Origin of the sequence: Actinoplanes sp. NPDC049681, assembly GCF_044465265.1 — a bacterium.
GTDB lineage: Bacteria > Actinomycetota > Actinomycetes > Mycobacteriales > Micromonosporaceae > Actinoplanes.
This window is the reverse complement of record NZ_JBITLP010000010.1, coordinates 361,193-417,398: the sequence shown is the minus strand read 5'-3', so window position 1 is coordinate 417,398 and position 56,206 is coordinate 361,193. Positions and strand designations below refer to the sequence as shown.

At 69.7% G+C, this 56,206-nt stretch carries 52 protein-coding genes, 1 tRNA gene and 1 pseudogene; 25 read left to right on the top strand and 29 right to left on the bottom strand.

All coding sequences use genetic code 11. The annotated features are described in order from the left end of the window. Nucleotides 1–20: 20 nt before the first annotated feature. The 4 genes from sthA to ACIBO8_RS34150 form a co-directional block, all read right to left on the bottom strand. The gene (gene sthA / locus ACIBO8_RS34165) at nt 21–1,424 is read right to left on the bottom strand and encodes a Si-specific NAD(P)(+) transhydrogenase (RefSeq protein ID WP_396119561.1); all 1,404 of its coding nucleotides are present in this window, start codon (nt 1,422–1,424) and stop codon (nt 21–23) included. A 33-nt stretch (nt 1,425–1,457) separates the two neighbouring features. Then, on the bottom strand, nt 1,458–2,024 hold the full coding sequence (locus tag ACIBO8_RS34160; protein ID WP_396119560.1) for a hypothetical protein: 567 nt from the start codon (nt 2,022–2,024) through the stop codon (nt 1,458–1,460). Between the two features lie 166 nt (nt 2,025–2,190). Next, nucleotides 2,191–2,544 (bottom strand): hypothetical protein, encoded by a 354-nt coding sequence (locus ACIBO8_RS34155; protein WP_396119559.1) that lies wholly within the window; start codon nt 2,542–2,544, stop codon nt 2,191–2,193. Between the two features lie 5 nt (nt 2,545–2,549). Next, the gene (locus tag ACIBO8_RS34150) at nt 2,550–3,035 is read right to left on the bottom strand and encodes a hypothetical protein (RefSeq protein ID WP_396119558.1); all 486 of its coding nucleotides are present in this window, start codon (nt 3,033–3,035) and stop codon (nt 2,550–2,552) included. A 250-nt stretch (nt 3,036–3,285) separates the two neighbouring features. Between ACIBO8_RS34150 and ACIBO8_RS34145 the strand changes: the two genes are divergently transcribed. Next, on the top strand, nt 3,286–3,651 hold the full coding sequence (locus tag ACIBO8_RS34145; RefSeq protein ID WP_396119557.1) for a hypothetical protein: 366 nt from the start codon (nt 3,286–3,288) through the stop codon (nt 3,649–3,651). An 83-nt stretch (nt 3,652–3,734) separates the two neighbouring features. Then, nucleotides 3,735–7,190: a hypothetical protein gene (locus tag ACIBO8_RS34140; protein WP_396119556.1), complete on the top strand. Its 3,456-nt coding sequence runs from the start codon at nt 3,735–3,737 to the stop codon at nt 7,188–7,190. Between the two features lie 45 nt (nt 7,191–7,235). On the opposite strand, the gene ACIBO8_RS34135 is transcribed toward ACIBO8_RS34140, so the two are convergent. After that, complete coding sequence (locus tag ACIBO8_RS34135) at nt 7,236–8,765, bottom strand: M1 family metallopeptidase (RefSeq protein ID WP_396119555.1); 1,530 nt, start codon at nt 8,763–8,765, stop codon at nt 7,236–7,238. A 166-nt stretch (nt 8,766–8,931) separates the two neighbouring features. Between ACIBO8_RS34135 and ACIBO8_RS34130 the strand changes: the two genes are divergently transcribed. From ACIBO8_RS34130 to ACIBO8_RS34120, 3 genes are all read left to right on the top strand, one after another. Beyond that, on the top strand, nt 8,932–11,178 hold the full coding sequence (locus ACIBO8_RS34130) for a M4 family metallopeptidase (protein WP_396119554.1): 2,247 nt from the start codon (nt 8,932–8,934) through the stop codon (nt 11,176–11,178). 133 nt (nt 11,179–11,311) lie between these two features. Then, nucleotides 11,312–12,142, top strand: coding sequence for a PQQ-binding-like beta-propeller repeat protein (locus ACIBO8_RS34125; RefSeq protein ID WP_396119552.1), 831 nt, complete (start codon nt 11,312–11,314; stop codon nt 12,140–12,142). A gap of 6 nt (nt 12,143–12,148) precedes the next feature. Further along, the gene (locus ACIBO8_RS34120; protein ID WP_396119595.1) at nt 12,149–12,469 is read left to right on the top strand and encodes a PQQ-binding-like beta-propeller repeat protein; all 321 of its coding nucleotides are present in this window, start codon (nt 12,149–12,151) and stop codon (nt 12,467–12,469) included. On the opposite strand, the gene ACIBO8_RS34115 is transcribed toward ACIBO8_RS34120, so the two are convergent. The 5 genes from ACIBO8_RS34115 to ACIBO8_RS34095 form a co-directional block, all read right to left on the bottom strand. Then, complete coding sequence (locus ACIBO8_RS34115; RefSeq protein WP_396119551.1) at nt 12,470–13,024, bottom strand: PadR family transcriptional regulator; 555 nt, start codon at nt 13,022–13,024, stop codon at nt 12,470–12,472. 21 nt (nt 13,025–13,045) lie between these two features. Further along, entirely contained in the window at nt 13,046–13,861 is an 816-nt protein-coding gene (locus ACIBO8_RS34110) for a crotonase/enoyl-CoA hydratase family protein (protein ID WP_396119550.1), read from the bottom strand. A gap of 17 nt (nt 13,862–13,878) precedes the next feature. Next, the gene (locus ACIBO8_RS34105) at nt 13,879–15,924 is read right to left on the bottom strand and encodes an FAD-dependent oxidoreductase (protein WP_396119549.1); all 2,046 of its coding nucleotides are present in this window, start codon (nt 15,922–15,924) and stop codon (nt 13,879–13,881) included. A gap of 92 nt (nt 15,925–16,016) precedes the next feature. After that, complete coding sequence (locus tag ACIBO8_RS34100) at nt 16,017–16,412, bottom strand: hypothetical protein (protein ID WP_396119548.1); 396 nt, start codon at nt 16,410–16,412, stop codon at nt 16,017–16,019. Beyond that, nucleotides 16,412–16,954: a DUF2231 domain-containing protein gene (locus tag ACIBO8_RS34095; protein ID WP_396119547.1), complete on the bottom strand. Its 543-nt coding sequence runs from the start codon at nt 16,952–16,954 to the stop codon at nt 16,412–16,414. Before ACIBO8_RS34095 ends, ACIBO8_RS34100 begins: the two co-directional genes overlap by 1 nt. 101 nt (nt 16,955–17,055) lie before the next feature. Here ACIBO8_RS34095 and ACIBO8_RS34090 point away from each other — a divergent pair, with 101 nt between their 5' ends. Together ACIBO8_RS34090 and ACIBO8_RS34085 are read left to right on the top strand one after the other, a co-directional pair. Further along, nucleotides 17,056–17,721, top strand: a complete 666-nt coding sequence (locus ACIBO8_RS34090; protein WP_396119546.1) for a helix-turn-helix transcriptional regulator — start codon at nt 17,056–17,058, stop codon at nt 17,719–17,721. A 40-nt stretch (nt 17,722–17,761) separates the two neighbouring features. Next, nucleotides 17,762–18,232 carry an SRPBCC family protein gene (locus ACIBO8_RS34085; protein WP_396119545.1) on the top strand — a complete coding sequence of 157 codons (471 nt, stop codon included), beginning with the start codon at nt 17,762–17,764 and terminating at the stop codon, nt 18,230–18,232. Between the two features lie 24 nt (nt 18,233–18,256). Here ACIBO8_RS34085 and ACIBO8_RS34080 read toward each other — a convergent pair whose 3' ends face one another. Both ACIBO8_RS34080 and ACIBO8_RS34075 read right to left on the bottom strand, forming a co-directional pair. After that, entirely contained in the window at nt 18,257–18,904 is a 648-nt protein-coding gene (locus ACIBO8_RS34080) for a SecDF P1 head subdomain-containing protein (protein ID WP_396119544.1), read from the bottom strand. Beyond that, a complete protein-coding gene (locus ACIBO8_RS34075) occupies nt 18,891–19,451 on the bottom strand; it encodes a SigE family RNA polymerase sigma factor (protein WP_396119543.1) in 561 nt (186 codons plus the stop codon). The genes ACIBO8_RS34080 and ACIBO8_RS34075 overlap by 14 nt, the downstream gene beginning before the upstream one ends. A gap of 634 nt (nt 19,452–20,085) precedes the next feature. On the opposite strand from ACIBO8_RS34075, the gene ACIBO8_RS34070 reads away from it, so the two are divergent. Then, nucleotides 20,086–20,241: a hypothetical protein gene (locus ACIBO8_RS34070; protein WP_396119542.1), complete on the top strand. Its 156-nt coding sequence runs from the start codon at nt 20,086–20,088 to the stop codon at nt 20,239–20,241. 562 nt (nt 20,242–20,803) lie between these two features. Then, a complete protein-coding gene (locus ACIBO8_RS34065; RefSeq protein WP_396119541.1) occupies nt 20,804–21,484 on the top strand; it encodes a DUF4304 domain-containing protein in 681 nt (226 codons plus the stop codon). Nucleotides 21,485–21,939: 455 nt separating this feature from the next. On the opposite strand, the gene ACIBO8_RS34060 is transcribed toward ACIBO8_RS34065, so the two are convergent. From ACIBO8_RS34060 to ACIBO8_RS34040, 5 genes are all read right to left on the bottom strand, one after another. Next, nucleotides 21,940–22,011, bottom strand: a tRNA-Lys gene (locus ACIBO8_RS34060). A gap of 109 nt (nt 22,012–22,120) precedes the next feature. Beyond that, nucleotides 22,121–22,642 carry a DUF4262 domain-containing protein gene (locus ACIBO8_RS34055; RefSeq protein WP_396119540.1) on the bottom strand — a complete coding sequence of 174 codons (522 nt, stop codon included), beginning with the start codon at nt 22,640–22,642 and terminating at the stop codon, nt 22,121–22,123. Between the two features lie 481 nt (nt 22,643–23,123). Further along, the gene (locus ACIBO8_RS34050) at nt 23,124–23,900 is read right to left on the bottom strand and encodes a hypothetical protein (protein ID WP_396119539.1); all 777 of its coding nucleotides are present in this window, start codon (nt 23,898–23,900) and stop codon (nt 23,124–23,126) included. A gap of 192 nt (nt 23,901–24,092) precedes the next feature. Further along, entirely contained in the window at nt 24,093–24,317 is a 225-nt protein-coding gene (locus ACIBO8_RS34045; protein WP_396119538.1) for a hypothetical protein, read from the bottom strand. A gap of 624 nt (nt 24,318–24,941) precedes the next feature. Then, a complete protein-coding gene (locus tag ACIBO8_RS34040; protein WP_396119536.1) occupies nt 24,942–25,169 on the bottom strand; it encodes a hypothetical protein in 228 nt (75 codons plus the stop codon). A 556-nt stretch (nt 25,170–25,725) separates the two neighbouring features. Between ACIBO8_RS34040 and ACIBO8_RS34035 the strand changes: the two genes are divergently transcribed. Then, entirely contained in the window at nt 25,726–26,319 is a 594-nt protein-coding gene (locus ACIBO8_RS34035) for an HNH endonuclease family protein (protein WP_396119594.1), read from the top strand. 4 nt (nt 26,320–26,323) lie between these two features. Here the strand turns inward: ACIBO8_RS34035 and ACIBO8_RS34030 are convergent, their stop codons facing one another. The 4 genes from ACIBO8_RS34030 to ACIBO8_RS34015 form a co-directional block, all read right to left on the bottom strand. Further along, nucleotides 26,324–26,737: a TrmH family RNA methyltransferase gene (locus ACIBO8_RS34030; RefSeq protein ID WP_396119535.1), complete on the bottom strand. Its 414-nt coding sequence runs from the start codon at nt 26,735–26,737 to the stop codon at nt 26,324–26,326. Between the two features lie 216 nt (nt 26,738–26,953). Then, the gene (locus tag ACIBO8_RS34025) at nt 26,954–27,592 is read right to left on the bottom strand and encodes a hypothetical protein (protein ID WP_396119534.1); all 639 of its coding nucleotides are present in this window, start codon (nt 27,590–27,592) and stop codon (nt 26,954–26,956) included. A 334-nt stretch (nt 27,593–27,926) separates the two neighbouring features. Continuing rightward, entirely contained in the window at nt 27,927–28,379 is a 453-nt protein-coding gene (locus tag ACIBO8_RS34020; protein ID WP_396119533.1) for a Pycsar system effector family protein, read from the bottom strand. Beyond that, the gene (locus ACIBO8_RS34015) at nt 28,376–30,436 is read right to left on the bottom strand and encodes a M6 family metalloprotease domain-containing protein (RefSeq protein ID WP_396119532.1); all 2,061 of its coding nucleotides are present in this window, start codon (nt 30,434–30,436) and stop codon (nt 28,376–28,378) included. Before ACIBO8_RS34015 ends, ACIBO8_RS34020 begins: the two co-directional genes overlap by 4 nt. A 256-nt stretch (nt 30,437–30,692) precedes the next feature. On the opposite strand from ACIBO8_RS34015, the gene ACIBO8_RS34010 reads away from it, so the two are divergent. Then, a complete protein-coding gene (locus ACIBO8_RS34010) occupies nt 30,693–33,092 on the top strand; it encodes a SpoIIE family protein phosphatase (RefSeq protein ID WP_396119531.1) in 2,400 nt (799 codons plus the stop codon). A gap of 66 nt (nt 33,093–33,158) precedes the next feature. Here ACIBO8_RS34010 and ACIBO8_RS34005 read toward each other — a convergent pair whose 3' ends face one another. After that, nucleotides 33,159–34,931 (bottom strand): alpha/beta hydrolase, encoded by a 1,773-nt coding sequence (locus ACIBO8_RS34005; RefSeq protein ID WP_396119530.1) that lies wholly within the window; start codon nt 34,929–34,931, stop codon nt 33,159–33,161. 110 nt (nt 34,932–35,041) lie between these two features. On the opposite strand from ACIBO8_RS34005, the gene ACIBO8_RS34000 reads away from it, so the two are divergent. Further along, nucleotides 35,042–35,587 (top strand): TIGR03086 family metal-binding protein, encoded by a 546-nt coding sequence (locus ACIBO8_RS34000; protein WP_396119529.1) that lies wholly within the window; start codon nt 35,042–35,044, stop codon nt 35,585–35,587. Here the strand turns inward: ACIBO8_RS34000 and ACIBO8_RS33995 are convergent. Beyond that, on the bottom strand, nt 35,580–37,625 hold the full coding sequence (locus tag ACIBO8_RS33995) for a phosphocholine-specific phospholipase C (protein ID WP_396119528.1): 2,046 nt from the start codon (nt 37,623–37,625) through the stop codon (nt 35,580–35,582). The two genes, ACIBO8_RS34000 and ACIBO8_RS33995, sit on opposite strands and share 8 nt — an antisense overlap. Nucleotides 37,626–37,820: 195 nt before the next feature. Here ACIBO8_RS33995 and rho point away from each other — a divergent pair. Continuing rightward, a pseudogene (gene rho, locus ACIBO8_RS33990) lies at nt 37,821–38,939 on the top strand (transcription termination factor Rho); the annotation flags it as partial. Here the strand turns inward: rho and ACIBO8_RS33985 are convergent. Together ACIBO8_RS33985 and ACIBO8_RS33980 are read right to left on the bottom strand one after the other, a co-directional pair. After that, nucleotides 38,936–39,730 (bottom strand): peptidoglycan-binding protein, encoded by a 795-nt coding sequence (locus ACIBO8_RS33985; RefSeq protein ID WP_396119527.1) that lies wholly within the window; start codon nt 39,728–39,730, stop codon nt 38,936–38,938. The pseudogene rho and the gene ACIBO8_RS33985 overlap by 4 nt on opposite strands. 125 nt (nt 39,731–39,855) lie before the next feature. Further along, nucleotides 39,856–41,118 carry an RICIN domain-containing protein gene (locus ACIBO8_RS33980; RefSeq protein ID WP_396119526.1) on the bottom strand — a complete coding sequence of 421 codons (1,263 nt, stop codon included), beginning with the start codon at nt 41,116–41,118 and terminating at the stop codon, nt 39,856–39,858. A 234-nt stretch (nt 41,119–41,352) separates the two neighbouring features. On the opposite strand from ACIBO8_RS33980, the gene ACIBO8_RS33975 reads away from it, so the two are divergent. Then, nucleotides 41,353–41,991: a CGNR zinc finger domain-containing protein gene (locus ACIBO8_RS33975; RefSeq protein ID WP_396119525.1), complete on the top strand. Its 639-nt coding sequence runs from the start codon at nt 41,353–41,355 to the stop codon at nt 41,989–41,991. Between the two features lie 59 nt (nt 41,992–42,050). After that, a complete protein-coding gene (locus tag ACIBO8_RS33970) occupies nt 42,051–42,833 on the top strand; it encodes a zf-HC2 domain-containing protein (RefSeq protein ID WP_396119524.1) in 783 nt (260 codons plus the stop codon). A gap of 6 nt (nt 42,834–42,839) precedes the next feature. Here ACIBO8_RS33970 and ACIBO8_RS33965 read toward each other — a convergent pair whose 3' ends face one another. From ACIBO8_RS33965 to ACIBO8_RS33955, 3 genes are all read right to left on the bottom strand, one after another. Continuing rightward, entirely contained in the window at nt 42,840–43,073 is a 234-nt protein-coding gene (locus ACIBO8_RS33965) for a hypothetical protein (protein ID WP_366152711.1), read from the bottom strand. 63 nt (nt 43,074–43,136) lie between these two features. Further along, entirely contained in the window at nt 43,137–43,574 is a 438-nt protein-coding gene (mscL, locus tag ACIBO8_RS33960; protein ID WP_396119593.1) for a large conductance mechanosensitive channel protein MscL, read from the bottom strand. Between the two features lie 101 nt (nt 43,575–43,675). After that, complete coding sequence (locus ACIBO8_RS33955; RefSeq protein ID WP_106126981.1) at nt 43,676–44,029, bottom strand: anti-sigma factor antagonist; 354 nt, start codon at nt 44,027–44,029, stop codon at nt 43,676–43,678. A gap of 188 nt (nt 44,030–44,217) precedes the next feature. Between ACIBO8_RS33955 and ACIBO8_RS33950 the strand changes: the two genes are divergently transcribed. From ACIBO8_RS33950 to ACIBO8_RS33910, 9 genes are read left to right on the top strand one after another with little or no spacing between them, the layout of a single operon-like run. Next, nucleotides 44,218–45,072, top strand: a complete 855-nt coding sequence (locus tag ACIBO8_RS33950) for an STAS domain-containing protein (protein WP_396119523.1) — start codon at nt 44,218–44,220, stop codon at nt 45,070–45,072. Between the two features lie 4 nt (nt 45,073–45,076). Further along, on the top strand, nt 45,077–45,490 hold the full coding sequence (locus ACIBO8_RS33945; RefSeq protein ID WP_396119522.1) for an STAS domain-containing protein: 414 nt from the start codon (nt 45,077–45,079) through the stop codon (nt 45,488–45,490). Further along, nucleotides 45,487–45,891, top strand: a complete 405-nt coding sequence (locus ACIBO8_RS33940) for an ATP-binding protein (RefSeq protein ID WP_396119521.1) — start codon at nt 45,487–45,489, stop codon at nt 45,889–45,891. The genes ACIBO8_RS33945 and ACIBO8_RS33940 overlap by 4 nt, the downstream gene beginning before the upstream one ends. Next, a complete protein-coding gene (locus ACIBO8_RS33935) occupies nt 45,888–46,919 on the top strand; it encodes a SpoIIE family protein phosphatase (protein WP_396119520.1) in 1,032 nt (343 codons plus the stop codon). Before ACIBO8_RS33940 ends, ACIBO8_RS33935 begins: the two co-directional genes overlap by 4 nt. After that, entirely contained in the window at nt 46,916–48,259 is a 1,344-nt protein-coding gene (locus ACIBO8_RS33930) for a sensor histidine kinase (RefSeq protein WP_396119519.1), read from the top strand. The genes ACIBO8_RS33935 and ACIBO8_RS33930 overlap by 4 nt, the downstream gene beginning before the upstream one ends. Next, nucleotides 48,256–49,794, top strand: a complete 1,539-nt coding sequence (locus ACIBO8_RS33925) for a SpoIIE family protein phosphatase (RefSeq protein ID WP_396119518.1) — start codon at nt 48,256–48,258, stop codon at nt 49,792–49,794. The genes ACIBO8_RS33930 and ACIBO8_RS33925 overlap by 4 nt, the downstream gene beginning before the upstream one ends. 40 nt (nt 49,795–49,834) lie before the next feature. Further along, nucleotides 49,835–50,371, top strand: a complete 537-nt coding sequence (locus ACIBO8_RS33920; protein WP_396119517.1) for a PadR family transcriptional regulator — start codon at nt 49,835–49,837, stop codon at nt 50,369–50,371. Next, nucleotides 50,368–51,057, top strand: a complete 690-nt coding sequence (locus tag ACIBO8_RS33915; protein ID WP_396119516.1) for an ABC transporter ATP-binding protein — start codon at nt 50,368–50,370, stop codon at nt 51,055–51,057. The genes ACIBO8_RS33920 and ACIBO8_RS33915 overlap by 4 nt, the downstream gene beginning before the upstream one ends. Beyond that, nucleotides 51,054–52,535, top strand: coding sequence for an FtsX-like permease family protein (locus ACIBO8_RS33910; RefSeq protein ID WP_396119515.1), 1,482 nt, complete (start codon nt 51,054–51,056; stop codon nt 52,533–52,535). The genes ACIBO8_RS33915 and ACIBO8_RS33910 overlap by 4 nt, the downstream gene beginning before the upstream one ends. Nucleotides 52,536–52,578: 43 nt before the next feature. Here the strand turns inward: ACIBO8_RS33910 and ACIBO8_RS33905 are convergent, their stop codons facing one another. Continuing rightward, nucleotides 52,579–54,666, bottom strand: coding sequence for a S9 family peptidase (locus ACIBO8_RS33905; RefSeq protein ID WP_396119514.1), 2,088 nt, complete (start codon nt 54,664–54,666; stop codon nt 52,579–52,581). Nucleotides 54,667–54,811: 145 nt separating this feature from the next. On the opposite strand from ACIBO8_RS33905, the gene ACIBO8_RS33900 reads away from it, so the two are divergent. After that, nucleotides 54,812–55,966: an FAD-binding oxidoreductase gene (locus ACIBO8_RS33900; protein ID WP_396119513.1), complete on the top strand. Its 1,155-nt coding sequence runs from the start codon at nt 54,812–54,814 to the stop codon at nt 55,964–55,966. Nucleotides 55,967–56,206: the final 240 nt, after the last annotated feature.

Below are 56,206 nucleotides of genomic sequence, written 5' to 3'. Positions count from 1 at the left end.
GGTTGCCGGGTTCGGGCCGGTCAGCCGTCGATCCGGGAGATGTTGCGGATCTTGTTGGCGGCGTCGAGCGCCGCGACCTTGTATGCCTCCGCCAGCGTCGGGTAGTTGAAGACCGCGTCGATGAGGTAGTCGATCGTGCCACCGCAGCCCATCACCGCCTGTCCGATGTGCACGATCTCCGTCGCGCCGGTGCCGAAGACGTGGACGCCGAGGAGCCTGCCGTCGCCCGGGGAGACGAGGAGCTTGAGCATTCCGTACGAGTCACCGACGATCTGGCCCCGGGCGAGCTCCCGGTAGCGGGCGATGCCTACCTCGAACGGCGTCGCGTCGTCCGTCAGCTGCTCCTCCGTCGCACCCACGAAACTGATCTCGGGGATCGTGTAGATGCCGATGGGCTGTAGCTGGTGCATGTCCCGGGCCGGTTCGCCGCAGGCGTGGTGCGCCGCCAGCCGGCCCTGCTCCATCGACGTCGACGCCAGCGCCGGGAAGCCGATGACGTCGCCGACCGCGTAGATGTGCTCCACCGCCGTACGGAAATTGCTGTCGACCTCGATGCGACCGCGACGGTCCGCAGAAAGCCCGGCCGCGTCCAGGGCCAGGTCGTCGGTCTGCCCTTGCCGCCCGGCGGAATACATGACCGTGTCCGCGACGATCTTCTTGCCGCTCTTGAGGATGCAGAGCGCGGCGGTCTGGTGCCGCTCGACCGCCGCGACCTCCTCACCGAAGCGGAACGTCACCGACAAATCCCGCAGGTGGTACTTGAGCGACTCGACGATCTCCTCGTCGCAGAAGTCGAGCATCTTGTCGCGGCGCTCGACGACCGTCACTTTGGTGCCCAGCGCGGCGAAGAGCGACGCGTACTCCATGCCGATCACGCCGGCGCCGACCACGACCATGCTCCGCGGTACGGCCTCGAGGTTGATCACGCCGTCCGAGTCGACGATCGTCCGGTCGTCGAAGTCCACGCTGTCCGGCCGCGCGGGACGCGTACCCGCGGCAATAATGATCTTGTCGGCGGTGACCTTGCTCTCCCGGCCGTCGCCGCCGTCCACCCAGATCGAGTGCGCGTCCGCGAACCGCCCGGTTCCGGTGATCATGACGACCCGGTTTCGCGCCAGCTGGTTGCGGATGACGTCGGTCTGCCGGCTGATCACATGCTGGGTGCGGGCGGCCAGGTCGGAGACGGTGATGTCCTCCTTGACCCGGTAACTGCTGCCGTACAGGTCACGCTGACTCAGGCCGGTCAGGTAGAGCACCGCCTCGCGCAGCGTCTTGGACGGGACCGTGCCGGTGTTGATGCACACCCCGCCGATCATGTCGCGCCGGTCGACGATCGCCACCCGCTTGCCGAGCTTCGCCGCGGCGATGGCCGCCTTCTGCCCACTGGGCCCCGAGCCCAGGACCACCAGGTCGTAGTCGCTCACCAGGCCAGCCTGGCAGCCCGGGCACGGTCCGCGCTACGGCTTCTCGCACAAAGCCTTGATCGGCATGTCCAGGTTCGGCATGGGACCGGGAGGCCACGGCGAGCCGTACAGCTCCGCGGACATCACCACGGTCATCCACGGCACCCAGGGCCCCCGCAGCATCATCGGCTGGGCGCCCTGGAAGTACAGGTTGACCGACCAGTCGAGCGGGTTCGGCTGGATCAGGATCAGCGTACGGAAGTCGTACGCCTGAGCCCGTTCCGCGCCCCGCAGTACCAGACGCTGACTGGTGAGCGTCACCGACTGCCGTCCCTCGTTACGCCACCCGCAGCGCGCCGCGGTGCTGCTGGCGGTGAAGAAGAAGCCGCCACTGGCGAAGATACCGCTGGAGTAGTCCACGTCGGTCGAGAAGTACGACATCGCGTTGACGGGAAATGCGCCGTACTGCTTCTCCCCGGCGCTCAGCGCGATGGTCGGAGTCACCGGAGCGGGATGGCCGCCGCGCTGGACGAAGCGAGCAAGCAGCGACATCGACCGCCACCCGGCGTCGGTCTGGTCCTTCGTGAAGTCCCACGTCTTCGGAGACGAATTGCTTGTCACGTGACCGAGCGTGACACGCTCGGTTACGCGCCACCACTGCTTTCGCCCACCCGTGCGGCGAATTGCCCGGAGCGTGGAGCGGTGCTGCCCGAACGTCCCGGGTCGACCCCCCAACGAAGACACCCGGAAGATGGAAAATGCAGCGCCGAAAGATAGGACAATTCAGCTAGCGCGCCGCCGCGAGCACCTCGCGGATCATGTCCGCCAGCTCGCGAAGAAATGCGGCGGCGCCCGCATCGGACGGATCATCGAGCACCCAGTTGGCGTCCCACCCGATGAGCCGAGCGAGCGTGCCATCGGGCAGGGGCTCGGCCAGTACCGATTCGACGGCGGCAAGCTCTTGGTCAAGCCCCCGGGTGCTGACCTGGGCCACCTGCTGCAGACCCGAACGAATTTCTTCCATGTCGTCGGCGTCGGTCACATGACCGCGGAGGAAGTCGCGCACGGTCTCCAGCGGCGACCGTGCGGCGAGCGCCTCCGCCCGCGCGCGAAGAGGTTCGGGGAGGCGAGGCGTCTCCATGGGCCCTAGAGTAGTCCCGCAGGATAGGCCGTCACGATGAACGGCTCGGGCGGATCCGAGCCCGGAACGATCTGGATCCGGACCACTACAAGACTCGTCGCCGTGTATTGCGCGTCTCGCGGACCGGAGCCGAACATCCCGTTGTTGTAATAGCCCTCGCCGATGCGGTGCCCTGCGTCGAACCCGCCGCTGTGCCTGCCGCGGAGCGCCAGGTCGCTGCGGATCGTTTCCCAGTTCTGCCTGACGTAGTCATTCACCGTGCGGTTCATGGTGGAGGCGTCCGTCCAGCGATAGGACCAGTTCTCCGGTCGGCCCCAAGGCGGATCGCCGTAGATGCGGCCCTCAACCGTGCGGGTGCTCGGATCCCGCGGCAACGGAACGCCCGGTCCATGCCGCTCGTCGGTGTGGGCGCCATGGCCGCTGTTCGCGGCGTCGTTGGCGGCGATGTTGAACTCGGGAGGTTCGGCTCCGAGCTGGTCGTACCGTTCCATGATCTGGTTCGGTTCGACGTCGTCGCCTCGGCAACGGTTCCGGCCGAACGCGGTCGCGGCGCCGAGACGCCGTCGTCGCGGCGGATCGGTGGCGTTCCTCCGTCGTCGGCTCCGCCGCTGTGGGGCGCCCTCGGCCGTCCGGTCACGCTCCGGTCCGGTCAGCAGCCCTGCCCACAGCAGCCGACGCCAGCAAAGTGGAGGGGCACTTGTTGTCCGATGGGCGGCGGGCGGGCGCTGTCATGATGGAGGCATGGGGCGGGTGCTCAGAGTCACCATCGCGGGCTTGTTCCTTGTCGGTGGGCTGGTGGGTTGCGTGGTGCTGCTCAGCGGTCAGGGCCTCGACCGGGCGGAGAAGTGGACCTCGCTCGTGGGCGTCTTCCTCTCCGTGGCCATCGGTCTCATTGGACTCGTCACGCCCAGGCGCGCGGCCGCGGATTCGGGACGGGTGGTTTCGCGTACGGGAAATGCGACGGCCGTGGGCTCCGGAAGCCTCGCCAATACCGGCTTGATCGGCGACGGCTCCGCCGGGGGCTCGGTGCGGGACACCGGGGATGCCGAGGCCCGTGGAGGGGGGACCGCGAACACCGGCGACGATCGTCGCGGGCGCCGGGCTTGAGCCGGGGTGGGTTGTTCGGCTGGTGGCCGCGCGCGACCGGGGATGCGACCGCTCACGGGGGCGGTGTTGCGGTTACCGGCACCGTGCACGAGCTCAATATCGGCACCGAACCGCCGGCCTGTTCCGGGTATCCCGATCGGGTACGCGAGATCGCGCCCAGCGAGCTTCGCGGGCGTACGGCCGAGCTTGCCGAGATGGACGAGTTCTGTACGGCGCCGGAGGTGGATGTTCCCTTTCTGTGGTGGCGGGGGCCGGCCTGGGCCGGTAAGTCGGCGCTCATGTCCTGGTTCGTGCTGCATCCGCCGCCGGGCGTACGGATCGTGTCGTTCTTCGTCACCGCGCGGTATGCCTCGCAGAATGACCGGGCGTCCTTCGTGGACGTCGTCGCCGAGCAGCTCGCCGAGATATTGGGGCGGCCCACCCCTCGCTTCGCCAGTGCGGCGACCCGGGAATCGTCGCTGCTGACCCTTGTTCGTCAGGCCGCGGCCTCTTGCCGGAAGCGTCACGAACGGCTCATTCTCCTCGTCGACGGGCTCGACGAGGATCGGGGCGTCGTCACCGGGCCGGAAGCACGGAGCATCGCGGCGCTGCTGCCCACGCGACCGGACGACGGGATGCGGATCCTGCTGTCGGGGCGTCCGGATCCGCCTATTCCTGCCGATGTTCCGGACTGGCATCCGGTGCGGGATCCCGCCATCGTGCGTTCCCTCAGGGCTTCGCCGTTCGCCCAGGTCGTACGGCATGACGCGGAGCGGGAACTGGACCGGCTGCTGGAGGGCACCTCCGCCGAGAAGGATCTGCTCGGCGTGCTGACCGCGGCCGGAGGCGGGCTTTCCGGCGCCGATCTCGCCGCGCTCACCGGTTCGTCGCTGCGACAGGTCGAGAAGCAGTTGTGCACGGTTTCCGGGCGTACGTTCAGCGGGCGGGCCGGGCAGTGGCGCTCCGAAACGCCGGTCTACGTCCTGGCACACGAGGAATTGCAGGTACGGGCGGCGGCCGAGCTCGCCGATGAACTGCCCGAGATCCGGCGCCGGCTGCACGAATGGGCCGAGGGCTATCGCCGGGAACGCTGGCCGTCCGACACTCCGGAATATCTGCTCCGGGACTACTTCCGGCTGCTGGACGTGACCGGGGACGTCGCCGCGATGCTCGTGCTGGCGACCGACCCGGACCGCCACGCGAGAATGCTGGACATCACCGGTGGTGATTCCGCCGCGCTCAACGAGATCGCCACCGTCGGCGAGCGTATTCGCCGTGCCGGTCGGCCGGACCTGGTGGCGCTCGGCCGGCTGGCGGTGCACCGGCGGGTGCTCACCATGCGCAACGAGAACATGCCGGTTGGGCTGCCGAAGGTGTGGGCCCGGCTCGGCTTCGTCGAACGCGCCGAGGCCCTGGCCCGCTGCCTGCCGGACGTCGAACAGCAGGCCGTGGCCATGGCGGAGGTCGCCGCGGCGGTGTCGGTCAGCCAGCCGGACCGGATGCGTGGCGTGGCCCGGCGGGGCGAGGCGCTCGCCCGCTCCCTCACCAACGAGGACGTACGCGAGAGAGTGCTCGTCGACCTCGCCGTGGGCACGGCCGCGTCGGACGTCGAAACGGCCGTCAGCACCGCGCAGTCGATCCAGGACGCTTCTCGCCGTATCGAGGCACTGACGGGCATCGCCACCGCGGTCGCACACACCGACCGGGAGCGGGCGCTGGTGGTGGCGCGGTCCGTCACCGACTCACGGCATCGCGCCATCGCGCTGGCCGGCGTGATGGGCGTGATCGCCGGCGACGATCCGGACGAGGCGGTGCGGCTGGCCGAAGCCGTCAACGACCCGCTGGGACGGGCCGAGGCCCTGGGGCGCATCGCCGTTGCGCTCGCACCGACGGATCCGGACCGGGCGGAGGAGCTGGTGCGGTCGATCGGCGATCCGTTGCTGCGTAACGATGCCGTGCGCGCGCTCGCCGTGGCGATCGCCCCGCGCGTTCCTCGCCGGGCGGAGATGCTGGCGCGCTCGACCACCGGGGCGGAGGAACGCAGTGAGGCGCTCGCCCGGGTCGCCGTCGCGATGGCCACCACCGACCATTCGCGGGCGACGACCATCGCACGGTCGATCCCGCATCCGCGCTGGCGCGCGGAGGGCATGGCCGCGTTGTCCGTCGTCAGTGAGCGCCGGCCTGCGATCGCGACCGAGTCGGCGGACGTCGACAACGCGCCGGGGACGCGGGAACCGCGGCGTCATGTCGAGGCCCTGACCGCGGCGGCCGCGGCGCTGGTTCCGGTCGATCCCGGCAGCGCTCGGATCCTCGCCGGCGCCGCCGAGGATCTGGCCCGCTCGCTCACCGAGGCGGACCGGCAGGAGCAGCTGCTGTCCGACATCGCCGTCGCGGTGGCCCCCGGCGATCCGGCGCAGGCCGAGGTGCTGGCCCGGGCGATCGTCGGCCGCCGCCGACGTGCGGAAACTCTTATCGGCCTGGCGAAGGCGGCGGCGACCACGGATCCGGCGTACGCGGAGGCGCTCGCGTGCTCGGTCGACTACTTCTGGAAGATAGAAGCGCTGACTGCGGTGGCCGCGGTCGACCTGACGAGCAGCCGTACGCTGGCCGACCGTGCCGTGGCGCTCGCATCCACGATGGGCGGCGTCTTCGCGCAGGCCGAGGCGACCGCCAGGATCGCAGTGGCGATCGCCGCCGCCGACCCGGACCGCGCGGAGGCGTTGGCCCGGTCCGTCACCAATTCCCAGTGGGCACCGGAGGCGCTGGCCGGAACCGCCGCCGTGATCGCGGCCCACGACGCGGACCGGGCGGCAGACCTGGTACGCGCGATCCGCAACCCGCACCGCCGAGCCGAGGCGCTGGCCGACGTCGCGGCCATCGTCGCCGACCGGGACGCCGACCGCGGTGAGGCGCTCGCACTGTCGATCCCGTATCCGTATGTCCGGGCGATGGCCGTGGCCAAGGTGGCCGTCGCCATCGCGCGGCAGGATCCCGCCCGTGGTGAACGGCTGATCCTGCTGGTCAGCGACAGGCGGCACCGGGCCGGGGAGCTCGCCGCACTGGAAGCCGTCGATCGCCGCCGCGCGGAGCGGCTGCGGCCCGCGCTGATCCCCGCCAACCGGCGAGCGGACGTGCTGAGCCGGCTCGCGGTGGCGGTCGCGGCGACCGATCCGGCCCGGGCGGAGGCGCTCATCGCCTCGATCGACGACCCGCAACGGTCCGTCGAGGCGCGAGCCGGAATCGTCGCCACGATCGCCGGCTCGCATCCGGAACGGGCCGAGGCGGTGGCACGTTCGATCGCCGACCCGCTGCAGCAGGCGAGCGCGCTGGCCGTCGTCGCGTCTGCCATCCGGTCGACGCCCCGGGCCCGGGTCCTCCTCGGGGAGGCGCTGCACACGGGCGACCTCGGCGTCCTGAGCCCGATCATGGCGCAGCTGGAGCCGGCGGCCGCCGCGGCGGTGGCGGCCGAGATCGGCACGGTCGTCGACCATCAGAGCAGGACGGCAGCGCTGACCGCGACGGCCCTTGCCACCGATCTCACCGAGTCGGTGGAGTCGTAGGCGCCCGTTCCGGGCCGGCGGCACCGGCCCGGAACGGGCGCACGATCAGCGACCTGCCAGGGCCCGAGGTGCTGCCGAGGCCGTTGCGGGGGTCACCTTCCAGTCCGGGTGACCGGGCATGGGGGGTGTCGTGGTGCCGTAGAGCCAGTCGGTCAGGAACGCGTGCAGGTCCTGACCGGACACCCGCGAGGCGAGCCGGATGAAGTCGGCGGACGACGGCGACTTGCCGCGGTACTTGCTCACCCAGGCCCGCTCGAGCAGCTGGAACTTCGTGGCGCCGATCTTCTGCCGCAGGGCGTACAGGGCGAGTGCGCCGCCGTCGTAGACGTTCGGGTTGAACACGTCCCAGACGGAGGCGGAACCGGCGGGGCGGGCGACCGGGCCGTACTTCTGGCGGTACTGGTCACCGCGCGCGTACACGCGCTTGTAGTAGTCGTCCAGGGTCGCCGAGCCCGTGTACTGCTTGAGGACGCCGGTCTCGTCGGCGTAGAGCATCTCGTACCAGGTCGCGTGGCCCTCGTTCTGCCACACGTCGCTCCACGACCAGGGCGCCACGCTGTCGCCGAACCACTGGTGCGCCAGCTCGTGGTTCATGACCGGGTCGAGCACGAACTTGGGTGCGGCGAAGAGGCCGGTGTCGTACAGCGACAGCGACTGGGTCTCCAGGGCGAAGCCGAGGTCGGCGTCGATGACCAGCGAACCGTAGTTCTCGAACGGATACCGGCCGACCTTGCTCTCCATCCACTTCACCTGGGACCGCTCGACGTCGGCCTTGGGGAGCAGGGTGTCGGCGAGCCGGCGCGGCACGACGTCGCGGATGGGCACGCGGCCCACGGCGGGCCGCTCGTGCACGACGAAGTCGCCGACCGCGGCCTGGATGAGCTCGCTGGCCATCGGCCTGGACTCGCGGTAGACCGAGGTCACGAAGCCCCCGTTGCGGCGATCGCCCAGGTGGCGGCCGTTGGCGACGGCCGTCCAGCCCACCGGGGCGGTCAGCGAGATCGTGTACGTCGCGAGGTCACGCGGGTGGTCGTTGCTGGGGAAGAACTGGTGCGACTGGTCGGGCTGGCCCGCCATGATCGTGCCGTCCGGGGTGGTCACGAAGCCGGCCGGGGAATCGGCGTTCGCCTCGATGGGCTTCGCGGTGAACCCGTTGACGGTGACCCAGAACCGCTTGCCCTTGGCGAGGTAGTGCCGCGGCGTGATCACCAGCTCGTCGCCGGAGCGGGAGAAGGTGGCGGAACGGCCGTTCACCCGGACCGAACCGACCGATTTCCCGCCGAAGTCCAGGTCGAACCGGGACAGGTTCTGCGTTGCGACGGCGGTGATCGTGACGTCACCGGTGACGGTCTGCTTGGGGTCCTTCTTCGGGTAGCGGACGCGCAGGGCGTAGTCCTGCACGTCGTATCCGCCGTTGCCGAGCAGCGGGTAGAGCCGGTCGCCGAGGCCGGCGGACCCGGGCGTCGGAGCGGCGCCGCCGGCGTAGGCGGGCGCAACGGTGCCCACGGCACCGACCATGAAAGCGGCGGTGCTCGCAACGAGCACGGAAAGACGGCTGCCTATGGAGGTTCTCATGGTCGTCGACGTTACGCCGGGCGGACCGCTGGTGGGGGTCGATATCCACAGGCGACGGGCCGTGAGACATGTAAAAAGTTCATGAATGACCTATTCAGCCTTCACGTACTCCGGAATTATATCGAGATCTATGGATGCTCCCGCGTCCTGATCAGGGAGGAACGGGTTGAGAACAGGTCTCGCACTGGCGGGCGCCGCGTTGCTGGCCGGTAGCGGCCTCGCGGTCACCGCCACCAGTGTGTCCGCCGCGCCGCCGTCCACACCGTCCAACTCGCTGCTGGCCGCCGCCGGTGCAGCGCTCGAGAACCACGCCCGGGCCGTCAAGGGCTCGCCCCAGGACCGATACACCGTCTACAGCAGCAAGCGGGACGCCAGGGGCAACGGCGTGGTCCGCTATACCCGTACCCATCAAGGTCTGCGCGTCTACGGCGGAGATCTCGTCATCCGGGTCGGCGCCGACGGCGCCTTCACCGGCAGCTCCGTCGGCCTCGCGAAGCCGCTCTCGCTCAGCGTCTCCCCGAAGGTCGGCACCGCGAGCGCGCGTGCCGCCGCCAGGAAGGCCTTCTCCGGAAAGGTGGCCTCGGTCGGCAAGCCGGAACTGTTCATCGACGCCAGTAGCGGCGCACCGGCGCTGGCATGGGAAACGGTCGTCAACGGCATGGCAAAGGACGACCAGACCCCGTCGCGGCTGCACGTCGTCAGCGATGCGACGACGAATGCGGTCCGTGGCTCGTTCGACGAGATCGAGACCGTCGACGGCACCGGAAACAGTCTCTACTCGGGCTCCGTGGCCATCGACACCACGCCCTCGGGCGACGCTTACACCCTGGTCGATCCCGTACGCGGAAACGGCCGCACCTGCGACCTCAACAACGGCACCTCGACCTGCACGACGTTCACCGACTCCGACAACGTCTGGGGCACCGGCGCGATCACCGACCGGGCCTCCGCCGCCGTCGACGCGCATTTCGGCGCCGCCACCACGTTCGACTACTTCCACGACGTCCACGGGCGCAACGGCATCTTCGGCAACGGTACGGGCGTGCCCTCCCGCGTGCATTACGGGAATGCCTACGTCAACGCCTTCTGGGACGGTGCCCAGATGACCTACGGCGACGGTACGGGCAACGCCAAGCCCCTGGTCGCCCTCGACGTGGCGGGTCACGAGATGTCCCACGGCGTCACCGAGAACGTGGTACCGGGCGGGCTGACGTACTCCGGCGAATCCGGCGGCCTGAACGAGGCGACGAGTGACATCTTCGGCACGATGGTGGAGTTCTACGCGAACACCACGGGCGACCCCGGCGATTACGACATCGGCGAGAAAATCGATATCCGCGGTACGGGCGCCCCGTTGCGCTACATGTACAACCCCGCCCTCGACGGCGTCTCGCACTCCTGCTGGTCGACGGCTACCAACGGGGTCGACGTGCACTATTCCTCCGGCGTGGCGAACCACTTCTTCTTCAACCTCGCGGAGGGGACGGGCGCCACGGCGTACGGGACCTCACCGATCTGTGGTGCCGCGGAGCCGGTGGTCGGCATCGGCCGCGAGAAGGCGGAGAAGATCTGGTTCCGGGCCCTGGACACGTATTTCGTGTCGAACACGCGCTATGTCAACACCGCCGCCCCCGCCAACACGGCGCGGGCCTACTCGCTCTCGGCGGCCGCGGACCTCTACGGCCTGTGCGGGACGGAATACAAGGCGGTGCAGGCGGCGTGGACGGCGGTGAACGTGGCCGGCAGCGACTACTGCCCCACGGATCACGACTTCTCGGTGGCCATCTCGCCAGGAACGGTGACGCTGGACCGCGGTGAAACAGTCACCACGAATCTGGCCACGACGGTGACCAATGGCACCCCGGAAACGGCCACCCTGACCGCGACCGGCGCGCCGGCGGGCGTGACGGTGGCGTTCTCCCCGGCCGAGATCACCGCGGGGGAATCGGCCACGGTGACCGTGACGACGTCGGAAACCCTCGGAACCGGCACCTATCCGATCACGCTGACCGCCACGACACCCTCGGTGGCGCACTCGACAATTCTCCATCTGACGGTACGCAGCCCGCAGGGTTGCACGGCCGCCAACGACACCGACGTCGCCATCCCGGACAACACAACGGTGACGAGCAGCGTGGAACTCAGCGGCTGCACGATCACTCCGTCATCGTCCAGCGCGGTGGAGGTGCATATCGTCCACACCTACATCGGTGACCTGGTGGTGAGCCTGGTGGCGCCGGACGGGAGTGTGTACACCCTGCACGATCGCGCCGGCGGCAGCACGGACAACATCGATCAGACGTACGCGGTGAATCTGTCCGGTGAATCGCCGGACGGAACCTGGACGCTGCGGGTGCAGGACACCGCGGCGATCGACACCGGGTACCTCAACAGCTGGAGTTTGTCCCTGTGACACGTGGCGCCGTTGGCCGGTTCCCGAGACCGGCCAACGGCGCTCTCGAATGGGTGATCGAGTCGCACGGCGCACGCTCGTCGGTGCAGCGCGCCCCTACGTTGAGGCTGATCGCGTCTCGTAGGAGGTTCTCGTGAAGTACCGGTTGCTGTCGGCAATCCTTGTCACCGCCATCGGCGCAGCACTGGGTTCTTCCGCCCAAGCCGCGGGGGTGGACGCCTGGGGGCAGGCGGCCTCCCACGCGACCGGTGACTACTACAACCCCGGCGAATCAAAACTGACGCCGGGGATGGTCCCGAAGGTGAAGAAGCGGTGGGCCGTCCCGCTGAGCACAGCGAAATGCACGTCGCCGTCGGGCCCACTGATCGGCGCGAATCGGCTCGTCACCGCGGCCGCCTATCGCATCAGCGGGTACGACGCGATCACCGGCTCGCTGAAATGGCGGACACCCGACGCCGGGAAACGGGACATCGACCTCGCCGCGATCGTCGGCACCACCCTCGTCGCCCAATACCGGGACTGCCGATCCGGTAAGTCGTACCTGACCGCGCTCAATGCCGGCACCGGCAAGACCCTCTACACCAAACAGATCACCGCGATGATGTACGACCTGCTCGTGGACAGGGGCGTGCTGGTCGGCGGGCTGTGGGACCCGACGATCAGCAATTACGGGCTCCGGGCGTACCGAATCTCCGACGGTGCGCAGATCTGGGCGCGACAGGGTTCGATGGCGGGCGAGGCGGTGTCGGCCGGCGGCCGGATTCTGATGTTCGGGAACGATGAGCCAGGAGCCGCGTACGACATCACCACCGGCAAGCGGCTGTGGCCCACCGGTGCGGGTTGCTTCAGCCCGATCGGGGCATCGCCGGACGGCACCAAGTTCTACATGAGCTGCAACGACAGCGACGGCATCCAGGTCGTCGACGCGGGCACCGGGCAGGTGACAGCGTCGTTCCCGTACTAGGGCACCATTTTCGGATTCGCCACCGACGGACGACGCGTCTATCTCGGAACCTTGTCCGACGCGGGTGTCCTGGCCGTCGACGCGGCTACCGGAGACAAGGTGTGGTCGGCGAAGTTCGCCGAGCGCGGACCCATCATGTTCTCGACCGGCGGCGGCGTCGTGTACGGATGGCGCAGTAACGGCTATCCGACCGCTGCCTTCGACGCGCAGACGGGGCGTGCCGTCAGGGTGGATGCGAGCACGTCGGCGATTCAGGGTCCACCCCTGGTGGCCAACGGCCGCCTGTACGGAACAACCGGAGCCTCCGTAACCACCTTTGCCCCGTGATCAGGGACTGCGGCGGTTGAGGACCTCGAGCGCCTTGCGGCCCCAGGCGATGTTCTCGCGTTCGAACATGATTCCGCGCTGCAGGGTCAGGTACGGGCCGATCCGTTTGCTGGTCCTCAAGAACTCCTCGTCGTCGCGGCCGCCGAGAATTTCCACCAGCCGGGCCTCGTAGGTCTGCAGGCGACGGGCACTGGAATCGATACGGGATTCGATCGACGAGCGGACGCTGGGCAGATCCGCGTGGGCCAGCGCCTCGACCTGGACCAGGAGCTCATCGCGTACCGTCGTCGGCCTTGGCTCTTGTTTCGTGAACTCGTGCAGCGCGGTGCGGCCGGCTTCGGTCAGCGAATAGAGGCGCTTGTCCGGGCGCTTGGGCTGGGCGACGACCCGCGCCGACAGCAGGCCGTCCGACTCCATCTTCTCCAACTCGCGGTACAGCTGTTGCGAGGTGGCGGTCCAGAAGTTCGCTACCGAGACGTGGAACTGCTTGGCCAGCTCGTAGCCGGACGCCTCGCGGTTGATGAGGGCGGCGAGGACTGCGTTGCGAAGCGACACGGGACCCAGGTTACGAGGCGGTCAGCGGGCACGTGGCCGGTAGTCCGGCGCCGTCTTGCTGCGGGCGGCGCGCTGGGCGATCTTGGTGTTGGGCAGCATGAGCAGGCGCACCTGTTCCCGCCGCTCCCGGGCGAAGGTCCGCCGGGCGCTGCCGGTCACCGCGCGGTCGAGCAGACGCTTCGCGGCGGCGACCGCGTCCGGGGAACGGGCGGCGAGCTGCTGCGCGAAGGAGGTGGCGGCCGCCGTCGGATCGTCGTGCACTTCGGTGACGAGGCCGATGCGGGCCGCCTCGGATCCGGAGATCTGCTCGGCGGTCATCGTGAGGCGTTTGGCGACATCGAGGCCGACCACCTCGGAGAGGCTCCGCATGCCGGTCATGTCGGGGATGATGCCCCACTTGCCTTCGAGCACGGACCATTTCGAGTCCGGCGTCGCGAAACGGAAGTCCGCGCTCAGCGCGATCTGCACGGCTCCGCCGTAACAATGCCCGTGCACAGCGGCGATCACCGGGACAGGAATCCGCCGCCATGCCCAGCATGCTTCCTGGAAAAGGTTCGTTCCGCGCCACGGTACGGGCAGGAAGGCGCCCACGATGCGACGCGGCGTACGCATGACCTCGGGAATGTCCAGGCCGGAGCAGAACGACTCGCCCTCGCCCCCGATGACGACAGCCCGCAGCGTACGGTCGCGGCGCAGCCACCGGGCCGTGCGGACCAGCTCGTCGAGGGTATCCAGGGTGAGCGCGTTGAGCTTGTCCGGCCGGGTGAGGCGGACGTGCGCGATCCCGTCCTCGACCCGGGTGGTCACGAGCTTCGTCGACGGCTGCTTGCTGGTCATGGTGTCGCTCCTGGTGGTCAGAGCCGGGCGGCGAGCTCGGTCGCCTGCTTGATCGCGCGCTTGGCGTCCAGCTCGGCGGCCACGTCGGCGCCGCCGATGACATGAACGGACACGCCCTGCTGGGTGAGCGGCTCGACGAGGTCGCGGACCGACTCCTGGCCGGCGCAGACCACGATCGTGTCGACGGGAAGCAGCCGGGCCTCGCGCGGGGACTTCGGATCGCGGGCGTTCTGCGGCACGGTGATGTGCAGGCCCTCGTCGTCGACGCGGACGTACTCCACTCCACGCAGCATGTTCACGCCGGAGTCCTGCAAGGTGGCGCGGTGCACCCAGCCGGTGGTCTTGCCGAGCCCCTTGCCCAGCGAGGTCGTCTTGCGCTGCAGCAGGTGCACCTCGCGGCGGGGACGCGCGAGCGTCTTGGTGGTGAGTCCGCCTCGCTGCAATGCCGGATCGGTGACCCCCCACCGTCGCATCCACGGGTCGACCTGCTCACCCGGCTCGTGCAGCAGGAACTCCGCGACGTCAAAACCGATCCCGCCGGCGCCGATGACGGCGACCCGGTCGCCCACCGCGGCCCGGTCGGAGATCACCTGCTGGTACGTGAACACCTTCGGATGCGTCATCCCGGGAATGCGCGGCATCCGGGGCGCCACACCGGTCGCCACGATCACCTCGTCGAAGCCGGCCAGATCCGATGCCGAGGCGCGTACTCCCAGGTGGAGGGAGACGCCCCGGACCTCGATCATGTGCTGGTAGTACGCCAGCGTGTGGCCGAAGTCCTCCTTGCCGGGGATGCGTGCCGCCAGGCGGAACTGTCCGCCGATCCGGTCCGCGGCCTCGAAGAGCTCGACGCGGTGCCCGCGCCCGGCCAGCTCGACCGCCGCGGCGAGCCCGGCCGGACCGGCGCCGACCACAGCGATGCGCTTGGCCGTGCGGGTGGGCGCCAGCACCAGCTCCGTCTCGTACCCGGCCCGCGGGTTGAGCATGCAGGTGGCTCGCTTGTTGCGGAAGGTGTGGTCGAGGCACGCCTGGTTGCAGGCGATGCAGGTGATGATCTCCCGGTCCCGCCCCGTGGCCGCCTTGTTCACGAACTCCGCGTCGGCCAGCAGCGGCCGAGCCATCGAGATCAGGTCGGCGTCGCCGGCGGCGAGCACCTGCTCGGCGATCTCGGGCCGGTTGATCCGGTTGGAGGCGATCACGGGTACGGACACCTCGCGGCGCAACTTGCCGGTGACCCATGCGAAGGCGGCCGGCGGCACCGAGGTGACGATGGTCGGCACGCGGGCCTCGTGCCAACCGATCCCGGTGTTGAGGATCGACACGCCCCGCTCCTGCAGCCCGCGTGCGAGCTCGACCGTCTCCTCCCACGACTGGGCGTCGTCGACGAGGTCCAGCAGACTGATCCGGTACTGCACGATGAAGTCGTCGCCGACCAGGTCTCGGGTCCGCCGTACGATCTCCCACGGGAAGTTCATCCGCTTCGTCGCGGTCCCGCCCCACTTGTCGGTGCGGTCGTTCGTCCGCGCGGCGAGGAACTGATTGATCAGGTACCCCTCCGAGCCCATGATCTCCACGCCGTCGTACCCCGCCTGCCGGGCGAGGCTCGCGGCCCGGGCGAAGGCGGTCGCTGTACGGTCGACCTCCCGCGTGCTCATGGCCCGCGGCTTGAACGGCGTGATCGGCGACTTCCGGCGCGAGGCCGCGGCGCTGAACGGATGGTACGAATACCGCCCGGCGTGCAGCACCTGCAGCAGGATCTTCCCGTCGTGCCGGTGCACCGCGTCGGTCACCACCCGGTGGGCGTGGGCGTGCCGGCGGGACGTCATCATGCTGCCGAACGGCGCCAGCCAGCCGCGCCAGGTCGGCGCAAAACCGCCGGTGACCATGAGGGCGACACCGCCTCGCGCGCGTTCGGCGAAGAACGCGGCGAGCTTCGGCAGGTCCCGTGCCCGATCTTCCAGCTTCGTGTGCATCGAGCCCATGACCACGCGGTTGCGCAGCACGGTGTGCCCGAGGTCGAGAGGGCTCAACAGGGTGGGGTACGGGCTCTCGGGCGCGCTCACGTCTGCCTCCTGGCCTCGACTCGCGGGACCAGCGCAGCATATACAACAATTCACCTATGCAACAGGTTGCATATCACGTTTCTCCGGGCGGATCAGCTTTCGCCGACGCCGAGCGCGGCCAGCAGCACCAGCACCAGGGTGGTGGCGGCGAACACGCCGTGAGCGATGACGACCGGCACCGGGAAGCGCGACTCCGCGGTGCCGGTGCGGCGGGCCGGGATCCAGCGGGCGAACATGGCGAAGCCCAGCAGCGCCACGGGCAGCAGGGCGGCGAACGCCGCCCAGGCCAGGCCGTCATTGTCCGCGGCGAGGTAGGCGATCCACAGCACGAGCCCGATCACCGCGAGCGCGAAATGGCCGAACACCAGGCCGGGCGCGAGCCGCGTGCCGCTGCCGGGCCGGTGGCCGCCCTTGGAGATCCAGATGCCGAGCATGACGAACCCGCCCGCGGCGGTGACGAGCCAGGTGATCAGTGCGGCGATGGCCATCAGGTGTCCTCTCTCGGGGGTACGGCGGTGCTGGAGGTGTAGCCACGCTGCTGGGTGGCTTCGTCGGCCACCCGGACGCCGTAGCGGTAGGCAAGCTCGCCGCCGAGGTAGCCGGAGGCGGTCAATGCGGCCAGAGCCACGCCCGACAAGACCAGAGGTCCTACGGGTACGGGAGCCGGCGGGTGCGCGCCACGGATGGCGAAGTCGATCCCGTACGCGACGGTGACTCCGAGGTTCAGGGCCATGTGCACCAGTGCGACGCGGAACGCCCGCGTGCCCGTCGGGATCGCGAACAGGTCGAGGAACCCGACCGTGGCCGCCGCGAGGGCGCCGAGCACTCCGAGGCCGATCAGCCAGCGGGAGCCCTCGGCCAGGAACCCCGCGTCGTGCACCAGGTGGGAGGCCAGGTCGAAGACGAAACTGGCGATCCACGCGCCGATCGGGACCGCCACCAGGGCGGGGTGCAGCGGGTGCCCGTACGGCCCGGCAAGTCCGGTCACCGGTCGTTTGGCCTGCTCCAGGCCGGACTCGACGCGTGCCATCCGGCACCTCCGAAGTTTTCACCAACGTACGTTGTTGTTAATCATCGTGGACCCGGGTGACGCAAATTTCAACAACCCGTACTGGTGATAATCTTGGTGGGGTGCAAGACCGCTGGAGTGCGCTGGCCGCCCTCGCCGACCCGTCACGTCGAGCGCTGTACGACTACGTCCACCGGCAGGACCACGCCGTCAGCCGCGAGGAAGCCGCCGACGCTCAACGGATGTCGCGGAGCCTGGCCGCCTTCCATCTCGACAAGCTGGTCGACGCCGGCCTCCTGAGCGCCCGATACGAGGCGCCCCCCGGCCAGCCCCGTGGCCGCGGCCGAGCACCCAAGGTCTACGAGCCGGCCGGCGACGGCCTGGCCATCACCATGCCGGAACGACGCTACGAACTCATCGCCGAAATCCTCGCCGACGCCGTGGCCGAAGACCCGGCGCATGCCGAGCAGGCAGCCCACCGCCACGCCCGGCACCACGGCGAGACCATCGGCGCAAAACTGAGCACCGACGGCATCGACTGGGTGAGCGCCCTGACCGCGCTGGGCTTCGAACCACAACCCGACCCCACCGGCCTGATGCTTCTGCACAACTGCCCGTTCCACGCCCTCGCGGCGCGTCACACCGCCCTGGTGTGCGGGCTCAACCACAGCCTCCTCGGCGGCCTCATCGACGGGCTCGGCGCTACGGAGGTGCAGGCCCGGCTGGCCCCGCGCGTCGGCGCTTGCTGCGTTGAGCTGGCCGCCGTGCCGAGTACGCATCCGGAGTAGGGCCATACGGCATTGAGGGAACGTGGGGCACGATGGCGGCATGCCCGTCACCGTTACCACCCACGTCGGCGCCGCACCGGAGGTCGTGTGGGACCTCGTCGCCGACGTCACCCGCATGGGTCAGTGGAGTCCCGAGACCACCCGCTGCCGCTGGCTCACCGAACCCCCGGGCCCCCGTGTGGGAGCCCGCTTCACCGGGACGAACGCTTACCGGGGACGGAGATGGCGTACCGAATGCACAGTCGTGGCCGCCGATCGTGGCCGCGAGTTCAGCTTCGACGTGGTCGGTGCGGGCTTCCTGACCGTGGCCCGCTGGACGTATGAGTTCCGCCCGGTCCACGACGGCTGCGAGGTGACCGAGACCTACACCGACCGCCGGGGGCCGGCGCTCAAGCTGTTCGGCATCGCGGCGTTGGGGATCACCGACCGGGACGCCCACAACCGCCGCACGATGACGCAGACGCTGGATCGACTGCGCGTCGCGGCGGAGGCAGCGCCGGGAGTCGCCTGACGACTCCGGGCCGGTGTCGCCGCTTCAGCTGATCCGGTGGAACAGTTCGGCGGTTTCGTCCGGTCCGGCAGCGACAATTTCGACCGTGGGGCCGCTGATGGTGTCCTGGATGGTGGGTGCCTCGACGACCCGATCACCCACGATGATGCCGAGCATGCCGCGGTGGGGTGCCAGCTTCGCGGTGATCTGCTCGAACCGATCCGCGTCGCTGTACGACATGGTCAGGCGTACGACTACCTCGCTAGTAGCCTCGTCGGTCACTAGTTCGACCTTGCGTGGATTGTCGACTCGGAGGCTGTTCGCGGCGACTCGAAAGCAGCCGTCATCGCCCGGAAGCCAGCCGTCGGCGCAAAGGGTCTGGTGGGGGCGAACCTGTTCAACGGCGGCGAACACCACGGGGAGTCGCTTCGCGGAAGGCGCAGTAGTTGCGGGAGCCGCGGTCGGAGCGGCCGAGACGTGCGACGGCGGCGCGGATCTCGCGGTCACCGCGAACGCCGCTGTGGCGACCCCCACGGCGCACGCCGCCGCCAAGGCTGTTCTCGTATTCCGTGCCTTGCGGCCACGGCGTTCGACCACGTGCAGCAGGTCAGGCGGCACGACCGGCGCCAAGGCGGAGCTGTCGGCGAGGGCCTGGCGGGCGCTCGTCATCAAGTCGGTGTCAGAACGGTCCATTGCTACCCCCATGCATCGTCAACTCGGTGCAAGCGCTGTGTCGCTGCGGCGCCCAGTCGTCCAGTGCGCCGTCGGCGCGTAGTTTGCGCAGACCCCGGGAGGCCTGACTTTTCACGTTGCCGACCGAGGTGCCGAGCACTTCGGCTACCTGAAGCTCGGAAAGATCTTCGTAATAGCGCAGAACCACCACGGCGCGCTGTCGTGGCGGTAACCGGGCGAGTGCCGTGACCAGCGCCTGGCGGGCACCGATGCTGTCCAGCGGATCGTCGTGCGCTGCGGTCTGCGGCAGGCTTTGTGCCGGGCGTTCGCCCCACCATTTCCGACGCCACCACGAGGTGGCCGTCGTGACCATCACCCGGCGTACGTACGCATCCGGCGCTTCTTGATCGCGTATGGTCCGCCACGCCCGCCACGTCTTGACCAGGGCCGTCTGCAGCAGGTCCTGAGCGAGGTGAGAATCCGCGGTGAGCAGGAACGCGGTGCGCAGCAGCGCCGGCGATCTGGCATGGACGAAGTCCGCGAAGTGCAGCTCATCATGTTTCGACACAAACCCACCGTTCTCGATCCGTCGCCCCTATCGGGGTACGGACAACAGACGCCCCGAGAAGTCGCCGAGGTTGCACGGGAACGCAAGATAATCTCGGGCCGGCTCGAAGGCGAATCTCCGGAGCTCCGACCCCGGGCGTCTGGGGCTGGCAGCGCGGTGTCGGCCCGGCTGCGGTCGTTCTCCGCCGGGAGGAGCACGGTGGCTTCCACCGTCGCGCTGATGCGGATCGCCGGCTAGCAGAGTCTGGCCGCGTGACGCACCACCTGGGCGGGCTGCGTACGGAAGCCCTCGTCGGCGGCAAACGTCGTGAAATAACTGCAGGTCAACGTGGGTCGCCGGGGACTCGAACCCCGACGGAAGTCGCCTCATTTGCCGCTCGCCTGCAGTCCGTGTGCGCCCGTGACGCTCGCGGAGTACGACCTCATGGCGTCGCCGGTCGCCGGTCGCCGGTCGCCGGTCGCCGCTCGCCGGTCGCCGCTCGCCGCTCGCCGAGAAGGCTGGACCGAAATGCCGGAAGCGCCGTCGTATGGCGGACGACCTCTCCATCGACAAAGATTCTTACGTTTCCGCTGGCAGATGTTCTGGGTACAGAGGGGCCGGCGGGAGGTGCCCGCCGGCGGAACGGAGCAAAGTCATGTTGATTCTCGGACTCATCCTTTTGCTGTTGGGCATCTTCCTGAAGGTGTCGATCCTCTACACCATCGGCATCATTCTCCTGGTGATCGGTGCGGTGCTCTGGATCCTCGGCGCTGTCGGTCGCCCGGTCGCTGGTCGAAAAGTCTGGTTCTAGGCCCCCCGTCGTAACAGTGAAAAGGGCGCCCCACCTCGAGTGGGCGCCCTTTCGCGTGCCCATAGGCGATGGCGCCCCGAACCCGCTCGCGGCACTCGCCGGCGCATCGTCTCGCTCGGCGTCGGCGCCCGGACTGCCGGGTTGATCGTCTGCGGCAGCCGAGCGGCGTCCACCATGGGCAGTTGATCGCTCACGAGCCCGACATTGGCGCTTAGCGGATCGCATTGGATCTGGTCGCCGCTGACCGCTCCGCTCTGCCGAACATGCTCGTCTTAGGCATGAGCGAGCGATCCGGTGCCAGCGTTCGGTTCGGAATCAACATCTGCTTCGACACTCACGCCCGCAAGCCTCCGCTGTGGTGCCCGGGCGCTGCTACATGTTCGTGTGTCCGGCCTCCGGCGATGAACCCGAACACCTGGCGCAACCCGGCGTCGGCGAGCGCCCATGGACCGCGACGACGACCTGCCGGCCGCCGCGCGTGCTCGGCGGCAACTGAGTGCAGCGGGTTGTCGAACCGAGTCGTGAATTCCTTTGGTTGGTGTGGGACGGCACAATGCCTGACGTGATCGACACGGAGGAAACGGCTGCGGCGGCCGTCCAGAGTTGGCTGGACCGGCTGTACGAGTCAAATGCCGGATTCCGGGTCAAAGCGGTGGCCGACGGCGGTCAGGTGTGGCGAGCAGTAACGGGTAAGCCGGGAACTCACCTCGGAGAATTTTGCGCACAGGTGGACAAGGTGACTGGCGTCGTTCAGGCGGGCTTCGTGCCGCAAATCGGTCCGTCAGCCCGGGACGGCTACTCGCGGATGATGCGGACAACGGTGGTACCGGAACTGCGCCGGCTCGGTTTCACCGGCTCGGGGCGCCGGTTCACCCTGCAAACCGGGAAGTACCTAGGGACAATTGAGTTCCAGCAGTCGCAGGGCAATACGTGGATGGGCGTGAGGTTCACCGCCAACGTCAGCGCGGCATCGTCCTCCGGTTGGACCGCCCGCCTCGGCTCTCTTAGCCACCATGGCTGCGACCACTGGTGGTCGGTTTGGGCAGGATTTCCGAACGACGACGTGGCTGCCGACCTGATCACCGCGATTCGGGACCACGCCGTCCCCGCAATCAAGGGCGAACGTAACCCACCTGATGTTCCAACCGCCGACCTCAATGTCGCGTCTCTCGGTCAGCGGATGCGGGACGCCGTGTCCCACGGCCTCCACCGCCGCCGCTCCCGCAACGGACCCCGACCATGACGAGTCACAGAGGCCGTACCGGCCGGGCCTACTGGCGCTTTGGAGCCGCGCGAGAGCGCTGGCCGCAGCTCTCGACGCCGGATTCGTATTAGCGGTTGTCGTCGCTCTAGCAGCTTGATCACCGTCCGTAGATGAGCGGCTTGTTGACGCCGTCTCAGCGTGCCCGGACGCGATCAACTCGGCATGTCCGGACGGGGCACCCGGCAAAGCCCGAAGCCTCCTTCAGGACCGCGGTGAATTCCCTGATCCACGAGCACAACGACGCCGTGAACCCGGGCAGCCTTCCTCCGCGTATTGACGTCGCCAAGTTTGTCCGCCGCCACCAGACGAAACCACGCCACAGCGTCAACCCGCGAAGCTCTAGCTGCTGCTCGCCGGATGCTCCCCGCGTGCGGCAAACGCCATGAAGCGGACATGCCGACCCGATTGCAGAGCGGAGTAACTGCAGCTCAAGGTGGGCCGCCGGGGACTCGAACCCCGAACCTATGGATTAAAAGTCCACAGCTCTGCCATTGAGCTAGCGGCCCGCGCGATCAGGTTACCCGACCAGGGCAGGCGGGGCGGGGCAGCATGCGGTCGGCGGCAGGATGTCGCGGGTCGGCGCCTGGCGGTGATGGTCTGCTAGGGGTGCGGCGGTCAGACGTCTTGGGTCCAGGTTCCTTGGATGTGCTCGCCGGGCGTGAGCCAGAGGTGTGGCTGAGCGAGCTCGCCGGTGTCCCAGGGGAACGCACCTTCCCGGTCCGGCCAGACAACCTGGAGAAAGGGGACCGGCGGGCGCCGGTAGAACCAGATACCGTGGCCGAAGAAGGCCCTGTACCAGCCCGATTCGATGGTCCTCAGGTGCACCGGATAGCCGTCGACCACGTCGTCGTGAGTTTGGCCGTCGGCGAGGCCGTCGCGGTGCCCGAGGATGTTCGAACAGGACTGCATGACGCGTAGGTCGAGACCGAACATGGCCAGTTCCGGCTCACCGCGGCTGTGCCAACGGCCGATGGTGTACGCCCAGCCCGGCCCCTGCTCGTCGGCCGGAACTCCGACGACGCTCCACCCGAACTCCTCGACGTTGTCGATGACGCCGCGGTCGGCCGCGTCGTAGTCGCCGCGATCGCCGTAGTCGTGGCAGATGACGCAGCGGCAGATTCGCGAAGCCTCGAACACGGCCAGAGCCTATGCGATCACCGCTGCGTGCCCGTGAATGGCCGGCGCGGTCGCTGCACTCCCTGCGACAGGCTCTGACCGGATCGTTATCGACGAGGGCGGCGGCCCGCACGTGCGGGCGGTTGTCAGCTTCAGGGCTGCTGGTGAGCCGTCGATTTTTCCCGGTGCCGCCTCGTACACCAGCAGCTCAGACCTTGATCCAAACGCCGAGAACCGTAGCGCGGGATCGACGGGCGACTTGTAGCGTGCTGCTCGATGAGCAGGCGACGATACGTGGCAAGAGGCGTTCCAGGGGGGTATCGCATTTGGGACAACAGGGCGCGTCGCTGGTGGGGCGATCTGTACGAACTGTGCCCGGACGCGTTGCTGGAGGAACTCAACGGCGCCGGCGACTTCGCAAGGATTACGGCTTTGCTCCGGCGCTACCGGGCGCAGAAGCGGTAGGCCGCCGTCCGTTCGGAGTCAAGGCGGGCGCAGTGGCTCACAAGTCGACGAGCAGTAGCCCTTCATTAGCCAAGTTCACTTCGGGAACGAGGCCGTCCGGCGTGTAGTCCGTGACGAGCAAGCTCCGGCGGTGGTCGAAGCGCAGGCGCTGGCCGGGCGTCAGCGAGTGACCGTCTGCGAGCATTCCGGCGAGGTGATTGATGATGCGGGAGGTGTCCTGGATCCGGTCCGCGGCCACACCGGCGATCAGGTCCGGGCAGCCGAATTTGAGCATGCCCCGGGTATGCACGGGATGGCCGAACCCGGCCACGAGCTCGGTTTCGGCGATCACACTGATCTCGCGCTGAACGGTGAACGGCCGGTCGGGCTCCAGGGCCGCGACTTCCGTACCTGACCACCACGAAGCGGCGTACATGTCGAGTACTGCGCAGCTGCCCGCCTGGGCGAGGCCGGACGCTACGGCCCAGGCCAGTTGCAGATGGGTCAGGTCGGGCGGGTCGTCGAGCTCGACGGCGACCGAGTAACAGCAATCGGCCGCGTCGAGAACCGTCAGGTCCGCCAGCTGCCCGGCTGCGATATGGCGGAACGCGCCGGTACGCCAGCTGTCGATCCACGCCGGATTGTCGGCATAGCGGTGCAGGCGCACGTCCAACGCGGCAACGGGAACGTCCCGCGGTACGGCGTCGCGGCTGAGGTTGAAGTCCGGTCCGGAGCCCAACGCTCCCTCGTCGGCGAACGCGAGCAATACGACGTTCGCGCGGCGTCCGGTGACGCGAAACGCCGATCGGGTCCAAGGCATGATCGCGGCAGTCACCGCCGCATCGTGCCACGCGGCTTCGTCCGAGGGTGCCTCGAGTTCGAGGAGCGTCAGGGACCCCCCGTTCCCGAGCACCGTGCTGCGGTTCAGGGTGCATCGACCGCCCGCTCCAGGACCTTGACCCCTCGGTCCGCGGCGCCGGATGACGGCAGGCGCGGCGCTGGGCGACGCGCCTGCCGCAGCCCGGTGCTACTTCGCCAGGCGGCCGAGTTCTGCGATCGCCTGAGCTGCTCGGATGTACTTGTTCCCGGCTAGGTCACCGATTGTCTTGATGTTGAACGCCTGCTTCAGCGCCTCGCCGTCGGACTCGCTGACTCCGGACAGTGCGGAGACGGGCGCGTCGACCAGTTCGGCCGGCGAGGTGGACTCGTACGCCTTGTCGAGCAGTGCGTCGAGGTTTACGGAGATCGGCATACGTGCGTTCCCTTCACGAGGCGGCCGTTGCCGAGCGACTGCCCGGCCGTAGATGCGACCTTTGCCGGTGGTGACCGGCTGAAACCTCGGGACGCGATCAACCGCGGGTGTAGTAGTCGATCAAAGAAGAGTCTGGCCTTCGGTGCTCGGACGTGAGGCCGAGCAACCTGGCGTCCTCGCCGCGCAGCCTCTCGGCCGCGGTGTCGCGTGAGGACCGGTAGTTTCCTTGGGAATCGGGACGATCCGTCGACCCCGAGGTCGACCGATCGCGCAGCCCGATGAGGTGCTTCAGAATGTCTTTACGCCTGCGGCACATGTGCCCTCCCCCGAATGGCGTGTGACCCGTGCCGGGCTGTTGCCCGGTGCCGGCAACGGGTATTGCTTGTTGTGCTGCGCGCTGAATCAGTCGGTTTCCTTCCGTCGAGATCTGGTACGCAAGTGGACGTTGATATTCATCGTTGGGGCTCGGCGACGGATGTGCTGCTGCTTTTGTCGCAGCAAGAGATCAACTTCGCCTCACGAGGGCCTTGATGCCGCGGTTGACCAGCGATGACATCGATGAGTGTGACGCTTGCAACGTTGCCGTGACATCCCGCGACGTGGACTGCCGGTGGCTGCGAACGCCTACGGCAGGAATGCGCTGAAGTGTTCTGCCGCCACGCCTGCCATGGCAGGAGCATCGTGTGATCCGTCGACTTCGATGACGCGGATGTTCAAGCGCTCGGCTTCTTCGGCGATCAAACGGTCGCGCGCAATGCGGTTCCGCACCATGCGCTGCGTCGAGGGCAGCAGTGGCGCTACGAGTTCCGGGCGAAGCCCCCAGCCGTCAGCAATGATCAGGCGCGGTGACACGAGCGCTCGACGGTCGAGCGGACTTTCTCCGCGGCGCGGTGCCGTGCTGCCCGGCGGTCCAGAGAACCTCGGGCGTCGGAGTTGTGGTAGGTGAGTGGCGACGGTGGACTTGCCGGCCATTGGCCGCCGCCGATCCAGAGGGTGCGTTGCAGGGTCGTGAGGGGATCCCATTGCATGATGAGAATCGTGGTGTCAACCAGCGTCAAGATCAAGTCTTGTTCTTCATCGCCGGAGCTGATTATCTATATGTAGAGGAAGTCCGTCCGCGGCGCGGCCGAACGCATACGCCGCGGGAATGATCCCGAGATTCGTGACGGAGCCCTCGGCCAAGCTCGGCGGCGATGCTCAACGACGCCGCGACCGTGATGTCGCAGCGGGACGATGTCCGAGCGTCGTACGACCGCAATGGGATGTTCACGCAGGCAGCAGCGCGATCGACACTGGCTCCCATCTATATCTGAGGCGCACGTCGCCGACCATGGGCGGCGCCTGGACCTGATGGGAGCCGGCCGTGAGCCGTACCAGTCACCGGATCTTCACCCTTGTCGCCGCCGGAATGGTGGCCATCGGCGTGGTGCCGTCGCCGGCGCATGCCGCCCCGACCGGGATCCCGTCCAAGTCGACGGCTCAAACGCAGCTGAACGCCCTCACCGTGGCGGCGCAGGGCTCGATGAGTGGGTACTCGCGCGACCTGTTCCCGCACTGGATCACCATCAGCGGTACCTGCAACACCCGCGAGACCGTGCTGGAGCGCGACGGCGATTCCGTGGTCACCGAGGCGAGCTGCGCCGCCACCTCGGGGCGCTGGTACTCGCCGTACGACGGCGCCACCTGGACGGCGGCTTCCGATGTTGACATCGACCATGTCGTGCCGCTGGCCGAGGCGTGGCGTTCGGGTGCGAGTTCGTGGACGACCAGCCGGCGGCAGAGCTTCGCCAACGACCTCACCCGTCCGCAACTGATCGCGGTGACCGACAACGTGAACCAGGCCAAGGGTGACCAGGACCCGTCGACCTGGCAGCCGAGTGTCACCTCGTACCGATGCACCTACGCCAAGATGTGGATCGCCGTGAAGTCCTACTGGGCGCTCAGTCTGCAGTCCACGGAGAAGACCGCCCTGCAGACGATGCTCGGCACTTGCTCTTCCTGAACGGCTACAGCAGCCCGGCGAGCTTGTACAGCACGAGCGATCCCGCTACGGCGACGTTGAGGCTCGATCCGGTGCCGATCATCGGGATCTCCACCGCGCCGTCGAGGAGGTCGAGGGCTTGCGGTGGGATGCCGGTGGCTTCGTGTCCGAGCACCATGACGGTGCGGCGGCGGGCGGTGGGCAGGTCGGCGAGCCGGATCGCCTCGTCGGCCAGCTCTACTCCGAGGATGGCCGAGCCTGCCTGGCGCTCGTCGGCGAGCCAGCGCAGTGGGCTGCCGATGCGGTGTACGCAGGCGGGTTGGCGCAGCGTGTTGCCGCGGTCGAGGGCCTGGTCGACCCAGCCGAACGGCGGTACTGCGAGGCAGGCGCCCACGGCGTCGCAGGTGCGCAGCAGCGTGCCGAGGTTGGCGCCGTGCATCGGCCAGAGGGGTGCGGCGACGAGGTGGCCCCAGCACCGGTGGCGGCGAGGGCGCCGGGCCGACCGGATCTCACGGGGGGTCCGGACCCGGATTGCGGGCTTCACCGCAGGGGAGCGGTTGCGCTCCGAAGTTCGAGGATCATGTACGGCGTGCTTCTCGGCGCACGCGAGCCATCGACGAGGCGAGGTGATTCCGATCGGCAGGGTATCGCATCGTCAGCGGGTGACGTCGATGCGATCGAAGTCGGGCGCGTAGTCGGTGTCGTTGCGCATCTCGATCGTGTTCGGCCCGGCGTTGAGGCCGAGCCGCAGGCTGAGGGTGTCCACGGTGTACCAGTCGGGGCTGGCCGGGAACGTCATGCTTCCCAGGGAGTGGCCGTTGACCAGGATCGTGGTGTCGCGCGGATCGCCTGATATGTACTGGATCCGGACGTTGTAGGTGCCGGTGTCGGGCACCGTCAGGCTCGTGAAGCGCAGGAAGTTGTCTTCGTTGTTGCCGACGAACCGTACGACGAGGCCGTCGGAGGCGTCGTCTCGTGGCATCGCGCGGGCCTGGCCGCCCATCACATTGCGCTGCGACTCCGCTTCGAAGGTTGCCTGGAACGGCGCCGGGCTGGTCGGAGCGGTCGTGGCTGGCGACGTGGGCGCGCGCCGGGATGCCGGTGGGTGAACGACGCGGACCCGGGTGGCCGCGCTCGTGCGGACCGGCGACGTGGACGGCGAGGGCGCGGGTGTCGGTGTGGCCGCCTCCGTCGTCGGGGCGTACGTAAAGGGCAACTGGGCCACCGGAGCCGGGGATTTGGGTTCGGGCATCACGGCGATCAGCGCACCGGCCGCGCCGAGGCCGACGATCACCGCGGCGACGGCGCCACGCCTGCGCCGCGGGGAGGTCGCCGATTGGCGCCGGGCGGTTCGGGTGGGGCGTTCGACGGTCGGGGCTGACGGAGGAGCCGGCTGTGCCGAACGGGCCGATGCCGGCGGGCGTACGGAAGAAGTGGCGGGCGGTACCCAGCCGCCGATGCGCAGCGTGTCGACGGATGGCTGCCGGTCATCCTCATGCATGAACTTGCTCGTCCTCACTCGTGGTCCGCCGAGGCTAATCTCGCTGAAGCCCGGTACGGCCCTCTGTTCGGACGATCTTCACGCGGCCGGAAGGTCAAGATCATCCTGGCCGTCCGGGCGGGCGCCGCTAGCCTCGGATGACGCTCAGCAGCGCCGCCAGGCCCAGCAGGATGAGCGCCGCCTTGAGCATGTTGCCGGCGTCGCGCAGAGCCCTGTACTTCGCCGCGGCGATGCGCGACAGGACGAGCAGCTCGTCGAGCTCGTAGTCGCGGGCGAGTGCTGCGCGCAGTCCCTCACGGTCGCACTGGGCCCAGTTGAGGAAGCTGCCGCCGCCGGAGGCGTCCAGGCGGGGGAGGACGACGTTGAGCAGGAACCAGACGGCCACCGCGGCGAGGAGGCCGCCCGCCACGGCGAGGACCGTGATCGGCCAGACCTCGTCGAAGAGGATCGGGGCGTTGGCGGCGACCGGGCCGGCCGCCAGGGCCACGGTGGCCAGCGCGATCGAGGCCTGGGTGTTCGCGCCGGCGATCTCGTTGCGTACCGTGGCGGCTTCCTGCTCGATGCGTGGGTCGCTCGTCATGGCGTACCCCCGTGGACCCGGCAGGTGGTGGTGGCGGTCGCCGCCGGGTCGCTTTCCGAGGTGATGGCGACCGCTACCTTCGTGCCTCGCGTCTGCCCGGCGATGCGTTTGACGTAGACGTCCACTCCGGCTGAGCGACCGGCCGGGATGCCGGCGACCGCGTGCGGCAGCCAGGTGGTCCAGCCCGCTCCTGCCGCGGCGGCGATCCTGAACACGTCCGAGCCGGGGGACGGTGCGGTGTTGCGTACCGGAATCCGGCAGCGTGCCCACCCGGAGGGCGGCACGGCGGCAGCATCCGGACTGGCCGCCACGCCGCGGGTTTGCGGGCCGGCGCCGTCGAGGGAACGGACCGCGACCGTGTACGACAGCACCCCCGCCCGGTTCCGCCGCATGTCGAGGACGTAGAAGTGCAGGCGGTTGGCCGTGTCGACGTACTCGTACTCACTGCCGGAATCGGTGCCCGCGTGGAACAGCGCGTCCGAGAGCTGGCGGTAGTCGCCGACGGTCATCTTCTGCGGCGTACCGTCCGGCAGGACGAAGTCCACCTTGTCGATGTCCTGCGGGTTGGCGTCGATCGTCCAGATGAACGGTGCGTAGTCGGCGTTCTTGGTCTTCGCCAGCAGGACGCCGGAGTCCGGGGTGAACGAGTCGAAGCCTTCGCGGTCGACGACCTCGAGCGTGTAGTTGTCGTAGCCGCCGCCGTCGCAGTACGGGTCGGTCGCGGTGTTGCAGGGCGCAGCCGCGTCGCCGCCGTCGAGGCTTACGTTGATGCCGGAAAGACCGTGCGGACCGGGCTGCACCTCCCGGGCCGTGAGGCGGGCGACGACGACGCCCGAGTCGGCGAGCGCCTTGCGGGAAAGCTGCAGCACCGCGGTGTCGTCGACGATTCCGAGCTTCATCTTGTTGCGCAGCATGTGCTGGGCGCCCATGGAAGAGCCCGCCGTGCCGGGGATGAGCCATCGGCTGTGCGGGCCGCCGGGGCCGTTGAACGTGCCGCGGCTGAGCATCTCCCAGGGGCCGCTGTAGTCGCGGCGGGCGGGCACCGAGTACGGGTTGTTGTAGTTGTCGCCCACGCCGAGGATGTGGCTGAACTCGTGGGCGTACGTGGACATGCCGGAGCTCTCCGCCTGCAGTGAGCTGCCGCTGGCCGCGTTCGGCCAGATGGCGGACGAGGCCTGCCACGAGGTCCAGTCGACGTAGCGCGTGGCGTTCCAGTTGGGCAGGGCGTCGTCGGGCGGTCCGAAGGCGTCGGAGACCTGTTCCTTCGTGGCGAACTTCATCTGGCCGAACTCCTGCCAGGTGGAGGACTCGTCCTGCCCCGCGGCCAGGAAGAACACGAAGTCGAAGCTCGAGGCGACATCCTCGCCGGCGGCGGCGATCCAGGCGGCTCTGGCATCGGTACGCAGATCCCGGCCGCACGTGTCACCGGCCGGGCACCCGAGCCCCCGCTGCATCGAGTTCTCGATGCCGTACTCGTGATCAGGGTGCGGCATCTGGTACACGCCGAAGGAGGTGAGGTCGATGCCGTACCGGCCGCCGGAGTCCTCCATCCAGTACTCGTGGATGGTGTGGCCGCGGTTCAGTGTGCCGGGCCGGTTGAGGAAGTCCCGGTAGAACGCCGGTACGTCGGCGCGCTGCAGGTCGTGCACGCCGGAGGGGTTGCCGTAGATGCTGGAGTTCGCCGGCTGGGTCGCGACGAACGGCTGGTTCGGGAAGTCCACGAGCACGAGCGCGCCCCGGAAATTCTCGACCGATCCGGGCACCGACGGGTCCGCCCAGTTCGTGCCCGGCACCGGCGTGTAGTCGTCCCAGGTCATGGTGTCCGGCAGCTCGTAGTTCTGCGGGTCGACCGGCCGGGGTGCGCCGGCCGCGTACGTCCGGGCGGCGGGTTGCGGGCGCTGCCAGGGCTGGGTCTGCGGCCAGTGCCGCATCCGCCACGGGTGTTCCGAACGGGCGCCCGGGGGCGGCTCGGGTGCGGCGTGGGCCGGACCCGCCGTCAGCGCGCCGGTCACCACCAGAAGCACGGCGCCGAAGGCCGAGAGCACACCTCTGGACACGGACCCACCCCCCTGCAATAGAAGATGATCGATTGACCCGCCAGGCCATCCTGGCATTTCCGGTGATGCGGATCAATCGGTGAGGGCCCGGTCGCGGGCTCGGCCGAAACGGGGTCAGGCCCGGCGCGAAGTGGGAGAATGCGGCATTATGGCCCAGTTTGCCCCCCGATGCCTTCACCGTAAGCGGCACTGACGGACCGGCGGGTGCCGGGAGATGATGACATCGAGGCAGCACGAGATGTCCGGAGGTGGAGGCGTGGTGACAGCGGGCGCCGGCACGTCGTCGGACGCGGAGCTGCTGGCGCTTCTCGACAGTGATGCGCAGGGATGGGTGCTCGCCCGGGCCGTCCGGGAGGACGGCCGCATCGTCGACTTCGAGCTGACCTACATCAACGACGCGGGCTGCCGGCTCGTCGGCCGCACCCGCTCCGAGCTGGTCGGGAAGCGGTACCGGCAGCTGTGGCCGGAGACCGTTCACGACGGCACGCTGCCGCTGTACTGCTCGGTGGTCGAGACCCGGCGGCCGGCGACCCGGACGGTGTATTACGACCGGGCCACCGTCACCGGGCACTTCGAGTTCCGGATCGGCCCGTACGGCGACGGCTTCGCTGTCCGCTTCGTCGACCTGCGCCAGGTCACCGTGACGCCCCGGTCCTCGGGCGGCACGCGGCTCTACGACATGCTCGACGCCGCCTTCGACGGGTTCACCCTCCTGCACCCCGTCCGCGACGGGGACGGCGAGATCGTCGACTTCGTCTGCGAGTACGTCAACCAGATCGGCGCCAAGCTCACCGGGCGCACCGTCGAGGACATCATCGGGGAACTCCTCAGCGATGTGGTGCCGGAGAGCTGGACGGACGGGATGTTCGAGCGCTACCGCGCCGTCGCCGAGAGCGGTGAGCCGTGCCGGGTGGAGCTGAACTATCCGGAGATCGGCCAGGCCTGGGAGGTCAACATCGGCCGGGCCAGCTCCGGCTTCGTGGCGGTGTCCTTCCGCGAGGTCACCGAGGAGGTCGACCGGCAGCTGCAACTGACCCGCAGCGTCGCGCTCGCCGAGCAGGCCGCGGCGCGGGCCCGCAGCCTGCAGCAGGCGACCAACGCCCTGGTCGCCGCCAGCACCACCGCCGAGGTGTACGCCGCCATCGGCTCGGTGTTGCGCCCCTCCGCGGGTGGTCAGGGCCTGGCCCTGCTGCTGCTCAACGACACCCATCTGCGGCTGCAGTACCACGCCGGGTACGAGCCGGATGTCGTCGAGCGGCTCGCCGCCTTGCCCCTGGACCACCCGTACCCGGCGACGGCGGTCGCGCGTACGGGACAGCCCCGGTATCTGACCTCCGTCGCCGAGTTCGACGCCGCGCAGCCCGACCCCGTGGTGGCCGTACCTCGTGGGGGCCGCAAGGCCTGGGCCTTCCTGCCGCTCGCGGTCGCCGGCGAGGTGCTCGGCACGCTGGTCGTGGGCTATAGCGAGCCGAGGACCTTCGAGGTCGAGGAACGGGACCTGCTCACCGCGCTGGCGGGTCTGAGCGCCCAGGCCCTGCAACGCGCGCTGCTGTTCGAGGCCCGTACGTCCATGGCGGCCGCGTTGCAACGCGCGCTGCTGCCCGCCGAGCTGCCGCAGATCCGGGGCCTGCGCCACGCCGCCCGCTACCTGCCGTGGAGCCACGGCGTCGACGTCGGCGGCGACTGGTACGACGTCATCGCCCTGGGCAACGGCGTCGTCGGCATGGCGATCGGTGACATCGCGGGCCACAGCGCCGCGGCGGCCGCCACCATGGGGCAGGTCCGCAACGCGCTGCGGGCGTACGCCACCGAACGTCACACCCCGGCGGCGGTGCTGCACCACGTCAATCAGCTGATGCTCGACCTGCACCTCGACACCATCGCGACGTGCTGTTACCTGGAGCTGCACCTCGCCGAGGCCACGGTCACCGCGGTCATCGCCGGGCACCTGCCGCCGGTGCTGCGTACCGCGGAATCCACCGACATCCTCGAGCTGCGCCGGGGGATACCGCTGGGGGTGGCCCGGTCAGCGGTCTATCCGGAGACGACCTTCGTGCTGCCGCCGGGGGCGAACCTGGTGCTGTACACCGACGGCCTGGTCGAGGACCACCGGCACCCCATCGACCAGGGTCTCGACGAGCTGTGCCAGGCCCTGCGCGACGCCCCGAGCCGGGACCCGGACGCGATCCTCGACCACGTCCTGAGCAGCGCCGTGGGACCGCAGCCGCGCAGCGACGACGTCGCGGTCCTGTGCCTGACCAACGACGCCTCCGCGCCGTGCCCGCCGTACGCGCGGCGATGGTTCCGGGGCGAGGCGATCAGCGCTTCGGCGGCGCGGCGGTTCGCGGCCGACCTGCTGGCCGCGTGGGGTCAGCAGCCGCTCGCGAACGACGCGCTGCTGCTGCTGGACGAGGTGGTCACGAACGCCATCCAGCACACGGTCGGCGACGTGCTGGTGGAGCTGCGGCTCGAGCGGGATCTGATCGTCGCGGTCAGCGACTCCAGCGACCGCGCACCGCAGCCGCGATCCCCGGACGCGGACAGCGAGAACGGCCGCGGCCTGCACATCATCGACCACCTGGCGTCGGCCTGGGGAACCGAGCCGCAGCCCGGCGGCGGCAAGCGGGTGTGGTTCCGGCTCCCGCTCACCGCCTGAGCATGCGGAACGGCGCCCCGGACCCTGAGGTCCGGAGCGCCGTCCTGGTACGACTGACTGCTGCTACTACCGGTTGCCGTTGAGCACCGACGGCGGCAGCGGCGTGGCGACCGGCGGCCGGCCCTGCGCCGCGGTGTTCGCCCGCAGCGACGAACGGGTCTCGTCGTTGGTCGGCAGCGGCTCCTTGAACGGCTGGTACTCGCCCTCACAGACCGTGCCCGTGGCCGGCAGCGTGCCGTTCAGCAGGTACGCGTCGATCGCACCGGTGGCGCACTTCGACGTGCCGTACGAGGTGTGGCCCCAGTTGGTGTTGGAGAGCAGCCGGCTGTTCGGCAGGCGCCGGGCGGCCGAGACCGCGTCGTCGTAGTTCGTCGCCGGGTCCCACTTGGTGCCCACGATCAGCACCGGCGCGGCGGTCCGACGGGTCCACGGTCCGGTGTACGCGTCCTCGTCGTGCACGGTCCACGTGTTCCGGGCGCACTGCGCGGTGCCCCAGCCCCAGGCGCGGCCGAAGTACGGCGCCCGCTTGTCGGCCTTCTCCATCATCGCCGGCCACTTGTCCGCGTCCTTCGGGTGCAGACCGTCGGTGCAGTCGACACCGGCGAACGTCTCGAACCCGTTGTTGTACGGGAAGTCGCGGCTCGGCTTGGACCGGGCGTCCTTGATCCGCTGGATGAGCGTGGTCCGCGCCTTGGCGGCGGCGGCCGGGGACGGCGGGTTCAGCGTCGTCCAGATGTCCTCGGCCGTATAGGTGACCGAGTCGCCGGCAAACGGGCTGTAGAGGGAGCCGAGGACGCCACCGATGAAGTCCGCGTAGGTGACCGTGTAGCTTTCGCCGCCCTCGCTGACGACGAGTGGCTTCTGCCGGAGCTTCTTCGCGATGGTCTCGAACCGCTTGACCGGGTCACCGGCCGAGAAGACGCAGTACCGCTTGCCGGCCCGGTCGCACCGCTTGAGGATCTCCTTGAGCGCGCGGTACGCGCCCTCGGCCGACTGCAGCCGCTGGTCCTGCTCCTGGTCCGCCGTCTGCTGCGTGCCGACCCAGTGCTGCGGGTCGAGCACGCCGTCGACCACGATCGCGCGGAAGCGCTCCGGGAACATGTTGGCGTAGTACTGCCCGATCGCGGTGCCGTAGCTGAAGCCGAGGTAGTTCAGCTTCGTGTCGCCGACCGAGCGGCGCAGCACCTCCATGTCGCGGACGACCTCGGCGGTCGACATCGCGCCGGTCAGCGGCTTGCCGGTGGTGGAGCACGCCTGGCCGAACTTCTTGGCGGCCTTGACGTACTTCTTCTCCTGGGCCTTGCCCCACGGGAAGGCGACGTTCATGTCGGCCAGGACCTTGGTCTGCTCCCGGACCGACGGGAAGCAGTGCACGTTCTCACTCGCCGCGATGCCGCGCGGGTCGATCCCGACGACGTCGAAGCGCTTGAGGATCGATTCGCTCAGGAAGCCGGGCGCCGCGAGCGCGATGTCCGTACCGGATCCGCCCGGACCGCCCGGATTGACGAACAGGGTGCCGATCTTGTGCTGCTGATCCTTGGCCTTGACCCGGAGCACGGCGATCTCCGTGGTAGCGCCGTGCGGCTTGTCGTAGTCCAGGGGCAGGCGAGTGGTGGCGCACTCGGCTATATCGAAACACTTGTACCAGCCGAGCTTCGGGGCCTCGATGCTGTCGACACGCTGCCGCTCCTTGGCGGTCGTCGTGTCGAACGTGGCGGCCGTGGCGGCCGCTGCGGGCCGTCCTGCGCTCGGTGCGGCCGTCGACGGCGTCGCGGCGACGCCGACGAGCAGCACACCCGCGATCCCCGCCGTGCCGAGCCGTCTCGACAAGAGTGACATCCTCGTCCCTCCGTTAATCCTGCGGCCGGGCGCCGCAGAATCAGGATCGTAAGCAGTCGATGCCACTCATTGATCAACGGGTACGTGCGGGGTGCACCTAGGGTGTCATCGTGACCACGGCGACCGTTGCTCAGCTGACGGCGGCGGCCGAACGCGTCGGACGGTTGATCGCCGGCGTCAAGCCCGATCAGTGGGGCGATCCGACCCCTTGCGCGGGCTGGGACGTGCAGGCGCTCGTCAGTCACCTCGTGCTCGGCAACGTCGTCGACGTCTCGGCGCTCACCGCCCGGCCGATGACGTTCCGCAGCCTCCAGGCGGGTTTCGACGAGAGCGCGGCCGACCTGGCGGCGGCCTTCCGGGCGCCGGGTGCCCTGGACCGCACCGTCGAGGTGCCGTTCGGTCGCGTCTCCGGGGCGGTCGCACTCCACCTGCGGCTGACCGAGCTGCTGGTGCACGGCTGGGATCTCGCCCTTGCCACGGGCCAGCCGCCCGCTTTCGCCGACGAGGTCGTGGAGCAGGAGCTCGCGCACACCGCGCCGATGCTGACCGGGATGCCCGTGGGCCGGCGTCCTTTCGCGGACGCGGTGGATCAGCCGCCGTCGGCACCGGCGCTCGACCGGCTGGCCGCGCGGCTCGGCCGCCGCCCGCTCAGCTGATCAGGCCGCCCATCAGCGGGTCGGTGATGCTGTCCTTGCCGTTCTCGACATGACCCGCGCAGCGGTACTCCAGGTCCGTGCCGTCGGTGACGGTGAGGTCGTACCAGCCCCGGGTACGGACCACGGACCACGCCTTCGTCGCCGTCTGCCCGGCCTTGAGGGACACAGTGGACCGGCTTGATGTGTACGCGTCCCGTACCGTCAGCTGGAGTCGCCGGGTGCCCGGGTTGCGGAACGTCAGCGTGACCTTTTCCGCCCGTGAGTCGTAGTCCGTGCGCACGCCGATCGTGCCGCCTCGGAAGCACCGGTGGAAACCGTTCGGGCCGTGCACCTCGACGTCGTACCGGCCGAGGGCGGACCAGGTGCCCGTGAGTGTCTTGCCGGGTTCGACGGTGTAGCTGCGAGGTTCCTCGCCCTCGCGGGTCGAGCGGGCCTGGAACACCGCCGTGGCACGGCCGACGTTGCGGAACGTGATGGCCAGGGTCTCGCCGGTGACTTCGCCGTCGGCGTGCAGGGCGTACGGGAGAGGCCGCGCCGGCCGTACTCCCTTCTCCTGGCCGGGCAACTCCTGCTCGGCCGGCGGGACCGGGACCTCGTCGGGGTGGCGCACCAGGTCGGCGGGCTTGAAATCGTCGGTGTCCGGCAGCCGCACCGGCCGGGCGCGGTTCGGCGTCCGGAAATCGAAGGCGCTGGTCAGGTCGCCGGTGACAGCCCGTCGCCAGGGCGTGATGTTGGACTCGACCAGGTCCGGCCGGCCGTCGCCGAAGCGCGTCTCGAGGAAGCGGATCAGCGACGTGTGGTCGAACAGCTGGGAATCGACCCAGCCGCCGCGGGTCCAGGGCGAGACCACCACCATCGGCACCCGGATCCCCAGTCCGTAGGGCCCGGCCGGGTGGCCGGCGCCGCCCGGGAAGATCTCGTTCGTCGTGGGCACCGTGGAGACGCCGGGGGTCGGCGGCGCCAGATGGTCGAAGAAGCCGCCCTCCTCGTCGTACGTCACGAAGAGGGCCATCTTGCTCCACACCTCGGGATGGTCGGCGAGGATGTCGATGACCTGCGAGACGTACCAGGCGCCGTACGCGGGTTCCCAGTTCGGGTGCTCGGAGTAGGCCTCCGGCGCGACGATCCACGAGACCGCCGGCAGCCGGCCCTCGGCGACGTCCCGCCGGAAGTCGCCGAGCAGCGCGTCGGGGTCGCGTCCGAGGGCGTTGACGTTCGTACCCGTCTTGGCCCGGCCCGCGAGCGGCGTGCCCGGCGCGGCGTTCTGGTACTGGTGGAAGTAGAGCAGCGAGTTGTCGCCGTAGTTGCCGATGTACGGGTCCTGCGTCCAGCCCCAGGAACCCTCGGCGGTCAGCCCCAGTCCGACGTCCTGGTACACCTTCCAGGAGATGCCGGCGCGCTCCAGCCGCTCCGGGTACGTGGACCAGTCGTACCCGGCCTCGGCGTTGGTGATGACGGGTCCGCCGCCCGTGCCGTCGTTGCCGACCCAGCCGGTCCACATGTGGTAGCGGTTCGGGTCCGTCGGGCCGAGCAGGGAGCAGTGGTAGTTGTCGCAGACCGTGAAGGCGTCCGCGAGCGCGTACTGGTAGGGCAGGTCCTTGCGGGTGTGGTACGTCATCGTGGTGACGCCCTTGTTCGGCACCCACCGGTCGTAGCGGCCGCCGTTCCAGGCGGCGTGCCCGTCGTCCCAGCCGTGCGGCGGGTCGGGCAGGAAGGTGCGGCCCAGGTCCGGGACGTCGGGCCGGAACGGCAGCAGGTCCGGGCCGCCCGGTTGCGGCTGGTGCCACACGGTCTTGCCGGAGGGCGTACGCATCGGATGCGGGTCGGCGAAGCCCCGCACCCCGCGCAATGTGCCGAAGTAATGGTCGAACGACCGGTTCTCCTGCATCAGGAAGATCACGTGCTCGACGTCGGCGATCGTCCCGGTGCGGTGGTGCGCCGGGATGGCGAGGGCCTTGCTCAGATCCAGCGGCACTGCCGCGGCGGCGGCCGGCAACCCCGCCATGCGCAGGAACGTACGGCGATCGACTGCACCCATGACCAGCAAATTAGCCGTCCAAGATGGACGTGCGGTAGCCGTCAGCCGAACCGTGCTACCTTTACTGCAGCCGCGCCGTGGATGCCGGTGGCATGCCATTCCTGGATCGTGCCGCCCCCACAGGCCTGATCGGCGATCTGCTCTTCCTCTTCGCGTCCTTGTTGCGACGCGCTCTTCTGGAGTACCCCTATGACGGACAATCCCCGTAAACCCGGCGTCGACGTGCCCGTCGACGCCCTCCTCGACATCGTCGACAACCGCGCCTGGCTGCGCGCCGACGGCTACCTTCCCGGTCCGGAGGACATCCCGGTATCCCTTGACCAGGTCCGTCGCCTGGATCTGCGCCGCGGCGACCGGATCACCGGCGTCGCACACGTCGACGGACGCAAGCCCGGCACGCTTCAGGTGCGTACCGTCAACGGCCGCGCACCGGGCCGCCGGCCGGAGTTCTACCGGCTCACCGCCCTCTACCCGCAGCAACGGCTGCGGCTGGAGACCGAACCCGGCCTCCTGGCCACCCGCGTCATCGACCTCGTGATGCCGATCGGCAAGGGCCAGCGCGCCCTGATCGTGGCGCCGCCCAAGGCGGGCAAGACCACGGTGCTGCACCAGGTCGCCAACGCCGTCACCCGGAACAATCCCGAGTGCCACCTCATGGTCGTCCTGGTCGACGAGCGGCCCGAGGAGGTCACCGACATGCGCCGCTCGGTCGGCGGCGAGGTCGTCGCGGCCACGTTCGACCGCCCGCCGCAGGACCACGCCGCGGTCGCCGAGCTGGCGATCGAGCGGGCCAAGCGTCTGGTCGAGCTCGGCGAGGACGTCGTCGTGCTGCTCGACTCGATCACCCGGCTGGGGCGGGCGTACAACCTGATCGCGCCGGGCCGTGGCCGTACGCTCTCCGGCGGCATCGACGCGTCGGCGCTGCACCCGCCTAAGCGATTTCTCGGCGCGGCGCGCAACATCGAGGAAGGCGGCTCGCTGACCATCATCGCCACCGCGCTCGTGGAGAACGGTTCCGCCATGGACACCGTGATCTTCGAGGAGTTCAAGAGCACCGGCAACGCCGAACTCAAGCTCGACCGCTCCCTGGCCGAGGCCCGCCTCTTCCCCGCGATCGACCTGGCCGCCTCCGGCACCCGGCACGACGAGAGCCTGATGGCGCCGGCCGAGCTGGCGATCGCGGCCCAGATCCGCCGCGCGCTCAGCGGCCAGGGGCGGGACGGACTCCAGCAGCTCCTGGAACAGCTGCGGACCACCGGCTCGAACCGAGAGTTCCTGCGCCGGGTGGCCCAGTCCCTGGCCGTTGCCGGTTAGTAGACCCAGACCTTCGTCTTGAGCGGGATCTTGTCGCTCGACCAGAGGTAGTTCATCGCCGAGATGGAGAGCCGGGCGCAGCCGTGCGAGGCCGGGTACGGCGGCACGCTGGTCGCGCCGTGCACCGCGATGCCGCCGTTGAAGTACTTCGGCCGCCACAACAGGCCCAGCGGCGCCTTGCGCCAGCCGTCGATCTGGCGGGAGACCTTGAAACGCCCGCTCGGGGTGTCGGCGAGGTACGTCTGCCCCTCGTGCTCGTAGTGCTGGTTGGAACCGGTCGAGGTGTTGAAGACCTCGGTCACCTTGCCGTCGTCGACGAGCATCAGGAGCTGGCGCTTCTTGCTGATCTCGATGACCCGGCCGCTCGTGCTGCGCGCCTTCGGGCGTACCCCTCGATCCAGGGCCTTCTCGGTCTTGGGTCCCACCACGCCGTCGCGGGTCAGGCCGGCCGCCTTCTGCAGCGCGTAGACCGCCTGCTGGGTCTGGGAGCCGAAGGTGCCGTCCGCCTTGCCGTTCCAGTAGCCGAGCTCCGTGAGCCGCTGCTGCAACGCCGTGACCTTCTCGCCCTTCGCCCCGCTCTTGAGCTTCTGGGGCTTGGGGGAGGGCGCGGTCGTGGCCGGTGCCGACGGATCGGGCGCCGGCTCGGACGCGGACGCCGAGGGCTCCGGGGCGGTCGTGGCGGTGGTCGTGGAGGGCGCGGGCGCAGCCTGGTCAGCGCCGCCCTTGTCGCAGCCGGCGATCAATGTCGCCGCGGCAACCAGCGCCACGGCATACGTCAGAGCTTTGCGCACCACGCCTCCCTCGCTACCCGATGATCACATGCGAAAACCGTTCATGGTTGCCGATGCGGGCTCAAGGGTGCCACGACGATGCACGTGGCGGCGCGGCCGGCGCGGTGGCCGGCCGCGCCGCGGGCTCAGGGCTGGGCGATCAGGCGGAAGCTCTGGGCCGCGGTTCCGTTGCACGTGTATTGGACGAGCTGCACGCCGTCGGCGGTCGAGGCGGCCGGGACGTCCAGGCATTTGCCGCTGTTGCGGTTGACGAAGTGGTAGTAGCCGTCACTTTCCGGGACCGACTGCCACTGCTGGTTGGCGCCGCCGGAGTACGCCCACGTCTGGATCGGCGCGTTGTCCGCGGTCGACACGTTGGTCACGTCCAGGGCCTGGGCACTGTTGCCGCGGTTGTTGATGCGTACGTACGCGCCGCTCGTCGTGGCCAGCTGGTACTGCTGCGCGTTCGAGGCGTTGCAGGCGTACTGCTGGATCGGCGTGCCGCTGGTGGTGCCGGCGCCGCGGGCGTCGACGCACTTGCCGCTGTTCTTGTTGACGAGGGAGTACCAGGTCGGCACGGGTGTGCCGGTCCCGCCGCCGCCGAGCCAGAGCAGGCCGTTGATCAGCCACTGGTTCTGCTGCGCGCTCGCGAACGTGGACGAGGTACGGGTGTTGGTCTCGTAGTTCATGGCGTTGTGACCGAAGTTCGCGTACAGCATCTTGTAGTTGCGGTTGGTCCAGATCAGCGGGTAGTAGCCGCTGCGCCACTGCTGGTTCGGGTCGGTGCCGACCGGGAAGCTGGACGCGTCGATCGAGGCGAGCACGTCGATGTCAGGGTTCTGGCGCAGGTCGCGGCTCCACGAGTACCACTCGCTCACCGAGGACTGGATGGTCGCCGGTAGCCCGGCCGTGGATGGGTGGTTGCGGTCCTCGATGCGCAGCGTCTCCGCGGTCGGCCCCCAGGTGTTGGTCTGGAAGTTGCCCGAGCCCAGGAACGTGTTGTGGTACCAGCTCCAGGAGTTCGCGTCGGTGGTGAAGGCGCTGACGTGGAAGCCCATCCAGGCGCCGCCGCTCTCCATGTACTGCTGGAAGGCGGCCCGGCGCGACGCCGGCGGGCCGTCGTCGAGGAACATGATCACCTTGTACGCGGCCAGATCGGTCGCGTTCAGCCGGTTCCAGTCGGTGGTGGACTCCCAGGTGAAGCCGTACTGGGCGCCGGCGCGGGGGAACCAGTCGCGAGCTTCCTTGTCGAAGTCGATGTGCGCGGCGTCCCAGGTGCCGTTGTAGAAGGCCAGGACCTTGAAGGGGGTGGCTGCGGCGGCGGGCGCGGCCGGCGCGACCAGGGTGGCGGCGGCGGTGAACAGGCCCGCGGCCGTGGCCAGGGCACGCCGGAGCGGTTGTCGAACCATGTCGGTTCCTCGCAGTGAAGTGGGGATCGAGGGGATGGCGGCCGCTGCCAGATATCTTCTGTCATCGATGTAACTGGACACAAGGTTAACAACTCTAATAGTTAATTCAAGTACCGATTCTCCAGATGATCAACAGGGCGTCAGGAGGCGAATGCGCAGCGTACGGCGCAGGTGCGGGTGCGATCGGGCGACCGGTGGATGTGGGCGTGAAAAAGAATCAAGTACCCTTCGCCTATGTCATGGAAGGCAAGTGCCCGGCACGGCGTACGCGAGGCGCCCGCCGGCCTCGCCCTCCTGCAGGACTTGATCAACACCCGGGCGACCATGTCCTACGCGCCGGATCTGCTCGCGTCGCCGGACGACGCCCAGCGCTGGCTGAGCGACGCGCTGGCCACCTGGTCGCGCGTGGCCGGGCTCCCCGCGCCCGTCATCCTGCTGTCGTCCACCGATATGCGCTCGCTGCGCCGCCTGCGTACGACGTTCGAGGGCGTGATCCTGGCCGGCAGCGGCCGGGGTCCGAGCCAGGACGACGCGCTGCCACCCGCGGACGTGCCGGTGACCCTGGTGCCGGACGCCGAGGGATGGGTCCGGATGATCCCCTCGGGTCGGGGCACCCGCTGGCTGGCGTCGGCCCTCTGGGCGGAGGCCCTGCTCGCGCAGCAGGCCGGCCTCTGGCCCCGCCTCAAGCTCTGCAACAACGTCGAGTGCCGGGCGGCCTTCTTCGACACCTCGCGCAACAACAGCGGCGTCTGGCACGACGTGAGCACCTGCGGCAACACCGCGAACCTGCGCGCCTTCCGCGAGCGTAAGCGCCTCATGGGCGGCACGGGCGGCCAGGAAGGCCCCTCCGTGCAACGGCCTGGCCTGCCCTGACGCGCCGAAAGCCGGTCCGCGCCGGGAACCCTGCAGCCGCGACGAGCGACTATGGGTACATGGCGTGTGAACGGTGGCGCGAGATGCTGTCCGCGCAACTGGACGGCGAGGACGATCCGGCCGATCGTGACCGGGTCGACGAGCACCTGGCCGGGTGTGCCGGCTGCCGGGAGTGGCTCGATCGGGCCGCCGCGGTCAACCGGCTGACCCGTACGGGCGCGGTCACGGACGTCCCCGACCTCAGCGATGCGATCCTCGCGGCGCTGCCGCCCGTGCCGCCCGCCCGGGCCCCGTGGCGGGTGCGGGCGACCGCGGCGCTCTACGTGGCCCTGGCCGCGGTGGGTGCCGTGCAGCTCATTCTCGGGCTGAACCAGGTCGGCGGCGGCAGCGGCAGCCTGCACGTGCACGCGGGCGCGGACGCGACCCCCGGGCACCTGTGGCACGAGTCCGCGGCGTGGAACGTGGCCGTCGGCGCGGGCTTCCTCTTCATCGCGCTGCGGCGCAGCCGGCCGACCGGCCTGGTCCCGATGCTCACCGCGTTCGTGGGGATGCTCCTGCTGCTGTCGGTCAACGACCTCTCGGCGGCCCGGGTCGACGGCACCCGCCTGGTCAGCCACGGCTTCGTGATCCTCGGTTACCTGATCGTGGTGGCCCTGCCGCGGGTCGCCGGCGATCCGGCCGAGCCGCCCGGCAACCGGTCCGGGATCGGCGAGCGCTGGCACCTGGTGCAGGAGCAGGGTGAGGCCGGGGCGCCCCTGCGCACCCCGAGGCTGCGCCTGGTGCCGGGCGGGCCGGCCACCGCGGCACACGAGCCGCCGGGTGGCGGGCGCCGGGCCGCCTGAGCCGGCTCAGCGCTCGCGCGGTCGTACCGACAGTTCACGCCAGTCGTCGGCACCGGTCAGCAGGGCGCGGACCATGTCCAGCGCGGCGTCCTCGCTGTCGTACTCGAAGAAGTGGGAGACCCCGTCCGCGCCGCCCGCGCGCTGCTCCACGTACCACTGGTCGCCGCTCGTCCGCAGATACACGTCCTTGCGGGCGACGCGTCCCCATCTGCCGTTCCACCAGTGCTTACGCTGCTCCATCCCGGCACTGTATCGAACATCTGTTCGAACAGCGCCGGGTGGGTTGATCTTTTCCGAAAGAGATCAGCGCGGCGGTTCCTGGTGCCGGCCGAGGATGTCGTTCACCGCTCCCGGCGCGACCTGCTGCCGGACCAGGGCGTCGCGGATCTCGGTCAGCAGCTTGACCTCCTCGCTCGGCGCTGCCGGCGGCGGCTCCTCGCCCCGCCTGCGCCGCTCCGCCAGCTTGTTCAGCGGGTAGACCACGAGGAAATACAGCACCGCAGCGGTCAGGAGGAAGGTGATGACCGCGTTGAGAAACCCCGGGATGTCGAACTCAACACCCCGGATCTTCGGTTTGCCTGCGTCCAGCCCGGTGCCGCCGCTCATGAGCTGGATCAGTGGCTTGAGGAACGCGTTGGTGAACGAGGTGACCACGGCGGTGAAGGCGGCGCCGATGACGATGCCGACCGCGAGGTCGACGACGTTGCCGCGCATGATGAAGTCTTTGAAGCCTTTGAGCATCGATGTCACATGCACTCCTGCGGAGAGAGCCGGGGGGTTCGGAGGCAGCACTTGCCCTCGACCGTTCCGCGACAAACTACGCCGTTCGGCCCCATAAAGCTTCAGTCGAGCGCCGGCTCCTCGGCCGTCACGGCCTCGTCCACCGTCGGGTAGGTGTGCAGCACCTCGACCAGCCCGGAGACCTCGAGGATGCGCAGCACCCCGCGCTGCGGTGCGGCCAGCCGGACCACGCCGCCGGCGTCGTCGGTGCTGTTCTTGGCGCGGACGAAGACGGACAGCCCGGTGGAGTCGCAGAACGAGACCTCGGCCAGGTCGAAGACCAGGCGCGTGCGGCCCTTCTCCAGCAGGTCGCTGATCTGATCCTGCAGTTGGGGAGCGGTAGCCATGTCGAGCTCACCGGCCACCGACACGACGACCACGTCGCCGCGCTGTTCCGTTTGTACCGTCAGGGACATTCAGGACCTCCCAGTTATGGCCAGAACGTTACTCCACGCGGCGGGGGATCCGCAGAACGGGGAGACCGGCTGACCATGGGATATTAGTTGGCCGACAACAAGTAACAGCGGGTCCCGATGGTAAAGTCCGCTCCGGCTGCCCGCGACCTGCGGCAGGTCCGGTTCGGCGGAGGTCACAGGAGGCAGCGGTGGGGCTCAGTTCGGACGAGGGCAGTCGCTTCGCCGACCTGCTGCACGAGCACGAGGGCACGATCGTCTCGTCGTGGACCGACGCGATCGCGGCGTCGCTCCGTGGCCGGCTCAGCCACGTCGAGCTCCAGCGGCAGACGCTCGAGCTGCAGAAGGGCTTCCAGTCCGCGCTCGGCGGCGGTGCCGAGGAGATCAACGACGACGCCGCGGCGGAGCTCCGGGCCCAGCTCAGCGAGCTCTCCACCACCCGCGCGCGGCAGGGCTTCTCGGCCACCGAGACCGCCGTGAGCGTCTTCGCGCTCAAGGAAGCGGTCCTCAAGATCCTCGGCGACGACGCGGACGCGCTGCGGACGTACGTGGCCTTCTCGGCGTTCGTCGACCGGGCCGGCCTCTTCACCTTCGACAGCTACGCGCGGGCGCGCGAGGAACTCATCGCCGACCAGGCCGAGCAGCTGCTCGAGCTCTCCACCCCGGTAGTCAAGCTGTGGGAGGGTGTGGTCGCAGTACCGCTGGTCGGCACGCTCGACTCGGCCCGCGCCCAGGTGGTCATGGAGCGCCTGCTGCAGACCCTGGTCGACACCGGCTCGCCGTACGCGATCATCGACATCACCGGCGTCCCCGCGGTCGACACCCAGGTCGCGCAGCACATCCTCAAGACCGTGGTGGCCGCTCGGCTGATGGGTGCCGACTGCATCATCTCCGGCATCCGCCCCCAGATCGCCCAGACGATCGTGGCGCTCGGCATCGAGTTCGGCGACATCGCGACGAAGTCCTCGCTTGCGGATGCTCTCCGGCACGTGCTGCGCAAGATGGGTGACAAGGTCCCGCAGAAGTCCGCGCGCCGGGAGGGCTGAGCCGATGGACCGCGTGCCGATCCTGAAGATCGGCGACATCCTTCTGGTCTCCATCCAGATCGACATGGAGGACCAGGTCGCCCTGCAGCTGCAGGAGAACCTGGCCGACCGGATCGTGGCGACCGGTTGCCACGGCGTGATCATCGACATCAGCGCGCTGGACATCGTCGACTCGTTCGTGGGACGGACCCTGGCCACCATCGCCTCCATCTCCCGCGTCCTCGACGCCGAGACCGTCGTCGTGGGCATGCGGCCCGCGGTCGCGATCACCCTGGTGGAGCTCGGGCTCTCGCTGCCGGGCATCCGCACGGCGCTCAACGTCGAGCTGGGCATGGAGCTGCTGGCCCGGGAACGGTACGAGGACGAGAGCGATGACCTCGACGACGACGCCGACGAACCCACGGTCACCGCGCCATGACCGACGGCGCCGAGCGGATCACGGTCAGCTCCGACCAGGATGTCGTCCGGGTCCGCCAGCTGGTGCGTACGGTCGCGGTGGCGGTGAAGCTGTCGCTGGTGGACCAGACCAAGCTGGTCACCGCCGCGAGTGAACTCGCCCGCAATACGCTCGTCTACGGCGGTGGGGGCACCGTCGAGGTGACCCGGGTGGACAACGGACGACGCTCCGGCATCCGCATCGTTTTCGCCGATCAGGGGCCGGGTATCGCGGATCTCGACCTGGCGCTGACCGACGGCTACACGACCGGCGGCGGCCTGGGCCTCGGGCTCAGCGGTGCCCGCCGGCTGGTCGACGAGTTCGACATCGACACGGCGGTCGGCCGGGGTACGACCATCAGCGTGACCAAGTGGTGCCGATGAGCGGAGGCGCGGTGGCGTCACTACCCGAGGGGCTTCTCGACGGGGGGGTCTGGTTCCGGGTGGAGGCCGCCGGTACAGCCGCCGCCGCCCGCCGAGCCGCAGAACGTCTCGCCATCGAACTCGGCATGCCGGAGCTGCGGATCGCCGACCTCTCGATCGTGGTCGCGGAGACCGCGGGCAACCTCGTCAAGCACGCCGACGAGGGAATGCTGCTGCTGCGTGCGGTCCGCGCCGACGACCTGGCCGGCGTGGAGATCATCGCCATCGACCGGGGCCCGGGCATGGCGGACGTACGCCGATCCGTGGGCGACGGGCACTCCACCGCCGGCACTCTCGGCATCGGCCTCGGCGCCATCGTCCGCCAGGCGAGCTGGAGCGATCTGCACTCGGTCCCCGGCCGCGGCACGGTGCTCGCCGCGCAGATCTGGCCCGGGACGCCTCCCGAGCCGGCCTGGGCCGCCGGGCTCACCCGCCCGTTGACCGGCGAACCGGTGTGCGGGGACGGGTACGCCTTCCGGGATATCGACGGCCGGCGCCAGGTGATGGTCTGCGACGGCCTCGGGCACGGGCGCCTCGCCCACGCGGCGGCGCAGGAGGCCGTACGCGTCTTCTCCGCCGCGGCCGCCGCGCCGCCGGCTGCGCTCCTGGACACCTTGCACCGTACGCTCGGACACACCCGCGGAGCCGCCCTCGCGATCGCCGAGCTCGACCCGGCACGGGGTCAGGTCCGCTATGCGGGCCTCGGAAACATCTCGGGCACGGTCCTGGCGCCGGACGGCGGACGCCGCGGCATGGTCTCGCTGCCCGGCATCGCAGGGCACCAGCGGCGGCAGATCCGCGAGTACGAGTACCCGCTGGCGCCCGGGGCGGTGGTGCTCATGCACTCCGACGGTGTGGTCGACCGCTGGAACCCCGCCGACTATCCCGACCTGCTGTCGCATTCACCCCAAGTCGTCGCGGCGACGGTGCTCCGCGACGCCGGCACCCGCCGCGACGATGCGGGCGTGCTCGTAGCGCGGTTGCCATGAACCGCGAACCGTTGATGCGGATGCGGATCCGGGTGGAGCAGGACGTCTTCGCCGTCCGCCAGCTCGGCCGCGAGGTGGCCCGGGAGATGGGCTTCGAGTCGCAGGACCAGACCCGGCTGGCCACGGCGCTGAGCGAAGTCGGCCGGTTACTGGTCGCCGCCGGACGCGATACGGACGTGGCGTTCACGACGACGGTCGACGGGGTACCTACTCTGCAGGTGGAGATGGCACATCCGGTGCCCGGCGACGGTGCCCGGCTGCGCCCGCAGCTGACCCAGGTGAGCCGCCTGGTCGACACGATGGAGGTGGGGGATGGGGCGACCGGTACGGTCGTGCGGATGTCTCGACGTCTGCCGCCGAGCTCACCGGCCCTGACCCCGGACCGTATGGACGAGATCCGCGACCGACTCGCCGGCCACGTGCCGGGTACGCCGTTCGACGAGCTCACGCTGCAGAACCAGCAGCTCATCGCCGCCCTCGACGAGGTGCGGGCGCAGCGGGACGACCTCGCCCGGCTCAACGCCGAGCTGGAGGAGACAAACCGCGGCGTGATGGCCCTGTACCACCAGCTCTCCGACGAGCTGGAGGAGACCAATCGGGGCGTCGTAGCCCTCTACGCCGAGCTGGACGAGAAGTCGGTGCAGCTCCGCGCGGCCAGCGAGGCGAAGAGCCGCTTCCTGGCGAACGTCAGCCACGAGCTGCGCGCCCCGGTCACCGCCATCATCGGGCTGGGCCGGCTGCTCACCGACCAGTCGAGCGACGAGCTCACCGAGGAGCAGTCCCGCCAGGTCGAGCTGATCCGGTCCTCCGCGGCGGACCTGCTGTCGCTCGTCAACGACCTGCTGGACCTGGCGAAGGCGGAGGCCGGCCGGATCGAGCCGAACTGGTCCGATGTGGATCTCAAGGCGGTCTTCGGTCAGCTCCGTGGCACCCTGCGGCCGCTCGCCACCCGGCCCGAGGTCGAGTTCGTGGTCGAGGAGCCGGCGGTGCCCCGGCTGCGCTGCGACGAGGTGCTGCTCGCCCAGATCCTGCGGAACCTGCTGACCAACGCGATCAAGTTCACCGCGGAGGGATCGGTGCGGCTCAGCGTGGCGCGCAACGGCGACGACGTCGAGTTCACGGTGGCCGACACCGGCACCGGCATCCCCCCTGAGCTGCACGAACGCATCTTCGAGGAGTTCTACCAGGTGCCCGGCAGCACGGCGCTGAGCGGCAAGGGCACCGGGCTCGGACTGCCCTACGCGCGGCGGCTCGTCGGTATCCTGGGCGGCGCCATGCGGGTCACCTCCACTCCCGGCGAGGGCAGCACCTTCGTCGTCTCCCTGCCGGTGTCGCCATGACACCGGCCACCGTCCTGGTGGTCGACGACAGCGCCACCAAGAGGTACCTCCTGGTGAGCTGGCTGACTCGGGCCGGGTTCACGGTGGTCGAGGCGGAGACCGGCGGCGCCGCGCTGACGCTGCTCGGGCGTACCGAGGTGGATCTGGTCGTGCTGGACGTGAAGCTGCCGGACATGAGCGGCTTCGAGGTGTGCGAGCGGATCAAGTCCGATCCCGGGTACGGCGTCCTGCCGGTGATCCACGTGTCGGCGCACGCCGTGGACGTGGTCGACCGCACCCAAGGGCTGAACCGGGGTGCGGACGCGTACCTGGTGGAGCCGATCGAGCCCGACGAGCTCATCGCGACGGCCCAGGCGGTGCTGCGCTACTACCGCGCCCGGCAGCGCGCCGAGTCGCTCGCCGCCCGCATGGTCAAGCTGGCCGAGACCACGCTCGCGATCAACTCCGCGTCGACACTGGTGGGCCTGCTCCAGGCGGCGGCGGACGGGGCGTACCAGATCTTCGGCGGCCCGGTGGTGGTCGTCGCCGAGACCGCGGACGGCGACGGCCTGGCCGCCGTCGCCACCGGCGGGATCGCCGTCGTGCGGCCCTGGACGGTCGAGCACCACGAGACGGCGGTGGGTTCGACCGTACGCACGGAGCAGCCCTCGGCATGGAACCTCACCGAGTGGCCGGAGCAGGAATCCGTCGCGGTGGCCTCGGCGAAGCTCCGCGCCGACCGCACCCCGGCGTACGTGGCGGTGCCGAGCAGCTCCCAGACACCGGGCTTCCCGGTGCTGCGCCAGCTCGCCCAGGCGGTCGCGGCGGCGGTGGAGGCCCAGCGCTCGTACGACGAGGAGCACCGCATCGCGGTCACGCTGCAACGCAGCCTGCTGCAGTCCCGCCTCCCGGACGTGCCGGGTCTCGAACTGGCGGTGCGCTACGAGCCGGCCGGCGCCCAGACCGAGGTCGGCGGCGACTTCTACGAGCTCACCATGCTGGACGGCCGCCTCCTGGTGGCGATCGGCGACGTGGCGGGCCACTCCCTGCACGCGGCGACGGTGATGGCGGAGCTGCGCCACGCGGTCCGCGCGTACGCGGTGGAGGGTCACCCGCCGGGCGCCGTCCTCGAACTGGTCAACCGCTTCATGCGCACGGTCCTGCCGACGGAGTCGGCGACCCTGTGCCTGCTCACCCTGGAACCGGACTCGGGCCGGATCAGGATGGCGAGCGCGGGCCACCTCCCGCCGCTGATGCACGTCGCGACGACCGGGGCCCGCTTCATCAACCAGCGCGGACCGCTGCTGGGCATCAACGCGTCGCGCCCGGAGGACATGGAGTTCGTGATCCCGCGCGGCGGCACGCTGGTCCTCTACACCGACGGCCTGATCGAGCGCCGGGACAGCGACATCGACGTGGGTCTCTCGGCGCTGGCCGCGTGCGCGAGCGAGGTCGAGCCGAGCCTGGACGCGTTCTGCCAGCGGTTGCTGGCGCAGCTCGCGGGGGCGGGCGAGCAGGCGGACGACATCGCCGTGGTGGCCCTGCGACGCAGCTGACCGCTTGACGCGGCTATTCACTCGGTGAATAGTACGCGCCATGTCGACGTCGCACGTGCTGCTGGGGCTGCTCGCCGCCGGCCCCCGGCACGGGTACGACCTCAAGCGTGCCCACGACGAGCGGCTCCCCCAGGCCAAGCCGCTGGCGTACGGGCAGGTCTACTCGACCCTCGGACGGCTCGAGCGGGACGGCTTCGTTGAGCAGCACGGACAGGACCGCGAGGGCGGGCCCGACCGCACCTCGTACGCCCTCACCGACGCCGGCCGGGCCCGGCTCACCGAGTGGCTGACCAGCGTCGAGCCCCCCGCCCCGTACGTGACCAGCACGCTCTTCGCCAAGGTCGTGGTGAGCCTGCTGGTCACCGACAGCGGCACGACGACCGACTACCTCGTCGCCCAGCGCGCCGCGCACACCGCCCGGCTGCGGGAGCTGACCGCCGTGAAGACCGACCGGTCCGCGACCGTCTCGGACATCGCGGCCGCCGACTACGCCATCGCCCACCTGGACGCCGACCTGCGATGGTTGCAGGTCACCCTGCTGCGCGTCGCCGAGCTGCATCGAGAGGTGAACGCATGAACGCTCTGCTTAGGGGCTCAGCACTCCATCGTGCGTACGGCCCGACGCCGGCCCTGCGGGGCGTGGACATCGAGATCGGCGAGGGGGAGATCGTCGCCGTCACCGGACCCAGCGGGTGCGGCAAGTCGACGTTGCTGCACTGCCTCGCCGGCATTCTGCGCGTGGACTCGGGCGAGGTGCACTATCGCGACCAGGACATCGCCCAGTGGACCGAAGGCGCGCGGTCGCGGCTGCGACGTACCGATTTCGGGATGCTGTTCCAGTTCGGTCAGCTCGTGCCGGAGCTGACCGCGGCCGAGAACGTCGCCCTGCCGCTGCTCCTCGCCGGTGCGCGCCGGCGGGAGGCGCGCAGGGCCGCGACGATGTGGCTCGGCCGGTTCGGCGTCGGCGAACTCGCCGACCAGCTGCCGGGCACGATGTCCGGTGGCCAGCAGCAGCGCTGTGCGGTGGCGAGGGCGCTGGTCACCGAGCCGAAGGTGCTCTTCGCCGACGAACCGACCGGCGCGCTGGACGTGCTCACCGGCGAGCAGGTGCTGAGGGAGATCGTGCACATCGCCCGCGAACAGGGCACGTCCGTCGTGCTGGTCACCCACGAAGCGCAGATCGCCGCGTACGCCGAACGCGAGATCGTCCTGCGCGACGGCGTGGTCGACACCAGCGGCCTGGGACTCGGAGCCCGCGCATGAGGCCGGCCACGCTGCTGCGGCTCGCGGTGGCGGGAAACCGGACCGACCGTCTGCGTACGGTGCTGACCGCACTCAGCGCCGCCCTGGCCGCGGTCACCCTCCTCGCCGCCGCGACGGTCGTCGCGATCCAGGGCGAAGCCGAGCGGTACAGCAGTGCCCTGCTGGCCGAGAGCGGTCTGCGGCCCGGAGTCGCCACCGCCCTGATGTTGCTCGCCATGCCCGCCCTGGCGCTCGCCGGGCAGTGCATCCGGCTGGGCGCCCCGGCCCGCGACCGGCGTCTCGCCGCCATCCGCCTGGCCGGCGCCACCCCGGGTCAGACCGTGCTGATCGCCGGCGCGGAGACGATCGCGGCGGCGCTACTGGGCTCGATCGCGGGGTTCGGTGGCTTCCTGCTCCTGCGGGAGATCCTCGAGCGCCGGGACGCCGAGGGCATGCTCCTGCTGCCGACCGACGTGCTGCCGCCACCGGTGCCCATCGCCGTCGTCCTGCTGACCGTCCCGGTGATCGCCGGCCTGGTCGGGACGGTCCTGCTGCGCCGGGTCGTGATCAGCCCGCTCGGCGTCGTCCGGCGGATCCGCACCCGCGGACCGCTGCCCTGGCCGGGAGTGCTGATCGTCGCCGGCCTGCTGCTCTTCGCGCTGCCCAGGTGGCTGGGGTCGATCGGCGGCACCGTCCTGACGACGATCCTGTCGGCGGGCGTGGCGCTCACCATGCTGGGCGTCGTGCTCGGCACCGGCTGGATCGGCCACACCACCGGGCGCCTGCTCCGCCGCTTCGGGACCCGCCCGGCCATGCTGCTCGCGGGGCGGCGACTGACCGGCGACCCGTGGAGCGGCAGCCGTACGCTCGCCGCCCTGCTCGCAGGCGTGGTCGCCGGTGCCATCGCCCTCGGTTATCGCGCCAAGGTGCAGACCGACTTCCGTGCCGTCGAGCTGTACAACCAGGCGGCCGGCGGCGACTCGGGGGCGGGCTTCGCCGCGGACGAGGGCTTCTACGTCGGGGCCATCGATCTGGTCATGGTGGCGGTCGGCGTCGGGATGACCGTCGCGGCCGCGGGGGTGCTGGTGACGCTCGCCGAGAGCATCGTGGCACGGCGACGCGCATATGCGGCGATGACCGCGGTCGGGGTGCCACGCCTCACGCTTTCCGAGGCGGTGCTGTGGCACACGCTCACGCCGCTCGTTCCGGCGCTGCTGCTCGCGCTCGGCTCCGGGCTCGGCATAGCGCGGCTGATGGGCACGGAGGCCACAGTGGGGAACTCGAGCACCTACATCTGTGACGCGGCTTGTCAGGCGGGCACGGGGGAGCCGGTCGAGGTGCTCAATCCCCCTCACGCGGTGACGGTGGCTGTGCCCGTACCCGTGGAGACGTTGGCCCTGCTCGGCGGCGGAGCGTTTCTCGCCATGGTGATCGTCGCGGGGTTCGGTCTGCTGGTCCTGCGATCGAGCACGGACCTCGAGGAACTCCGGGCCGGATGACGGCGGCGGGCCCGGTCGAACGGGGGCGGGCCCGCCGGCGAAATCAGGCCAGGCCGACCGTGCCGAGGATCCAGGCGGTCACGAACGCCTCCTCCTTCCAGGAGTCGTAGCGGCCGCTCGGGCCGCCGTGGCCGGCGCCCATCTCGGTCTTGAGCAGGTACGACCCGTCGGGCGCCGTCGCGCGCAGCCGTGCGATCCACTTCGCCGGCTCGTGGTACAGCACGCGGGTGTCGTTCAGGCTGGTCACGGCGAGGATCGCGGGGTACTTCAGCTTCGCGACGTTCTCGTACGGGCTGTACGACTTCATGTACGCGTAGACGTCCGCGTTCTCCAGCGGATTGCCCCACTCCTCCCACTCCGTGACCGTCAACGGCAGGGACGGGTCCAGGATGGACGTCAGCGGGTCCACGAACGGGACCTGGGCGACGATGCCGGCGAACGCCTCCGGGGCCAGGTTCGCGATCGCGCCCATCAGCAGGCCGCCCGCCGAGCCGCCCCGGGCCACGATTCGGTCGTGGCTGGTCCAGGACGCCCGCACCAGGGCCCGCGCGCAGGCCACGAAGTCGGTGAAGGTGTTCTTCTTGGACAGCATCTTGCCGTCCTCGTACCACCGGCGGCCCATCTCGCCGCCGCCGCGGACGTGGGCGATCGCGTAGACCATGCCGCGGTCCAGCAGCGAGAGGCGGGCGATGGAGAAGTACGGGTCCATGCTGATCTCGTACGAGCCGTAGCCGTACAGCAGCAGGGGCGCCGAACCGTTGCGCGGGGTGCCCTTGCGCGCCACGACCGAGATCGGCACGCGCGTGCCGTCGTCGGCCACCGCCCACTCGCGGAACTGCTCGTACGCGGTCGGGTCGAAGTCGCCGAGCACCGCCTTGCGCTTACGCAGCACCATCGCACGGGTGATCAGGTCCACGTCGTACACGGAATCCGGGGTGACCATGGACGTGTACGTGATCCGCACGAGGTTGGTGTCGTACTCCGGGTTTCCCGACAGGCCCACGCTGTAGAGCGGCTCCGGGAACTCCATGTCGTACGCGTCGGTGCTGCCGTCGGTGATCACCCGCAGCCCGGTGAGCCCGTCGCGGCGCAGCGAGACGACCAGGTGCCGCTGGAACGCGTCGACCGACTCGAGCCGGGTGCCCGGCGTGTGCGGGATCAGCTCCACCCAGTCGCCCGGATTGTCCACCGACGTGTACGCCAGCGCGAAGTCCTCGGCGTTCTCGTTGTGCAGGACGAGGAAGCGGTGGCCGTGGTGCTCGATCGAATACTCGACGCCCTGCACGCGTTCCCGGATCACCGCCGGCTCGGCCGTGGGGCGGTCGGCGGCGATGACCCGTACCTCTGAAGTGACCTTGCTGTTCGCGTCGATGACGATGAACTTCTCGCTGCGGCAGAGCTCGACACCGACCCAGAACCGCTCGTCGGCCTCCTCGTAGACGATCACGTCGTCGGACGCCGGCTGCCCGACGGTGTGCCGCCACACCCGATGCGGCCGCCAGGCGTCGTCGACCGTGATGTAGAACAGGGTCGAGCCGTCCGCGGACCACGCGCTGCCGTAGAACGTGTCCGGGATCTCGTCGGCCAGCGTCTCGCCGGTACGCAGATCCTTGACCTTGAGCACGAACCGCTCGTCGCCGTCGAAGTCCACCGAGTACGCGAGCCGGTTGCCGTCGGGCGTGACGTCGAACGTGCCCAGCGCGAAGAAGTCCTTCCCCTCGGCCAGCTGGTTCCCGTCCAGCAGCACCTCCTCGCCGGGCAGCGGCGCGCCGTCACCCGTGGCGGGCGGATCCACCTGGCCGGGCGCGGCCGCCACGCGGCACTGGATCCCGTACTGCTTGCCCTCGACCGTGCGCGTGTAATACCAGTAGCCGCCCTTGCGCTGCGGCACCGACAGGTCCGTCTCCTGGGTGCGGCCCTTGATCTCCTCGAAGATCGTGTTCTGCAGGCCCTCCAGATGCGCGGTCGCCTTCTGCGTCCAGGCGTTCTCCGCCTTCAGGTACGCGATCGTGTCCGGGTTCTCCTTCTCGGCGAGCCAGAAGAACTCGTCCGTCACGGTGTCGCCGTGAAAGGTGCGCTCGGTGGGCACCTGGCGTACCGCCGGCGGGGTCGTGGGCATCTCGGTCGTCACGCCTGACCACGTTACCGGGCAGGTGAGAGGCGTCCAGGACGGACCGCTACTTCGCCCCGATGGTGGGTCTCCCCGGCGCATTCGAACATGTGTACGATATGCCAGAGTGGACGATCTCCTACAGTGATCAATGGCGGGGGGTGTGATGGGGACGGATCTGCCCGCACGTGAGCCGTTGCTCCGAGCATTGATCGACATCTGCGGTCCGGACTTCGCCCGGAGAGCGGGCGCAGCCGACGCGGTCGCCGGTCGGCTGGCCAGTTTCGTGGCAGCCCCCGCGACCACCCACGCCGTCGCCGACACGATGCGCCTGGCAGCCGAACGCGGCCTCGGGGTCATCGCCCGCGGCTCCGGGTCCAAACTCGACTGGGGCACCCCACCGCCCGGGGTCGACCTGCTGCTGGACACCCGCCGCCTCGACGGCATCTGGCACCACGACATGCGCGGGATGACAGCGGAGATCGGTGCCGGCACGCCGGTCAAAGCCGTCCAGGCGGCCCTCGCCCTGCGCGGCCGGCGCCTCGCCGCCGACCCGCCATCGCCGTCGGCCACCCTCGGCGGCATGCTCGCCCTCAATGAGACAGGACCGCTGCGCCACCGCTTCGGCACGGCTGCCGACCAGGTCAACCACATCGCGTACGTGACCAGGGACGGCGAAGCGGCCACCTCGGACGGCGAGAACGGCCGCCCCGGCATCGCGGAGATCGACGGCATCATCCTGTCGGCCCACGTACGCCTCGAACCGCTCCCGGCCGCGCGCCGCTGGGTCGCCGCGCCGGTCACGACACCCCGCGACATCAACGACCTCGTCCAGGCAACGGCGGCCCGGCACGTGACCCCGAGCGCCATCGAGGTCGACCTCTCCGCAACGCCGCCGACGGGAGTCCTTGCGGTGCTGCTCGAAGGCGACCCGGACGAGGTGGCGGACCGCGCCGCCCGCCTGCAGAAAGCCTTCGGCGACCACGCCACCGCGTCGCCCCTTGCACCGCCGTGGTGGGGCCGCTACCCGTTCGGCCACGGCGATGTGGCGCTGCGCATCGCGGTGCCGACGGCGGATCTCCAGGCGGCGGTGTTCGCTTTGCGGGACGTGGCGGGGATGCCGGTGCCGGTGCGGGGGTCGGCTGGGCGGGGGGTTGTGCATGCGGTGTTGCCGGGGTCGCTCGGGTTGGAGCGGGTGGAGGGGATTGTCGACGCTGTGCGGGGGGTCTTGCTTGCGCGGGGTGGGAGGTGCATGGTGATCTCCGCGCCGCGGGCGATCAGCGAGGAGCTTGATATGGCTGATCGGCGGGATTTGTTCTAGGGGTGTCTTGATTGCCGGTGGCCTGCTTGCGTGGGCTGGCTTGGGTGGGCTGCTTGCGTGGGCTCGCTTGCGTGGGCTGGCTGCCGCCGGCCGACTTTGCTCGGACGGATTCCGCGCTGGTATTCCCGGGTCAACTGCCGCGGGCCGGCTTCGCTTCCGCTTGCCGGGCCGGCTCCGGGCCCGCTTGCGGGGCTAGCTCGCTGGCCTGGTTGCCGGGCAACCCTCCGGCTGGTTTCTCGG

What these genes read in the sequence shown, in the direction of transcription:
- ACIBO8_RS34155 (WP_396119559.1), bottom strand. Translation starts at nt 2,544, where the DNA reads ATGGAGACGCCTCGCCTCCCCGAACCTCTTCGCGCGCGGGCGGAGGCG.
- ACIBO8_RS34150 (WP_396119558.1), bottom strand. Translation starts at nt 3,035, where the DNA reads ATGGAACGGTACGACCAGCTCGGAGCCGAACCTCCCGAGTTCAACATC.
- ACIBO8_RS34145 (WP_396119557.1), top strand. Translation starts at nt 3,286, where the DNA reads ATGGGGCGGGTGCTCAGAGTCACCATCGCGGGCTTGTTCCTTGTCGGT.
- ACIBO8_RS34135 (WP_396119555.1), bottom strand. Translation starts at nt 8,765, where the DNA reads ATGAGAACCTCCATAGGCAGCCGTCTTTCCGTGCTCGTTGCGAGCACC.
- ACIBO8_RS34110 (WP_396119550.1), bottom strand. Translation starts at nt 13,861, where the DNA reads ATGACCAGCAAGCAGCCGTCGACGAAGCTCGTGACCACCCGGGTCGAG.
- ACIBO8_RS34100 (WP_396119548.1), bottom strand. Translation starts at nt 16,412, where the DNA reads ATGGCCATCGCCGCACTGATCACCTGGCTCGTCACCGCCGCGGGCGGG.
- ACIBO8_RS34095 (WP_396119547.1), bottom strand. Translation starts at nt 16,954, where the DNA reads ATGGCACGCGTCGAGTCCGGCCTGGAGCAGGCCAAACGACCGGTGACC.
- ACIBO8_RS34085 (WP_396119545.1), top strand. Translation starts at nt 17,762, where the DNA reads ATGCCCGTCACCGTTACCACCCACGTCGGCGCCGCACCGGAGGTCGTG.
- ACIBO8_RS34080 (WP_396119544.1), bottom strand. Translation starts at nt 18,904, where the DNA reads ATGGACCGTTCTGACACCGACTTGATGACGAGCGCCCGCCAGGCCCTC.
- ACIBO8_RS34070 (WP_396119542.1), top strand. Translation starts at nt 20,086, where the DNA reads ATGTTGATTCTCGGACTCATCCTTTTGCTGTTGGGCATCTTCCTGAAG.
- ACIBO8_RS34045 (WP_396119538.1), bottom strand. Translation starts at nt 24,317, where the DNA reads ATGCCGATCTCCGTAAACCTCGACGCACTGCTCGACAAGGCGTACGAG.
- ACIBO8_RS34035 (WP_396119594.1), top strand. Translation starts at nt 25,726, where the DNA reads ATGGTGGCCATCGGCGTGGTGCCGTCGCCGGCGCATGCCGCCCCGACC.
- ACIBO8_RS34030 (WP_396119535.1), bottom strand. Translation starts at nt 26,737, where the DNA reads ATGCACGGCGCCAACCTCGGCACGCTGCTGCGCACCTGCGACGCCGTG.
- ACIBO8_RS34020 (WP_396119533.1), bottom strand. Translation starts at nt 28,379, where the DNA reads ATGACGAGCGACCCACGCATCGAGCAGGAAGCCGCCACGGTACGCAAC.
- ACIBO8_RS34005 (WP_396119530.1), bottom strand. Translation starts at nt 34,931, where the DNA reads ATGTCACTCTTGTCGAGACGGCTCGGCACGGCGGGGATCGCGGGTGTG.
- ACIBO8_RS33995 (WP_396119528.1), bottom strand. Translation starts at nt 37,625, where the DNA reads ATGGGTGCAGTCGATCGCCGTACGTTCCTGCGCATGGCGGGGTTGCCG.
- ACIBO8_RS33980 (WP_396119526.1), bottom strand. Translation starts at nt 41,118, where the DNA reads ATGGTTCGACAACCGCTCCGGCGTGCCCTGGCCACGGCCGCGGGCCTG.
- ACIBO8_RS33975 (WP_396119525.1), top strand. Translation starts at nt 41,353, where the DNA reads ATGTCATGGAAGGCAAGTGCCCGGCACGGCGTACGCGAGGCGCCCGCC.
- ACIBO8_RS33970 (WP_396119524.1), top strand. Translation starts at nt 42,051, where the DNA reads ATGGCGTGTGAACGGTGGCGCGAGATGCTGTCCGCGCAACTGGACGGC.
- ACIBO8_RS33965 (WP_366152711.1), bottom strand. Translation starts at nt 43,073, where the DNA reads ATGGAGCAGCGTAAGCACTGGTGGAACGGCAGATGGGGACGCGTCGCC.
- mscL (WP_396119593.1), bottom strand. Translation starts at nt 43,574, where the DNA reads ATGCTCAAAGGCTTCAAAGACTTCATCATGCGCGGCAACGTCGTCGAC.
- ACIBO8_RS33955 (WP_106126981.1), bottom strand. Translation starts at nt 44,029, where the DNA reads ATGTCCCTGACGGTACAAACGGAACAGCGCGGCGACGTGGTCGTCGTG.
- ACIBO8_RS33945 (WP_396119522.1), top strand. Translation starts at nt 45,077, where the DNA reads ATGGACCGCGTGCCGATCCTGAAGATCGGCGACATCCTTCTGGTCTCC.
- ACIBO8_RS33940 (WP_396119521.1), top strand. Translation starts at nt 45,487, where the DNA reads ATGACCGACGGCGCCGAGCGGATCACGGTCAGCTCCGACCAGGATGTC.
- ACIBO8_RS33935 (WP_396119520.1), top strand. Translation starts at nt 45,888, where the DNA reads ATGAGCGGAGGCGCGGTGGCGTCACTACCCGAGGGGCTTCTCGACGGG.
- ACIBO8_RS33930 (WP_396119519.1), top strand. Translation starts at nt 46,916, where the DNA reads ATGAACCGCGAACCGTTGATGCGGATGCGGATCCGGGTGGAGCAGGAC.
- ACIBO8_RS33925 (WP_396119518.1), top strand. Translation starts at nt 48,256, where the DNA reads ATGACACCGGCCACCGTCCTGGTGGTCGACGACAGCGCCACCAAGAGG.
- ACIBO8_RS33920 (WP_396119517.1), top strand. Translation starts at nt 49,835, where the DNA reads ATGTCGACGTCGCACGTGCTGCTGGGGCTGCTCGCCGCCGGCCCCCGG.
- ACIBO8_RS33915 (WP_396119516.1), top strand. Translation starts at nt 50,368, where the DNA reads ATGAACGCTCTGCTTAGGGGCTCAGCACTCCATCGTGCGTACGGCCCG.
- ACIBO8_RS33910 (WP_396119515.1), top strand. Translation starts at nt 51,054, where the DNA reads ATGAGGCCGGCCACGCTGCTGCGGCTCGCGGTGGCGGGAAACCGGACC.
- ACIBO8_RS33900 (WP_396119513.1), top strand. Translation starts at nt 54,812, where the DNA reads ATGGGGACGGATCTGCCCGCACGTGAGCCGTTGCTCCGAGCATTGATC.